Genomic DNA, 55923 nt, shown 5'->3' with positions numbered 1-55923 from the left:
ACCACGCAGATGCGCGCGGCACGCTCGCTGGGCATGAGCGCGTTCCAGGCCTACCGCATGATCATCGTGCCGCAGCTGCTGCGGGTGGTGTTCTACCCCTTGAGCAACCAGATGGTGTGGGCGGTGCTGATGACCTCGCTGGGGGTGATCGTGGGGCTCAACAACGACCTCACCGGCGTGACCCAGGACTACAACGTCAAGACCTTCCGCACCTTCGAGTACTTCGCCATTGCAGCGGTGCTGTATTACCTGATCGCCAAGCTGATCGTCGCGGTGGCCCGGCTGATGGCCTGGCGGCTGTTCCGTTACTGAGGAGCTGTCCATGTTTTCTACAAGCTTTACCTGGAACGACATGCTGTTCCTGCTCGACGGGGCCTGGGTCACCCTGCAGCTGACCTTCTGGTCGATCATGCTGGGCTCGGTGGCCGGGCTGGTGTTCGGCCTGCTGCGTGCGCTGCTGCCACGCGCCAGCCTGCCGCTGGCCTGGGTGCTGGATGTGTTTCGCAGCGTGCCGCTGCTGATCCAGTTCGTGCTGTTCAACTCGTTCAAGAGCATCGTGGGCCTGAACATCAGCGCCTTCAGCGTGGGCTGCATCGTGCTGGGGGTGTACGCCGCGGCGTACTTCACCGAGATCGTGCGCAGCGGTGTGCTGGCGGTACCGCCCAGCGTGCGCCGGGCCAGCCGGTCGCTGGGCCTGAGCTACCTGCAGGACCTGCGCTGGATCGTGCTGCCGATGGCCTCGCGGGTGGCCTTTCCGGGCTGGCTGAACCTGGTGCTGAGCGTGATGAAGGACACCGCGCTGGTGATGTGGATCGGCATCGTCGAATTGCTGCGCGCCTCCCAGACCATCGTCACACGGATTCAGGAACCCCTGCTGGTGCTGTGCATCGCGGGCCTCATCTATTACGTCATGAGCCTGGTGGTCGCACGCCTGGGCGCCCGACTGGAAAGAAGGTGGCAAGAAAATGATTGAGATCGACAACGTACACAAATCCTTCGGCGACCTGGAAGTGGTCAAGGGCGTGAGCCTGACGGTGAACAAGGGCGAGGTGGTGTCGATCATCGGCGGTTCGGGCTCGGGCAAGTCGACCCTGCTGATGTGCATCAACGGCCTGGAGCCGATCCAGAAGGGCAGCATTCGCGTGGACGGCATCGAGGTGCACAACCGCGCCACCGACCTCAACCGCCTGCGCCAGAAGATCGGCATCGTGTTCCAGCAGTGGAATGCCTTCCCGCACCTGACGGTGCTGGAGAACGTGATGCTGGCGCCGCGCAAGGTACTGGGCAAGAGCCGCGAGGAAGCCGAGGCACTGGCGATCCAGCAGCTGACCCACGTGGGGCTGGGCGACAAGTTCAAGACCTTCCCCGGCAAGTTGTCCGGTGGCCAGCAGCAGCGCATGGCGATTGCCCGGGCGCTGGCGATGTCGCCGGACTACATGCTGTTCGACGAGGCCACCTCGGCGCTCGATCCGCAACTGGTGGGCGAAGTGCTGGACACCATGCGCATGCTTGCCGAGGACGGCATGACCATGGTGCTGGTGACCCACGAGATCCGCTTTGCGCGGGATGTGTCGGACCGGGTGGCGTTCTTTCGCAACGGGCTGGTGCACGAGATCGGCTCGCCGGACCAGGTGATCGGCAACCCGCAGCAGCCGGAGACGGCGGCGTTTCTCAAGTCAGTGAAGTAACCAGGGGCCTCATCGCGGGTCAAGCCCGCTCCCACACAGATCAGCCCATACCCTGTGGGAGCGGGCTTGACCCGCGATGGGCTGCGCAGCAGCCCCAATCAATCAGGAGCCAGGCAATGCGTTCATCAAAGGTGATTCATGTAGTCAGCTGCCACGCCGAAGGCGAGGTCGGCGATGTGATTGTCGGTGGCGTCGCGCCGCCACCGGGCGACACCCTGTGGGAACAGTCGCGCTGGATCGCGCAGGACGACACCCTGCGCAATTTCGTGCTCAACGAACCGCGTGGCGGCGTGTTCCGTCACGTCAACCTGCTGGTGCCGCCCAAGAACCCGGCCGCGCAGATGGGCTGGATCATCATGGAGCCGGCCGACACCCCGCCGATGTCCGGCTCCAACTCGCTGTGCGTGGCCACGGTGCTGCTCGACAGCGGCATCCTGCCGATGACCGAGCCGCAGACCCGCCTGGTGCTTGAAGCCCCCGGCGGCCTGATCGAGGCCGTGGCCGAATGCCGGGACGGCAAGGTGCAGCGCGTGGAGGTCAGGAACGTGCCCTCCTTCGCCGACCGCCTGGACGCCTGGATCGAGGTCGAGGGCGTGGGCTCGCTGCAGGTCGACACCGCCTATGGCGGCGACAGTTTCGCGATTGTCGATGCCCAGCGCCTGGGCTTTGCCATTCGCCCCGACGAGGCCGCCGACCTGGTGGAGATGGGCCTGAAGATCACCCGCGCCGCCAACGAACAACTGGGTTTTGTGCACCCGCTCAACCCCGGCTGGTCGCATATCTCGTTCTGCCAGATCGCCGCGCCCATCGTGATGGAGAATGGCGTGGCCACCGGTGCCAACGCGGTGGTGATCCAGCCCGGCAAGATCGACCGCTCCCCCACCGGCACCGGCTGTTCGGCGCGCATGGCAGTGTTGCAGGCCAAGGGCCTGATGCAGGTGGGCGAACGCTTCATCGGCCGTTCGATCCTGGGCTCGGAGTTCCACTGTCGCATCGATTCGCTGACCGAAGTGGCCGGCCGCGCCGCCATCTACCCGTGCATTTCGGGGCGTGCCTGGATCACCGGTACCCATCAGTTGCTGCTCGACCCCGCCGACCCGTGGCCACAAGGCTACCGACTGTCGGACACCTGGCCCGGCGCCTGATCGCTAAGCCCTTGATTCACAAACCCTAAGCAAAAAGACCAGCAAAAACCCCGAAATAACGCTGGTCTGCTTCACACACATAAAATATCGTATACGAAATACTAACAACCACCGGAGACAACCAATGAGCAAGCGCATCAACTGGAGTGGCGTGTTCCCTGCGGTCACCACCCAATTCAACGACGACTTCTCCATCAACCTGGAAAAAACCCACCAGGTGATTTCCAACGTGATCCGCGACGGCGTGTCGGGCCTGGTGGTGTGCGGCTCGGTGGGCGAGAACACCTCGCTGACGGCCGAAGAAAAGATTGCCGTGACCGAAGTGGCGGTGGATGCCTCGCGTGGGCGTGTTCCGGTGATCTGCGGCGTGGCCGAGTTCACCAGCGTGCAGGCCGCCAAGGTGGCCAACGCGGTGCGCAAGGTGGGCGTGGACGGGGTGATGCTGATGCCGGCACTGGTGTACGGCTCCAAGCCGTTCGAGACCGCCGAGCACTACCGTTACGTGGCCAAGCATGCCGACGTGCCACTGATGGTCTACAACAACCCGCCGATCTACAAAAACGACGTGACCCCGGACATCCTGATTTCCCTGGCCGACTGCGACAACGTGGTGTGCTTCAAGGATTCCTCCGGCGACACCCGCCGCTTCATCGACGTGCGCAACGAGGTGGGTGACCGCTTCGTGCTGTTCGCCGGCCTCGACGACGTGGTGCTCGAAAGCATCGCGGTGGGCGCCGAGGGCTGGGTGTCGGGCATGTCCAACGTGTTCCCCAAGGAGGGCGAGACGATCTTCCGCCTGGCCAAGGCCGGACGCTTTGCCGAGGCCATGCCGATCTACGAGTGGCTGATGCCGATCCTGCACCTGGATGCCCGCGCCGACCTGGTGCAGTGCATCAAGCTGTGTGAAGCCATTGCCGGTCGCGGCAGCGCGCTGACCCGTCCACCGCGCCTGGCCCTGCCAAAGGACGACCGCGAGTTCGTCGAGCAGATCATGGCCAAGGCCCTGGCCAACCGCCCCGAACTGCCGGATGTCGGCCTCTGAGTGAGTGCCGGGTGGGCCTCTCTGCGGGGCCCACCCGGCGCGCCTGTTTTTCTGTCTTGCGCCTGCACAGGAAACGCCAGCATGAGCACTGCACACCCCTCTCCCCGCGCAACCACCGCCCCGGCGGGCCTCAAGCGTGTGGTAGCGGCCGCCATGGCCGGTACCGTCGCCGAATGGTATGAATTCTTTCTCTACGGTACGGCCTCGGCACTGGTGTTCGGCCAGTTGTTCTTTCGCCAGACCGACAGCCCCATCGACGGCATCATCGCCGCCTTCGCCCTTTACGCCGTAGGTTTTCTGGCCCGCCCGCTGGGCGGCCTGGTGTTCGGCCACTATGGCGACAAGTTCGGGCGCAAGCGCCTGTTGCAACTGAGCCTGGTGGTGGTCGGCATCACCACCTTTCTGATGGGCTGCCTGCCCGGTTTCGACAGCATCGGCTACGCCGCGCCCATCCTGCTGGTGCTGCTGCGCCTGATCCAGGGGTTCGCCTTTGGCGGCGAATGGGGCGGCGCGATTTTGCTGGTGTCCGAGCACTGCCCGGACAACCGACGCGGCTTCTGGGCCAGCTGGCCGCAGGCCGGCGTACCGGCGGGCAACCTGCTGGCCACGGTGGCGCTGCTGGCGCTGTCGAGCACCCTGAGCGAGGAGCAGTTCCTGGCCTGGGGCTGGCGCGTGGCGTTCTGGCTGTCGGCACTGGTGGTGCTGATCGGCTACTGGATCCGCACCAGCGTGGATGATGCCCCGATCTTCAAGCAGGCCCAGGCCCGCCAGGCGCAGCACAAGGTGCAGCAACTGGGTGTGGTGGAAGTGCTGCGCCATCACTGGCGTTCGGTACTGGTGGGCATCGGCGCGCGGTTTGCCGAGAACATCCTGTACTACACCGTGGTGACCTTCTCGATCACCTACCTCAAGCTGGTGGTGCACAAGGACACCTCGCAGATTCTGCTGCTGATGTTCGGCGCGCACCTGCTGCACTTCTTCCTGATCCCGCTGATGGGCTACCTGTCCGACCTGGTGGGGCGCAAGCCGGTGTACCTGACCGGTGCGGTGCTGACCGCGTTCTGGGGCTTCGTCGGCTTCCCGATGATGGACACCGGCAACAACTGGCTGATCATGGCGGCGATCACCCTGGGCCTGGCCATCGAGTCGATGACCTATGCGCCCTACTCGGCGCTGATGGCCGAGATGTTTCCCACCCATGTGCGCTACACCGCCTTGTCGCTGTGCTATCAGGTGGCGCCGATTTTCGCCGGCTCCCTGGCACCGCTGATCGCCATCACCCTGCTCAACAAGTACAACAGCTCGACGCCGATTGCCTGGTACCTGGTGGGCGCCGCGGCGATTTCCATCGTCGCCGTCGGCCTGACCCGTGAAACCCGTGGCAAGTCGCTGCACCTGGTCGACGCCGAGTCGGCCGAGCGGGTTGCCGCCAGCACCGACACCGCCAGCGCTCGCGGTAACTCGCTGGCCTGAGCCCAACCCTTTCAACAGGAGGTCTGCATGACCGAGATCATCGGCCACAACTACATCGGCGGTGCGCGCAGCGCCGCCGGCAGCATCACCCTGCACAGCCATGACGCCACCACCGGCGACGCCCTGCCGTACCGTTTCACCCAGGCCACCGCCGAGGAAGTGGACGCTGCCGCCCGCGCCGCAGCGGCGGCCTACCCGACGTTTCGCAACCTGCCGGCCGGGCGCCGGGCGGAGTTTCTGGAGGCCATAGCCGAGCAGCTGGACGCGCTGGACGATGACTTCGTCGCGCTGGTAACCCGCGAAACGGCCTTGCCCACGGCACGGATCAAGGGCGAGCGCGGCCGCACCAGCGGGCAGATGCGCCTGTTTGCCCAGGTGCTGCGCCGGGGCGACTTCTACGGTGCACGCATCGACCGCGCATTGCCCGAGCGCCAGCCGCTGCCACGGGTGGACCTGCGCCAGTACCGTATCGGCGTGGGGCCGGTGGCGGTGTTCGGCGCCAGCAACTTTCCGCTGGCGTTCTCCACCGCCGGGGGCGATACCGCAGCGGCGCTGGCGGCCGGCTGCCCGGTGGTGTTCAAGGCCCACAGCGGGCACATGGCCACGGCCGAGCACGTGGCCAACGCGATCATTCGCGCCGCCGAGCGCACCGGCATGCCCGAGGGCGTGTTCAACATGATCTATGGCGCCGGGGTGGGCGAGGCGCTGGTCAAGCACCCGGCGATCCAGGCCGTGGGCTTTACCGGCTCGCTCAAGGGCGGGCGCGCGCTGTGCGACATGGCGGCGGCGCGGGCGCAGCCGATCCCGGTGTTTGCCGAAATGAGCAGCATCAACCCGGTGCTGGTGCTGCCGCAGGCGCTGCAGGTGCGCAGCGAGAAAATCGCCACGGAGCTGGCGGCGTCGGTGGTGATGGGCTGCGGGCAGTTCTGTACCAACCCCGGGCTGGTGATCGGGCTGCGCTCGCCGCAGTTTTCGGCGTTTGTTGCGCACTTGGCGGCGACGCTAGGCGAGCAGCCGGCGCAGACCATGCTCAATGCCGGCACCCTGCGCAGTTATGCCAAGGGCGTACAGGCGTTGCAGGCGCACCCTGGGGTGAGCCACCTGGCGGGCCGTGAACAACAGGGCAACCAGGCGCAGCCGCAGCTGTTCAAGGCAGAAGTGAGCTTGCTGCTCGACGGTGATGCGCTGTTGCAGGAGGAGGTGTTCGGGCCGACCACGGTGGTGGTGGAAGTGGCCGATGCGGACCAGTTGCACAGCGCGCTGGCGAGCCTGCATGGGCAGTTGACCGCCACCCTGATTGCAGAAGCCGACGACCTGGCGCAATTTGCCCAGGTGCTGCCGCTGCTGGAGCAGAAGGTTGGGCGGGTGCTGTTCAACGGCTACCCGACCGGTGTTGAAGTGTGCGATGCGATGGTGCATGGCGGGCCCTACCCGGCCACCTCGGATGCGCGGGGGACGTCGGTGGGGAGCCTGGCGATCGATCGGTTCCTGCGGCCGGTGTGTTACCAGAACTGCCCGGATGATCTGCTGCCGGCAGCGTTGCAGGATGGCAACCCGCTGGGGATTGTGCGGTTGGTGGAGGGTTGTAGTAGTCGCGAACCGCTCTGACTGATTTGGGGCTGCTTTGCAGCCCATCGCGGGCCAAGCCCGCTCCCACAGGTACACCACTGTGTTCATGGTCAGTGGAGACCCTGTGGGAGCGGGCTTGGCCCGCGATGGGGTTTCAGTTCAGCAATGCCTTGAGGTCGTTGTACAGCGCCTCGGGGATCTGTACGCCCTCCTCCAGGCTGCGCTTGCGCGCCTCGAAGCGGCGCTGTGACGGCAGCCGCGCACCCTGCCCCTCGATGCCCGCAAACACCGCCTCCGCCCGCGCCAGGTGCGCCTCGGCGCCCGCCCCCAGAAACCGCTGCGGGTCCAGCGCGAGGATCAGCTCGCCATGGTACGGCGAGGACTTGCTGCCCGCGTCATAGGCCAGCGACTCGGCACTGGTCAGGTCGCCGATCAACGGCCCGGCAATCAGCTCGACCATCGCCGCCAGCGCCGAACCCTTGTGCCCACCAAAGGTGAGCATCGCGCCACTGTCGAGCACCACGTTCGGGTCGGTGCTCGGCTGCCCCTGGGCATCCACGCCCCAGCCTTCGGGGATGGCCTTGCCGGCGCGCCGATGCAGCTCGATGTCGCCGCGCGCAATCGCGCTGGTGGCAAAGTCGAACACGAACGGGTTGGCGCCCGCACGCGGCCAGCCGAACGCGATGGGGTTGGTGCCGAACACCGGCTGGCTGCCCCCGGCCGGCGCCACCCAGGCATGGCTGGGGTTGCACGCCAGCGCCACCAGGCCGGCCTCGGTCAGTTGTTCGATCTCGACCCACAACGCCGAAAAGTGCACGCAGTGGTTGATGGCCAGGGCCGCGATACCGTTGCTGCGGGCCTTGGCCTGCAGCATCGGCAAGCCGGCCTGGAACGCCAGCTGCGAGAAGCCGCCAGCAGCATCCACACGCACGATCGAGGGCGCCTGGTCGATCACCTGCGGCTCGGCCGCCGCCGACACCTTGCCGGCCTTGAGCGAGTTCACACAGCCGATCACCCGGTACAGCCCATGGGAGGCGCAGCCATCGCGCTCCCCGGCGACCACCGTGGCCGTCACCGCTGCGGCGTGCGCCGCGTTGAAACCGTTGTGCAGCAGGATCGACTCTGCCAGTTCATGGGCTTGGGTAAGGGTCAGTCGAATCATGGTCAGCTCCTTGGACAGACCGCCCATCGTGCCCCATCGACCGGGGCCGGGCTTGATCGATTCGGACCACGGGCATGACGAACTTGGCACAGTGGCCAACAGCCCCCCACGCACACCCAGGGAAGCTGTTCAGTTTGTAATCAAACTGACGCAGCCCTTGTGGTACGCAGCGTGTAGCGCTTTATCCACAGAGCTACCCACTTTTTTTGTGGATAGCTTCAGCGCAGTTCGACCGGTTGCAGGTCGGCCCAGGATTCCACCGGGCCGGGGTTGCTCGGGTCGCTCGCGCCGCCCAGGCACACGGCAATCTTGTTCACGGCATTGAGTGCGCTGGTGACCGCGCCCTCGGCCCAGCCACCGGTCCAGGACACGTCGTCGCCGGCCAGCACGAAGCCGTAGGGCGTGGCGCTGCCCACCCCGGTCATGAACTGCGCGAAGAGCCTGCGCTGGTAGGCGTACTGCCCGGGCAGGTTCATCTTGAAGGCGCCCAGGTAGTGCGGCTGGTCCTCCCAGTTGAACTCGACGAAGGTGTTGCTGGCACTGTAGTGCGCGGCGAGGTCCACGTTGGGGTAGATGGCCTGCAGCAATGTGGTGCACAGCTGGGCATGCTGCGGCGCCGGCCTGGCGCGGTCGCCCAGGAACTTCAGCGCATCGTCGTTCCAGGTGTACGACAGGAAGATGCCGCTGCCGCGGTAGCCGCTTGGCGCCTGCGCGTAATCGACCAGGTAGGTGCCACGGGTGAGGCCATCGGACAGCGTCACGCTCAGCGTGCGTTCCTGCATCGGCCCCGGTCGTTCGTGCCAGAAGGGCCGCCGGGTGGCCGCGAAGATCTTTGCCGACTGCATGTAGTGAGTGTATTTGACGGCCTCCCAGGTCGCGCTGGGCAGCAGCGCGTCCATGGCCTTCAGTTGCTGCACGTTGCCGCTGGCGCGCAGCTTGTCGAGCACCCGCAGGTGCGGGGTGTAGACCACGTGGCCGATGGTCAGCCAGGCACTGGTATCGCGCTTGAGGTCGTGGACCAGTACCGAGAACTCACCGTTCGCCAGCGGGCTGATATGCCGGACTTCCTGGTTGAACGGCTCGGCAAATACCTGGCGGGTCATCGACTCGACGCTGCTGTCGCCCTGGCCGTTGGCGCAGGGGTCGCCCAACGCAGTGGGCGATTGCGTCCACAGCGCCCTGGGCAGTGCCTCGGCGCCCTGGTACATGAGCCGGTGGCTGGCATCCAGCCCGGTGTACAGCACCCGCAGCACTTCGAGGATGCTGTTGGGGTAGTCGGTGTTCCAGCCACCGGTGCCGAAGCCGATCTGGCCGAACAGGTTGATCTGCTCGCGGCTCCACCTCGACTCCTGCAGCAGGGCCTGATAGAAGCTGACGTCGTCCCAGCTGCGGCCGGCGCCGCAGTGGACGATGGCATTCCACAGGCGCTTGATGGCTTTCTGGTCGATGCTGCCTTCGGTCATGGCGGTTTCCAGTTCATGGAAGTGGAACGGCGCGCCCGCCAGAAAGGTGTCGAAGAACTGCTCTTCGAGCTGCAGGTACTCCGGTGGCACGGGGAACACCGGGCTGTCGTGCTCGTAGTACTTCACGCGGCCCTGGTAGTCGACCACGGTGCTGACTGCGGCCGCTGTGCCGGGGTTGGGAAAGTCCGCCGACTGCGCGGTCATGCCCACCTTGTCGAAGTAGTGGAACAGCGCCTTGCCGGATACCGGAAAGCGCATGGCGCCCAGCTCGCAGATAACCTCGGCGCCGGGGTCGCCCATGACCCTGGAATACAGCCGCCCGCCGATGCGCTCGCCGGCCTCCAGCACCACCGGGTGCAGGCCCATCTTCAGCAGTTCGTAGGCCGCCACCAGGCCGGCGATACCGGCGCCGACCACCAGCACCTTGCGGCCCCAGCACTCGGGCGGCACGCGGCACAGCGGCTGGCCGGCAGCACGGGCGGCGGCGAGGTAGTCGGCGTAGTGGAACGGGAAGTCCGGGACCAGCGCGGTCACGTCCTTGTTGCGGGCAAGTGGCGTCCTGCGGGGGCTACGCGAAGGGATGGCGGACATGGCAGTGGCTCCAGGGGCAATCGGGCTCTTGCGTTGAAGTCACAAAGACTGCCAGCGATGTGACTACTTTCAGAAAAGACCAGATCGACCCGGAGCACCAACACGCACCCGACCGGCGGCCTGTGACGTACACAGGCCGCCGGCGCGATTCAAGGTGCGGCTTTGTGGCGCGCCATGTAGTCCTCGTACTCGCGCGACATCACGTAGAGCTTGATCTGCTCGACCTCCTCGGGCTTGAGCGAATCGTCGAACGACGGCATGCCCAGTGGCTTGAGCGCGCCCTGCAGGACGATCTGCTGGAAGTGCTCGCGGGTGGCGTCGCTGGACTGGCGCAGGTCGGGAATCAAACCGCCGCTGATGGTGCCCATGCCGTGACACACGCTGCAGAACTGGCCATACAACTGCTTGCCGGCCTGCACCTGCTCGGGTGCTGCGGTGACGGGCTGGGGCACGCGCTCGACCTTGGCGGGCGCCGGGGCCGGTGGCGGCAACTGCGCCTTGCCATCGAGGGCGAACACCAGCAGGCGGCTGCGGTTCTTCATGCCCGGCAGGTTCATCGACTCGCCGCCGGTCAGGGTGGCCACGCCGCCCCAGCCGGCCATGATCGCCACGTACTGACGCCCGGCCAGTTCGAAGGTCATGGGCGCGGCAACGATGCCGCTTTGCGCCTCGAACTGCCACAGCGCCTCGCCCTTGTCGGCGGAATAGGCATGCATCTGCCCCGCCGCGGTGCCCTGGAACACCAGGTTGCCGGCGGTGCTCAGGGTGCCGCCGTTCCAGTGCGTGGGGTACGGCACCTTCCAGGCGGCCTTCTGCTTGACCGGGTCCCAGGCCAGCAAGGCGCCGCTGACCACGGCGGCCGGCACGTCGGTGGCGTCGGCAAAGCCGGCGGCGGTGTTGAATGCCTTGCGGGTGACGAAGTCCTTGCCTTCGTTGCGGTACACACCGGGCACTTCCTGGTAGGGGATGTACACCAGGCCGGTGCCGGGGTTGAACGACATCGAATGCCAGTTGTGCGCGCCGAAGGGGCTGGGCCACATCACGATGGGTTCTTTTTCGTAGCGCACCCCAGGGGCCTCGACCGGCCGGCCGGTGGCGAGGTCGACCTTCTCGGCCCAGGTGACCTTGCCGAACTTCTCGGCCGAGATCAGCTTGCCGTTGGTGCGGTCGAGCACGTAGAAGAAGCCGTTTTTAGGCGCCTGCATCAGGACCTTGCGCGGTTTGCCGTCGATGTTCAGCTCGGCCAGGGTGATCTGCTGGGTGGCGGTGAAGTCCCAGCTGTCGCCCGGGGTGACCTGGTAGTGCCAGGCCAGCTTGCCGGTGTCGGGGCGGATGGCGAGGATCGACGACAGGTACAGGTTGTCGCCACCGCCCGGGCTGCGCACCTCGCGGTTCCACGGCGAGCCGTTGCCGGTGCCGACGTAGAGCAGGTCCAGCTCGGGGTCGTAGGCCATGCTGTCCCACACCGTGCCGCCACCGCCGAGCTTCCAGTACTGGTCGCCCTGCCAGGTCTTGGCCGCTTCGCGCAGTTCGGGATGCTCGTAGGGCAGCGCCGGGTCGCCCGGTACGGTGTAGAAGCGCCAGGCCAGTTTGCCGGTGTCGGCGTCATAGGCCGAGACGAAGCCGCGCACGCCGTATTCGGCGCCGCCGTTGCCGATGATGACCTTGCCTTTGACCACCCGTGGCGCGCCGGTGATGCTGTAGGGCTTGGCCGGGTCGGTGGTCTGCTGGCTCCAGATGGCCTTGCCGGTCTTGGCGTCGAGGGCGATCAGACGCCCGTCCAGGGTGCCGACGTAGACCTTGTCGCCCCACAGTGCCACGCCGCGGTTGACCGCGTCGCAGCACGAGGTACGGGCCTTGACCTTGGCCACCTCGGGGTCGTAGCGCCACAGCTCCTTGCCGCTGGCGGCGTCGACCGCGATCACCCGGCTCCAGGACATCGAGGTGTAGATCACCCCGTCGTGGAACAGCGGCGTCGCCTCCAGGCCGCGGGTGTTGTCCAGGTCCATGTACCAGGCCAGGCCCAGCGACTTGACGTTGCTGGCGTCGATCTGTTTGAGCGGGCTGAAGCGTTGTTCGGCATAGGTGCGGCCGTGGCTGAGCCACTCGCCGCCGGCCTGTTCGGTGGCGCGGATGGCGGCCTCGTCCACCCCGGCGGCAAGGGCTGCCAGCGGGGTGGCCAGGCACAGCATCAGCAATGAAGTACGCAAAGGTTTTTTCATGTTCGGTGTCCTCGGTGATGGCTGCAGGTGCGGGTCAGAACACCTGCATCAGGCGTACGTTGAAGCGGTCGCCTTCCTTGAAACCGTTTTCCACCGACTGGTCACGGCCATAGTTGAACAGCAGCTGGGTCTTGGGGGTGACGAACCAGCCTGCGCCCACCAGAAACTTGGCGGTGTCGGGTTTGTCGTGCTGGTCGACGCCGTCCAGGCGGGTTTCGCCGCCCCACAGCCTGGAGTAGCCCACGCGCAGGTCCAGGCTCGGGGTGAGCTGGTAGCGCAGGAACGCCTGGCCCTGGTACAGCGCGGACTGGCGCAGGGTCAGACCGGCGGAGGTGGCGTCGTCGTTCTTGCCGAACCAGGTGACGTCGCCGATCAGGTCCAGCCACCACTTGTCGCCCAGGCCCTGGATATAGCCGGCCTGCAGCGCGAACTTCCAGCGGTTCTCGCCGATGTTGAGTGCGTCGTCGCGGTCGTAGCGGCCGGTGGGCACGTAGAGGAACGGGGTGATGCCGAAATAGGTCTTTTCTTCCGGGCGCTCCACCAGCCACACGGTGGAGGCCAGGATCAGGTCGCCGATGCCGCCATCGCTCTTGCCCAGGCCCGAGGTGTCGCGCTTGCCTTCGAGCTGGCCGAAGGGCAGCAGGAACTGCGGGTCGATGGTGAACCCGCCCAGCTTCATGAAGTGCACGCCCCTGAGAATGCCGATGTCGGAGTTCAGCCCGGCACGCACCGGCTGCTTGTGGCCACCGGAGTACAGCGAGCGACGTTCGGCATGCTGGTAGTAGACCATGCCCAGGTTGGTGCCTTCGGGCAAGGCGGTGTAGTCCCCGGCGTCCACATCCACGGCGTGCGCCTGGCTGCCCAGGCAGCCGGCGAGGCCCAGCGTCCAGGCCTGTGCCCAGCCCAATGCAGTACGACGGCGGTGTGCCGGCACGCTTGACAGTACGGTCTTGCTCATCGAGTCACCTGTTTATTGTTTTTGTCGGATGAGCCACCCAATGGGCGGCACACACGCCGTAGCAGGCTTCGTGCCAACGAAATTAATCCATTGATATCAATCGGTTGCGCTTTGAGGACGTCAACCTGCGGTGAAGTGCCCGGCTGCCACCTGCCCCGTTGCAGGCCCGGTTTGCAAGGCTTTGCGGGGTTTCTCAGGGGCGTCTCATGTGTCTCACCGTTTGTCTCGACCTAATACGCACAGAACCGGCGCAAGCCCTCCAAACCCCTGAAAAACAAGTACTTTGGTAGTAGAAAAAAGCTGGCACAAGGGTTGCTGAATGCCTCGGGTTCCTTTCAATAACAAGAGAGCCACACCCATGACCCATGCCTTCCCGGTTCACAGTGATACCCAGGCGTTCGTACAGCGTCAGCACCGCATGCTGATCGGTGCCGACTGGCGCGGCGCCAGCGATGGCGCCACGCTGCAACTGCTCAACCCGGCCAACGGCCAGGCGCTGGCCCAGGTGCCTGCCGCTACGGTCGAGGATGTCGACCAGGCGGTACGTGCCGCGCGCCAGGCGTTCGATGACTCGCCCTGGAGCCGCATGCGCCCACGCGAGCGCCAGAACCTGCTGTGGAAGCTGGCCGACCTGATCGAGCGCGATGCCCAGGTGTTCGCCGAGCTCGAATGCCTGAACAACGGCAAGAGCGCGCAGGTGGCGCGGGTGATGGACGTGCAGATGGCCATCGACTCGCTGCGCTACATGGCCGGCTGGGCAACCAAGATCGAAGGCACCACGGTCGACCCGTCGCTGCCGCTGTTCGACGGCGAGTTCCATGCCTATGTGCGCCGCGAGGCGGTGGGTGTGGTGGGAGCCATCGTGGCGTGGAACTTCCCCCTGCTGCTGGCCTGCTGGAAGCTGGGGCCGGCGCTGGCCACCGGGTGCAGCGTGGTGCTCAAGCCGGCGGACGAGACCCCGTTGAGCGCGCTCAAGCTGGCCGAACTGGTACTGGAGGCCGGCTACCCGGCGGGCGTGTTCAACGTGGTCACCGGCGTGGGCGCGGTGGCCGGTGCGGCGCTGTCGGCGCACCCGCTGCTGGACAAGGTGACCTTCACCGGCTCGACCGAGGTGGGCAAGCTGATCGGCAAGGCGGCGATGGATTCTATGACGCGGGTGACGCTGGAGCTGGGCGGCAAATCGCCGACCATCATCCTGGCCGACGCCGACCTTGAGGTGGCCGCTGCCGGTGCCGCCAGCGCGATCTTCTTCAACCAGGGGCAGGTGTGCTGCGCGGGGTCGCGCCTGTATGTGCACCGCAAGCATTTCGACCGCGTGGTGGCCGATATTGCCGGCATCGCCAACGGCATGAAGCTGGGCAATGGCCTGGACCCGAGCATCGACATGGGCCCGTTGATCTCGGCCAAGCAGCAGGCACGGGTGGGCCGCTACATCGACATGGGCCGCGAGCTGGGCGCCAAGGTGGCGTGTGGCGGCGAGTATTACGGGCCGGGGTATTTCGTGCAGCCGACGGTGATTGCCGACGTCGACCAGCAGTGCCCGCTGGTGCAGGAGGAGATTTTCGGGCCGGTGCTGGTGGCGATTCCGTTCGACGACATGGACGAGGCGATTCGCCTGGCCAACGACAGTGCCTATGGCCTGGGCGCGAGCATCTGGTCCAACGACCTGGCGCAGGTGCATCGCATGGTGCCGCGCATCAAGTCGGGCTCGGTGTGGGTCAACTGTCACAGTGCGCTGGACCCGGCGCTGCCGTTTGGCGGCTACAAGCTGTCGGGCGTGGGGCGCGAGATGGGCGCGGCGGCCATCGAGCATTACACCGAGCTGAAGTCGGTGGTGATGAAGCTGTAGGCGGCAGTTGGGGCCGCTCTGCGGCCCGATCGCGGGTCAAGCCCGCTCCCACAGGAGGGGGCTTGCGCCGTGATGGGGTCAGCCCAGTACAGGGCGGAAGAAACTGCGCTCGTAGCTGATGATGCACCGGGTGTCTTCGGCGTACTTGAACGCGGCGATGCACTCGGCGTCGGTTTTCGACTGTTCGCGGTAACGTTCGTACGCTGCCAGGCTGGGGAACGAGAACATCGCCAGGGCGACGTTGTTGGCGCCTTCGCTGGGCAGGAAGTAGCCATGGTGCTGGCCGCCGAATTTCTCTACCAGCGGTATCCACATGCGCCCGTAGGCTTCGAACTCTTGCAGCTTGTAGGCATCGACGATGTAGCGCAGGTAGCAGGTAACCATTGCAGCACTCCATGAAAGGGACCGGCAGCGAGCCTAGTGGGCGTCACGGGCGGGCGTCAATACGCGACAGGTGCAGCGAGCATCAGCGCTCGCACCGTTGAACCCGCGTGCAGCCCTTCAGCGGGTCGGTGCCGCCGGCGCCTGTTCGATGTGGCGCAGATGGCTTGAAGGCACCCAGCCGGCCTGCGCGTCGCGCGGCCTTGTGCACCAGGACCATCCGTTGAGCGACCTCACGCAGAGCAACTCATCGCCAATGTCCACGTCCAGCTCCCTGGCGGTGTAGTCCTCGCGCGCGCGGCCTGCCTGCTCGCCCAGCCTTTCGATCACCTGCGCCGGCACCCAGCCACCCTGCTGGCCGGGCGTGGTGCAAAAGTACCAGTTGTCCCATCCTTCATCGCCCTGGTACACCTCCCCCACCTCCAGCACGGCCCCCTTGGCAAAGGTGATGGGCTGAGGGAATTCGCTGCGGTGCGCTTTAATCACGCGGTATTGCATGTGTCTTCTCCTTGGTGAACTGAAGCCGGCGCCCACCCAGCGGCGCGGCTGTGCGAAAATAGCGCCTTTGTTATCAACAGGTTGGAGATGTACGGTTTGGTTACACACTATTCGGCGAACGGCGCCAATGCCGCCTGCGGGCGTACCAGTCAGACCCTCAACAGCACTCAGGCAGCGGATCAGGTGTCGTGCAAGTCCTGCCTGCGCTCGCTGGCTGCCCCCGACTCGGCAGCCGTGGCCGCCAAGGCCAAGACCCCTTCGCTGGCCGAACTGCGCAAGCAGCGCCAGCAACAGGCCGCGCCGGCGCCGGTGCCCGCGTTCAGCGTCAAGGCCAGCTGGCAGGCCCGCCTGAGCAGCCAGGCCGACCGTTGCCGCCTGCCACGCGGTGCGCGCAAGCAGATCTGCGTGTGACCCCCGGGCAGGCCGGCTTGCTGTGGCAAGTCGGCCTGCCCGCCGTTGCCCTGCAACGGATAATCGAGCGGTTTTCATAACCCCGCGCCACCACCGCTTGCGCGCCTGGCGACTTCAGGCCAGTGGCTGGATCACGTCGACCCACTGCGCGTTGACCAGGGTGGCCAGGCGCTCGGGCTCGATGCGCACCGCCGCATTGACCGCGCCGCCGGCGGGGAAGACCACCTCGAAGTCCTTCAGCGACTCGTCGCAGTACACCCGCAGCGGCTGGCTCAGGCCGAAGGGGCACACGCCGCCGATGGGGTGGCCGGTGTGCTGCTCGACCTGCTCGGCCTCGAGCATGCGTGCCTTGACGCCGAACTGCTGCTTGTACTTGCGGTTGCACAGGCGCGCATCGCCGCGTACCACCAGCACGATCACCTCCTCCCCCACGCGCAGCGAGAGCGACTTGGCGATCTGCCCAGGCTCGACCGCCAGCGCCTCGGCGGCCAGGGCGACGGTGGCGGTGCTGGACGCCAGTTCCAGCACCTGCAGGTCGGGTGAATGGTGGGAGAAAAACGCTTTGACTGACTGCAGACTCATCTTCGCTTGATCCTCTGAAAAAACAGCCCTGGCGGGATACCGTTGCGTACCCTACCAGCTTGGGCAGGCAAAAAACTCAGTCGCCCAACGCGACGCCCTCGCGACGTGGGTCGGCACCGGCCGACCAGCCCTGCCCATCACGCACGATGACCTGCGTGCCGCTGGTCATCTCGATGGGCGATACCGCATGCCCGCGGGCCTTGAGCTGCTCGATCAGGGCGGGGCCGACCAGCCCGGCCTCCACTTCGGTGCCGACGTTGCGGCTGCCGAAGTTGGGCAGGTCGACGGCCTGCTGCGGGTCGAGCTTCCAGTCCAGCAAGCCGATCAGCGCCTTGTTCACGTACTCGATGATCTGCGAGCCGCCGGGCGAGCCGAGGGCAGCCACCAGCTGGCCGCTGGCCTGGTCGAACACCAGGGTCGGCGCCATCGAGGAGCGCGGCCGCTTGCCCGGTGCGATGCGGTTGGCCACCGGCTTGCCGTTCTCCTCGGGGATGAACGAAAAGTCGGTCATCTGGTTGTTGAGCAGAAAGCCCTTGACCAGCACATGAGAGCCGAACGCCGCCTCGACCGAGGTGGTCATCGACAGCGCGCCGCCCTGATCGTCCACCGCAACGATCTGCGAGGTGGAAATGCGCAATGGCGAGCGGTCAGGCGCCCACGCCAGGGGCATGCCGGGCGGCACACCGGCAGTGGCGACGCCCATGCTCCGGTCACCGATCAGCGTGGCGCGCTGGGCCAGGTACGCCTTGCTGTTGAGCCCTGGCACATTGACCGGCACCTGGTCGCTGTCGGCCAGGTACAGGGCGCGATCGGCATAGGCCAGGCGCTCGGCTTCGGCAATCAGGTGCACGGCCTGGGCGGAGGGTTGCATGACGCCCCCGGGGCGAGCTTTTTCGGGCGCCATCGCGGCCAGGTCCAGTGCCGGTTTCTGGCGCTGCAGCGCCTCCAGGATGCCCAGCGTCTGCAGTACCGCGACGCCACCGGACGACGGTGGCGGCATGCCGCAGACCGTCCACTGCTTGTACGGCCCGCATACCGGCGCGCGCACCTTGGCCCGATAGCCTGCAATGTCGCTCAGCGACAACGTGCCGGGGTTACTGTGGGTATTGACCTGCTGCACCATCGCCTCGGCGATGGGCCCGTGGTAGAAGGCGTCCGGGCCCTGGTTGGCGATGGCCTCCAGGGTTTGCGCCAGCTCGGGGTTCTTCAGCAGCGTGCCCACGGGCAAGGGCTGGCCCTGGGGCGTGAGCAGGTAGCGGGCCAGTGCAGGCGACTGCGGTATCGAGGTGGAGGCGGCAATCAGGGCATGCAGCCGCGCAGACACGGGGAAGCCGTCGCGGGCCAGGTCGATGGCCGGCTGGAACAGCGCGCGCCAGGGCAGCTTGCCGTGTTGCTGGTGCGCCATCTCCAGGGCCCTGAGCACACCGGGCACGCCCACCGAGCGACCGCCGATCTGGGCGTCCTTGAATCCCATCGGCGTACCGTCCGGCTTGAGGAACAGGCGGCTGTCGGCCCCTTGCGGCGCCGTCTCCCGCCCATCGAACGCCTGCACCTGCTTGCCATCCCAGTACAGGATGAAGGCGCCGCCGCCGATGCCGCTGGACTGCGGCTCCACCAGGGTCAACACCGCCTGCATGGCAATGGCGGCATCGATCGCAGACCCGCCCTTGCGCAGCATCGCCTGGCCGGCGGCGCTTGCCAGAGGGTTGGCTGCCGCAGCCATATGGTGCTGTGCCTGTACGGGGGCCATGCCTGTGCGGTAGCCCGAGGCGATTTCCGGGGCGGCGGGCAAGGCGGTGCTGGATGGCGCAGGCGGGGTTGCGCTGGTACAGGCGCCGAGCAGCAACGCTGCCATCGAGAAGCCGAGGGCGTGGATCAGGTGTTTGCGGGTGGTTGGGTAACCGGTCAAGACCAACTCCATTGAGCGTTTGGGGAACGCGGGCAATGGTAGCGTGATTGACGCGAGCAGGCCCGGTACTCACCGCGGCTTGTGCGGCGAATCCAATGCGCGTGCCCTGATTCTCGACGCGTAGGGTGCAGATTGATTAAGCTTCCCGCTTTAACGTTTCAGTTTGTTTCAAGGATTCAGATGACCATTCAGCAAGCGCCGCCACTCGCCTATTCCAGAGCCACCGTCGGCAAGATGGAAGCCGCCATGGCCCTGGGAAGTTTTGCCATCGGTACCGGCGAGTTCGCGATCATGGGGCTGATGCCCGACATCGCCAGCAACCTGCACCTGAGCGAGCCCCAGGTGGGCCATGCCATCAGCGCTTATGCCCTGGGCGTGATGGTGGGTGCGCCGGCCCTGGCGATTCTGGGCGCCAAGCTGCTGCGCAAGCACATGCTGCTGTGGCTGATGGCGCTGTATGCGATCGGCAACCTGGCCACGGCCTTCGCGCCCTCCTTCGCCGGGCTGGTGGCGTTTCGCTTTATCAGCGGCCTGCCCCACGGCGCCTACTTCGGCATCGCGGCGGTGGTGGCCTCGAGCATGGTGGCCACCGACCAGCGCGCGGGCGCGGTGGCACGGGTGATGATGGGGCTTACCCTGGCGATGCTGCTGGGCAACCCGGTGGCGACCTTCCTGGGGCAGTTCTTCGGCTGGCGTGCGGCGTTCGTGCTGGTGGGCGCGATTGCGCTGTGCACCATCGGGCTGGTGTGGCGCTACGTGCCGCAGCGTCACGATGAAGTACGCAGCGACCCGCGCAAGGAGCTCCAGGCGTTTCGCCTGCCGCAGGTGTGGATGGCGCTGGCCATCGCCTCGATCGGTTTTGCCGGCATGTTCTGCGTGTTCAGTTACCTGGCGCCGACCATGCTGCAGGTGACCAAGGTGTCGCCACAGTGGATTCCATTCGGGCTGGCGGCGTTCGGGGTGGGCGGCATCATCGGCAACATCGTGGGCGGCAAGCTGTTCGACCGCCTGCAGTTTCGCGCGGTAGGGTTGGTGCTGGTATGGTCGATTCTCGTGCTGAGCCTGTTCCCCTTCGCGGCCAGTTCGCCGTGGGGCGTGCTGCTGGGCTGCGGGCTGGTCGGCACCATGATCGCACTGGCCGCCCCCTTGCAGATTCGCCTGATGGACATTGCACATGAAGCGCCGAGCCTGGCGGCGGCATCGAACCATGCGGCGTTCAACCTGGCCAATGCACTGGGGCCATGGTTTGGCGGCATGGCGATTACCGCGGGGTTCGGCTGGACCAGTACCGGCTACATTGGCGCGGCGACTGCGCTGGTGGGGTTGGGGATCTACCTGGTGGCGCGGCGCATGAAGGGCGGGCACTGAGGGCCTGCCAGGTTTTGCCAAAGGAAAGAAACCAACGTGAACCAGCTTTCAATCGCCAGCTTCAAATCGAAGTACAGCCAGGGCTTCTACTCGACCTTCGCCATCGATGGCGCGCCGCTGGAAGTCTGGCTGCCAGCACGAGACCCCGCTGCGCAGCTTCATCTGGTGGCAGCGCATGCCGGCCTCTACGGCGAAGACGATAATGAACTGGTGTGGGACCGCAGCTACTCCACTGCCCCTGGGTGGACCACCCTGGTGCCGCTGCTGGTGTGCTCCGATGACCTGGACCTGAGTTGCACGGTCATCGTCGTGGAGCAACACGCCCATGAGGATCACATCCACTGGCGGCGCTTCGGCCTGCTGCACGAGGTGATCACCCTGGAGCAGCCCCGCGTCAGCTGGTTCGAGGCCGCTTGCACCGCCACCTTTGAACGCGCCGAATTCCACCGCACACTGGATGAGTTTCGCCGGCTGGAAGGCGTGGTGATGGCCTGGGACTAGGGTCTGCATGAAAAGTCTTGAGACGAAGGTCAGGCTGTTTTCAACGCAGCATCACCGAGTATCAAGGCTTTTCGTACAGAGCCTAGGCCGTTATCGAAGCCTGGACTGTTCGCATGCAGCCTTGAGGCGCTGCATGGCATCGGGCGCCATGGGCGCAGTCATCATGGCGTGATAGTTCATGCATTCCCGGGTTTGCTGCTCAGCCGTGGGAGCGCCGCTGGAGGTACAGCCGGCGAGGATGAACAGCGCAAGGGCCGTGATCAGTGGTTTCATTTATATATCCGCAACAAGTGACGCCATGGCCTCCAGCGCCTTGAGGCCTCAATGGTCACCATGGCCTGCGCGCATCTTGAAAAAGCGAACCTGCCGCTTATTGGCCAAGGCGGAAAATAATAATCAAAAGCCCTGCAGATGAGCATCATGAGGGTGGCTAACGTTCCCATGAAATCAATTCAATTTAACTCGTTCGATGCCCGGACATAAAATACGCCCCAATTAAGGAACACTTCAAGACGCCCGAGCAAAAAAACCTACAACGAATCAAACTTGCCGAAGAGGGCAAATGTAGATTCGGTTTTTATCTCGGACCATCAGGGCATCCGATTAAAATGAGCACAGCATTTACATTCTCGATCAAGCGTATTCGTTTCGACGAACATTATCGCCCCGCTGAAAACACCCGCACGACCACCAACTTCGCAAACCTGGCGAGGGGGCAGCGTCGCCAGGAGAACCTGCGCAACACCCTGACGATGATCGACAATCGTTTCAATGCCCTGGCGCACTGGGACAACCCGAAAGGCGACCGCTACAACGTCGAACTTGAAATCATTTCCGTGGAAATGAACATGGATGTCGAGCACAGGGACACCGCCCTGCCGCTGATTGAAATATTGCAGACCACCATTGTGGATCGCAAAACAAGCGAACGCATCGAGGGCATCGTAGGCAACAACTTCTCCTCGTACGTGCGCGATTATGACTTCAGCGTGCTGTTGCTGGGGCACAACAAGAACCAGCAGGGGTTCAGCACGCCGGATGATTTCGGCGAGCTGCACGGCAAGCTGTTCAAGCATTTCGTGAGTTCGAGCACTTATAAAGAACACTTCAAAAAACCGCCGGTCATCTGCCTGAGTGTTTCAAGCAGCAAGACCTATCAGCGCACCGAAAACCAGCACCCGGTATTGGGCACCGAATACCAGCAGGACGAATATTCCCTGACCGATGAGTACTTCCGGAAGATGGGCCTGAAGGTTCGCTACTTCATGCCTGCCAACAGCGTGGCACCGCTGGCGTTCTACTTTGCGGGGGACCTGCTTGGGGATTACACCAACCTTGAACTGATCAGCACCATCAGCACGATGGATACCTTCCAGAAGATCTATCGCCCTGAAATCTACAACGCGAATTCAGCAGCAGGTCGATCCTATCAGCCGAGCTTGAATCACCAGGATTACTCGTTGACCCGCATTGTCTACGATCGAGAAGAGCGCAGTCAGTTGGCCATCGAACAGGGCAGGTTTGTCGAAGAGCACTTCATCAAGCCCTACCAGACCGTGCTTGAGCAGTGGTCCGCCCAATACGCGCTTTGATCATTCAGAACATACAAGGTCATCTATCGTGAAAAAACTGCTACCCACCTCCACTGCTGGCAGCCTGCCCAAACCGTCCTGGCTTGCACAACCCGAGACGCTCTGGTCGCCCTGGAAGCTGCACGGCGAGGAACTGGTCGAAGGCAAGCAGGATGCCTTGCGCCTGGCCCTGCAGGAACAGCAACACGCAGGCATTGATATCGTCAGCGACGGCGAACAGACCCGCCAGCATTTCGTTACCACCTTTATCGAGCACCTGAGCGGAGTGGATTTCGAGAAGCGCGAAACCGTCAGAATTCGTGACCGCTATGACGCAAGCGTGCCGACCGTTGTGGGTGCTGTTGCCAGGCAGAAACCGGTGTTTGTCGAAGATGCCAGGTTTCTGCGCCAGCAGACCAGCCAGCCCATCAAATGGGCCCTGCCCGGCCCCATGACCATGATCGACACGCTGTATGACAGCCACTACAAAAGCCGGGAAAAGCTGGCTTGGGAATTTGCCAAGATCCTCAATCAGGAAGCCCGAGAGCTGGAGGCGGCGGGCGTGGACATCATCCAGTTCGACGAGCCTGCCTTCAACGTGTTCTTCGACGAGGTGAATGACTGGGGCGTGGCCACCCTGGAACGGGCGATCGAAGGGCTCAAATGTGAAACGGCGGTGCATATTTGCTACGGCTACGGCATCAAGGCCAATACCGACTGGAAAAAGACACTGGGCTCGGAGTGGCGCCAATATGAGGAAGCCTTCCCCAAGCTGCAGAAATCCGGCATCGATATCATCTCGCTGGAGTGCCACAACTCCCATGTCCCGATGGACCTGATCGAGCTGATTCGCGGCAAGAAAGTGATGGTGGGGGCCATCGATGTGGCGAACCACGCCATCGAAACCCCCGAGGAAGTGGCCAACACCCTGCGCAAAGCGCTGCAGTTCGTGGACGCCGACAAGCTCTACCCGTGCACCAACTGCGGCATGGCCCCTCTGCCCCGCGAGGTGGCACGCGGCAAGCTGAACGCCTTGAGCGCCGGCGCGGACATCGTGCGCAGAGAGCTCTTGAACCGATAAGGGTGCAGGAGGGGTTGCAGCGCTGATCGAGCGGCTTGCCCCCTCCCCGCCGCCTTTGGACCCGCCCCTTCAGCCAGGACCTACCATGTCACGTTCCAGTACTGCCATCGAGCCATTGCGCTTTCGCGAAGCGCTCGGGCACTACGCATCCGGTATCACGGTGATCACGTCGCAGATCGAGGAGGAGCCGGTCGGCTTTACCTGCCAGTCGTTCTATAGCGTGTCGATGAGCCCGCCGCTGGTGTCGTTCAGCGTGATGGCCGGTTCGGCCAGCTACCCCAGGATCCGCCAGGCAGGCCGCTTCGCGGTCAATATCCTGTCCGGTGAACAGGCCGGGATCTCCAACCAGTTCGCCCGACGGGGTACCGACAAGTGGCAGGGCGTGCAATGGCAGGCATCGCCACTGGGCAACCCGATCATTGCCGGCAGCCTGCACTGGCTCGATTGCGAGATCCACGCCGAACACGTCGCCGGTGATCACCTGATCGTGATTGGCGAAGTGAAGGCGCTGAACCTGCAGCAAACTGCTGCCACGCAGCCCTTGCTGTACTTCAAGGGGCAATACTGCAACCTCGCCGCCCACGGTGCAGGCTGACGAACAAGGGCCTGGCCTTCTCAACAAGCCCCTTGCATCGCGGTATCGACCGCTTCCACAAGCATCTGCGCATGCTCTTCGGTAAACGCCAGCAGCGGACGGATTTTGAGCACGTTCTGGTGCGGACCGGCGGCGCTGATCAGCACGCCCTGCTCGCGCATCGCGTTGACCACCTGGCGGGCCTGCCTGGCTGCGGGTGCCCTGGTGGCGCGGTCGGTGACCAGCTCAACCCCAAGGAACATGCCGGCCCCCCTGACGTCGCCGATCATTTCATGGCGCTGGGCAAGCCGTGTCAGGCCGTCCAGCAGGTAGCTGCCAATGTGATGGGCCCTCTGCTGCAGGTGTTCTTCGCGGATGACGTCCAGCACCGCCTGACCTGCCGCACACGAGACCGGGTTGCCGCCAAAGGTATTGAAGTAGCGCATGCTCCTGCCGAAGTGATCGACCACCTGGGAGCGCCCGACGATGCCGGCAATGGGCTGGCCATTGCCCATGGGCTTGCCGAGGGTGACGAGGTCCGGGCGCACGTTGTGCCTGGTAAACCCCCACATGTTAAGGCCGGTACGCGCAAAACCCGGCTGTACCTCATCGGCGATGTACAGCAGGCCTTCGGCCTGGGCCAGCGCCACACCCTCGGCGATACAGCCCGCCGGCCCGGGCAGCACGCCGTCGCTGGAGAAGATGCCATCCAGCAGGATTGCCGCCGGGCGGATGCCGTGCGCCTTAAGGTCATCGATTGCGGCGCGCACGTCTGCGGCAAACATCGACGCCACGTTTTCGGCCCCCAGACGGTAAGCGTCAGGTGCGCGAACGGTGCGCACATGCGCCGGGAGCACCATGGCGCTGCCAAGCGATGGTGAAAGCTCGGCGATGTCTGCGGTGACGCCGTGGTAGGCGAACCGGGTGATGATGACGCCGGTGCCACCGGTGCAGTGCCTGGCGATGCGCAGCGCCAGATCATTCGCCTCGCTCCCGGAGCAGGTGAACATGACGCGATCCAGGTCATCGGTGAAGGTACCCAGCAACTGCTCGGCATAGTCGAGAATGCCCTCCTGCAGGTAACGGGTGTGCGTGTTCAGCACCTGCGACTGCCGATGCATCGCCTCGACCACCCGGGGATGGCAGTGACCGATGGAGGCAACGTTGTTGTAGGCGTCCAGATAGCGACGGCCGTGCTCGTCGAAGAGCCATACGCCCTCCCCTCGAACGGTGTGCAGCGGTCGCTCGTAGAACAGGCGGTATGCCGGGCCCAGTAACCGCTCGCGGCGCTCGATCAGGCAGCGCTGCGATTCCGAAAGCCGGGTGGCGTCGGCTGACGTGAAGCTGTTGATCATGCTCATGCTCGATTTGCTCGCAGGCAGGCCGAAGCAATTCGGTCTTCTGTTTCAGCGCGAGGCAGCGCCGACAGTGCCTTCAGGTTTGCCCAGGCACGCTGGGTGTTTCGAAGGATGTACTGGCGATTGTCCGGATGCAGTTCGGCGCGCCAGGAGTTGATGCACAGGGCCAACGCCAGGCGCGTGGCCAGCAGCTCGGGCAGCAGCGCCAGCTCCTGCTGGTTCAGGGGGTTGCACTGGTGGTAGCCGACAATCACATCCAGGGCCGGCTCCAGTACATCGCCTACCTGCCCAAGGTGGTAGGAAGCGGCAACCGCGACCTCGTTGACCAGGGGCGCATGCACCATGTCACCGAAATCGAGGATGCTGCGCAGCACATCGGGGTTGTGGGCATCCACGATGATGTTGTGCGGGTTGGTGTCATTGTGAATGACCTGCTTGCGCAGCCCGGGGATGCTTGGCACCACCACCGACGCATACTGCTCGAGGCTGCGCTGCACCAGGCTTCGTCCGGGGCCGGGTTCGATGTGTACCAGCAGCGGTCGAAGGTGCGCGGCGTGCTGCATGTCCCACAGCAGCGCATGCCCGGCGGCGGGGTGGGCAAACCCTTGCAGCGCCACGTCAAGCCGGGCGATGGACTGCCCGATGACCCGGCGAAACGTCGGTGTGGGGTGACTCACGCAGTGAAGGGGCATGCCATCTTCGAAGGACAGCAGCCGCGCCAGCATGCGTTGCCCGTCGATCTCGACGAAGGTGGCGTACTGGCCCTCAAGCGAGGGGTGCACGCGCTGAACCGCAAGCCCAGGATCGCGAAGCTCGATTCTTCGCATCGCCTGGTTGTGGAAGTCGACCACATCGGGGTTTTCAAGCGGGTGGGAGAGCTTGAACAACCGGGATGAGCCGTCTTGAAGCATCACGCGGAAATTGAGGTCGCGCTCGCCGCCCAGTTTTTCGAGCGTACCGCTCAAACCAAATTGCTGGCGCAGCACTGCACACGCCTGCGCATCGGTGACCCGTGCCGGAGCAGCTTCGAGCAGGCTGTCATCGACAGCCAGATTTTCAAGGGGCATGACTCGTATCCTTATACGGCCTTTGAATGGCGCCCCCGGTTTCAGGGGCGCCATGCATCACTTGTTGACCCAGGCGTTGAAGCGTTCCTCCAGGTCCTCACCGTGGTCGATCCAGAACTCGGCGTCGGTGGCACGGGCGTTTTTCAGGTTTTGCGGGGCGGTGGGCAGTTTTTCGCCCACGCGCTTGTCCAGCAGGTCCATCGCGCCGGTGTTGCTGGGCCCGTAGGGGATGGCCTCGACGAAGTTCTTCTGTTGCATGGGCTCGCTGGCGAACGCGATGAAGCGCTCGGCCAGTTCCTTTTTCGGCGCCCCTTTCACGATGGCCCAGTGATCGAGGTCGTAGAGGCTGCCATTCCATTGCATCGCGAACGACTGGCCTTCCTCCTGGGCAGAGGTGACACGGCCGTTGTAGGCGGAGGTCATGACCACGTCACCGGCGATCAGCCATTGCAGCGGCTGCGCGCCGGAGTCCCACCACTGGATGCTGGACTTGATTTCATCGAGCTTCTTGAACGCACGTTTGACACCCTCTTCAGTACCCAGCAGCGTGTAGAGGTCCTTGTTGTCTACCCCATCGGCGAGCAGCGCGAACTCCAGCGTGAACTTCGCGCCGCGGCGCAGGCCGCGCTTGCCGGGGTACTTCTTCAGGTCCCAGAAGTCGGCCCAGCCTTGCGGGCTGGAGGCGAGTTTGTTGGGGTCGTAGGTCAGCACGGTGGACCAGATGAAGATGCCGACACCACAGTCGCTGACGGCCGCAGGAATGAAGTCTTCCTTGTTGCCTATCCGGCTCCAGTCCAGCGGTTCGAACACCCCTTCGCTGCAACCACGGATGAGCTCGGGCGATTCGACCTCCACCACATCCCAGCTGGTTTTGCCGGTGTCGGCCATCACCTTGATCTTGGCCATTTCGCCGTTGTAGTCGTCGGCGGTGATGGCCACGCCGGTCTGGGCGGTGAAGGGTTTGTAGAACGCCTTCTCCTGCGCCTGGCGGTTGTTGCCGCCGAAGGACACCACGGTCAGCTTTTCAGCGGCATACAGCGGGCTTGCGATGGTTGCGAGCAATAGTACAGCTGCGATTTTCTTATTCATGCGTCTCTCCAGGTCAGCTACGGGTCGTGGGCAGCTTTAAAGGGATGGCAGTTTTCTTGTAGTGGCAGCAATCGATCGAACGTGACGCTTCCCCGGTGGGGACGGGACGCATTAAAACACATAATAAATATGATGCATCATATTTTACGCTACACTTGCCCTCACCAATGAACAGGGAACCCGCCATGACCGATCAACGTACGCTGCTTCTCACCGGTGCCAGCCGGGGCATTGGCCACGCCACCGTGAAACATTTCAGTGCTGCGGGTTGGCGCGTGTTTACCGCCTCGAGGCAGGACCTGGGCGAAGGCTGCCCCTGGGCCGAAGGCATCGCCAACCACATTCACCTCGACCTGGGGAGCGTGGAGGACATACAGCGCAGGCTTCCGGAAATCCGGGAAAAACTCGGGGGGCGGCTGGATGCGTTGGTCAACAACGCCGGCGTTTCACCCAAAGGCCCGGATGGGGAGCGACTGGGGGTGCTGGAGTCCGACTACTCGACCTGGCTGAACGTGTTCAACGTGAACATCTTCTCGACGGCCCTGCTGGCGCGGGGGTTGTTCGAGGAGCTCAAGGCGGCAAAGGGCTCGGTGATCAACGTCACCTCCATTGCCGGTTCGCGGGTGCACCCGTTCGCAGGGGTGGCGTATGCCTGCTCCAAAGCGGCGCTGTCGGCGCTGACGCGCGAGATGGCGCATGACTTCGGGCCCTATGGGGTTCGGGTGAACGCGATCGCCCCGGGGGAGATCGACACCTCCATCCTGTCCGCTGGCACCGAGCTGATCGTGGAGCGATCGATCCCGATGAAACGCATGGGCAAACCCGAGGAGGTCGCGGCGTTGGTGCATTTTCTCTGCACGCAGGGCGCTTCGTACGTCAATGGCGCAGAAATCCATGTAAACGGTGGGCAACATGTTTGAGTTACTCGATAATCGCTGCCGGTAGCCTCCCCTCTCCCGCCGGGCCTGCGCCGCACACGAGTACGCGATGAATTATCCGATTGAGCACCTGAAACACTCCTACCTTGGCAGCGGTATCTATGGCCTGCTGCGCGAAGCCCTCATTACAGGGCGCTTCCAGCCTAACGACCGGCTGCGCATACGCGACCTTGCCGAACAGCTGGGTACGAGTGTCACACCAGTGCGGGACGCGATTCTTCAACTGGCAAAGGAGCAGGCGCTGGTTCTGAAGACACCGCGGGACATTCGTGTGCCGGTACTGACTTCCAAGCAGTACCTGGAGATCAGGAGCATCCGGCTCTCGCTCGAGGGGTTGGCGGCCGAAACAGCTGCATCGCTGGCGACCGAGGAGCAAGTGGCGCGGCTGCAAACCTGCATTCAGAACAACCTGGTGGCGATCAAGGACAATGACTTGAGGTCCGCGCTGACCTTCAACCACGAGTTTCACTTCAGGTTGGCGGAAATCGCCGATATGCCGGTGCTGGTCAGCCTGCTGGATGGTTTGTGGATGCGTACCGGGCCGCTGATTGCCCGTGCCTACGGCGGGTTCAACGAGCGCATGGCGATTGATCATCACTGGGATGTGCTGGAGGCGTTGAAGCAGCGCGATGGTGCGGCGGCTCGCCTGGCGATCTGCAGTGACATTCTGGATGGGAGCCAGAAGATGCTGGAGTATGTTCAGATGGAGCATGACTGAAGGGGCGTGGTGCTGGCGATAACTCGGCATGCGACAGGCCGCATGCTGCAAGTGGCGCCGCTGGCGCTCTGAAACCGATTCTCACCCCTGTTCCGGCGTCCTGCCGACCGAAAAAATCCCCCTCCCCGTGCAATTCGTCGCCTCGGCTCGCCGCGCTCGCTCGACTGGATTACTGTATATGCAAACAGTATCCATATGGTGACGGAAATGACCCAAGACATTGAAGACTTTGACGGCTTCGGAGCGCCCACTGAGCTGGAGATGTGGAAGCACCAGGTGGTGCTCATTACGAATGAGGCCGAATACCTGACCCGAGAGCTGGGCAAGGCGCGCAGGAACATTGCCAAGCTTGTGGCGATGAACCAGGGGCTGACGAAGGACCTGCACGACCTGCAACTGAAATCGGCAGGGCGGGTGTTCCCCACGAGCTGCGCACTCAGTGGCAGCCCGGCACAGGAAATCGCGGAACTTCATAAAAACTCATAAGGCGTGTCGTCACCGTAAAACTTAGCGGAAAAGGCAGGAAACTTACACGGTGCACGACCCCATTAAAGTGAGAGCGAAACTTTTTTTGAACAAGAAATAAATTGTAACAATGACCTATTGAAATATTTTAAATACCAGGAACCCAACCTTTATTGACCAAAAAATGTGAAGCCGTGCGTTTTTATAGCTGGATGGAAACCCAGTTCAATAAAACCTCACCCGATGGTAACGTACGCTTTCGCATTGCTCAGAATAATAAAAACATGAGCAAACTTGTTGGTTGAATAAAGGATTAACGAATGACTATCGAGCGAGAGATTTTCTCGGCCCTTATCGCGCAGAACGCATTCCAAGGTGAAAAGCCGAGCGTACAAAGCTACGCCCAGCTCGCCGTAGACAAGGGGTTCAGAGCGCTTACGTCAAGGCAGCAGGCGGTGGTGAGCCCCTTCCTGAAGAAACAATGCGAGGGGATGAGAAAACCAAACGAAAAACACAACAACTGCCAAAACACGATAGCCGGTCGTGATTTGGTTGCAGCGCTTGAAAAAGCAGAAAGTTACAAGGGATGGCGCTGCGAAAGCTGCCGGAGTGCATCTTAAAAGCCAGAAAGCACCGCAAAAAGAGTAGCCCTCCAGAAAAGCTGTAAAGTAAAAAACACTATTGCACTCGCTACTCCTGACTGTTATTGCAGCAGGCCGCCATGGCCTGCTCGCAAGTTTTTCTTTTTATGCCCTGATCAGCCCACCCGCCAATCGTCGTTCACTCGTCACGCACCTGAGCGCCTTGAAAAAATAGTGCACGAAACAGCCCGATTCTTTTGCGCGGCCAACTTTTTTTAGAGAGAAAAATAGTGCCTATCTACCAGGCAGCACTACTGGTTGTGCGCCGGGTCATCGCTTACAGTGAGGCCAGCATCCGACAGCGATGTTCGGTGCGGGCGGGCTGGCACTCGTAGCCAGACCAATTAGCGGGCCTACCAAGAGCTGGCGAGTGCTTCAATGACGACGCTGCCCGTCAGAGCATCAACGCTTCCGGTGCAGTTCGGGTGACCAGGCGCTGCTCAGGACGATAACCCCGAAGATCACCAGGTACAGCCAGTATTGGCTCGGGTACGAGAAAGAGCCCACTTGGGCGACCACAAACACGCCGCCACCAACAACTAACCGCTGCCGACGCGTGAACCTCTGCCTGAGCGCTACCAGCTTGCTTCTCCACCCCATTGCCACGCTCCCTGTCTGGTCAGCGGCAAAGCATATCACCCCTATTCAATGATTCCGCCTCGCGCCAGATGCTCGACGCACCGCTGTGCGCTGAGCAGCTCATGGAGCTTGCGGAAGACAGGCAGGTGCCACGACCTCGGTATCAGGGCCAAGGGCGTGGCCAGAGAGATTTGAACGTATCGAATGTCATTGCAAAGACCGGATGTTGCTGGCTCCGCACTTTTAGCGGGGCCAGACAAAAGCTACCCCGGCTTGACGGAACACGTTGCGATGAATGTTGGCATGTAGTTGTCGATCAGAAATCGGGGCACCGGCTGAAAAGCTTCTTCGAAGCCTGTTAGCAGCAAGCCCGCCTCCAGCTGCCCGCTTATTTGCTCCGCTAACGTGTGACCAAATACGAATGCCTCACCTCTCGCTATCTTACCCTCAATTTCGTCAGCATTCAGATCGGTTATGTCTGCGTAAGGCAGTGTGAAGCGCGGTTTCATCAAACCGCTTTTAGCCAGGTCAGTAGAGCGGTCGAAAATGAATACTACCGGATTGTAAAAGCTGCTGAGCAACTTTCCTCCCTTACCGAGTACGCGATAACATTCAGCCCATACTTTACGAATATCGGGCACATACAGATTCGAGATCGGATGAAAAATCAGGTCAAATGACTCATCATCAAATTCAGACAAGTCCTGCATATCTCCCAAGACCGTGCGTAGAGAAAGATCGTCTCGCTTTGCAACCATATCATCCAATGCCAGCTGATCGCGAGAGGCATCCATCACAACCACTTCAGCCCCCGCAGCCGCCAACACGGGGGCTTGCTGCCCTCCGGAAGCAGCTAGGCACAAAATGCGCTTCCCTTGCACATCGTTAAGCCACGCTGTCGGGAGCTCTGCAGGGATAAGTTGTATTTTCCACTCCCCTCTTTGAGCAGCCTGAATAACTTCGGCAGAAACTGGCTTCGACCAATCACAACCTTCGCGAGCAAGTCGGTTCCAGACATTCTGATTATGATCATAAACATCTTTTGAGGAGAATCGGGCAGTCATCGTTACTTATCCCTACAGAAGAGAACAACGCCAAACAGTAAAGCAAGAAGGCTTTATTAGCCGTCACCATCGATCAATTCAAGGTAACAGGCCATATCAACTCAAACAATTACGTGCTTTGACTTTTGGCAAATCCGAAAAAAGCAAATACGCATTAATTATTCATTTCGGGAGAATCTCGATGCAAGATTAATTCAATGAAGACTTTTGAACATAACTGCCCAAGCCGATTCATGCAAGTATCACATTTCGGATACAAGGTGGACTCTAGATAGAAACCAGGTCGGCAGCTACGAGATCATACGCACACAGCGGTTACTCCAGCGCCAACTGCACCTCATCCAGCTCAAGTGATGGCGGTTCGAGCTCCAGCTGCGACTACCTCCTCCCCGCCTCCGCCACCATTTGCGGCGTGGGGCTTATCCCACGTAAATCGAAATACTGACAACGAGCTGTCTGAGCTGACCGGCTAGAAGGCCAGTAGCTACCAGCGCGGCTAGCTTGAAGAGCTCCATTGGCACTTCACCGAACGCTGCGGCAGATGACTATTGGTTGGCAGCCAGTACGCCCGAATGAAACTGGGTATAACGCTTCAAGCCATGCTGTCCATGGATCTGGCGTATCTGACAGGACAGCGTCCTGCGGACGTGCGGGTGCTGAGGAGGAACTACATCGAGGGCGTTGCCCTGGGCGTGAAGCAGCAGAAGACACACAAAAAGCTGCGGGCACTGCTTGAGGTTGACGGAGTAGAGCGCAGTTTAGTGGCCATGATCAGCATCATCCTGGCTCAGAATGAACAATAGGGGGGACAATGCGAAAGAAAAGAATTCCCAAGTGTGTTTCCAAGGCCTTTTTCCCTACCCTCAGAAACGCAAAAAGCCCTGAATAATCAGGGCTTTAGAAGTGGCGGAAGCGTAGAGATTCGAACTCTAGGATAGTTGCCCATCGACGGTTTTCAAGACCGTTGCCTTAAACCACTCGGCCACGCTTCCTCGTATTGCGGGCGCCATAATACCGAAATGAAACAAGCTGTCAAACTCTCTAGGTGGCTGGTCTGCGTGCCTCTGTTATGATCTTTGCATCTGAACGTTTCAAACCCACAGGAGTGTCGCCATGCGCGAACAGGATTACGCCGTCAACCACGGCCTGCAGGTCGAACAGCAAGAGGTCAGCCGCGTCCTGCGCAACACCTATGGCCTGCTGGCCATCACCCTCGCTTTCAGTGGTGTCATGGCCTATGTGGCCCAACAGATGCGCGTCGGCTACCCGAACATTTTCGTGGTGCTGATCGGCTTCTACGGCTTGTTCTTCCTCACCAACAAGCTGCGTGACTCGGTATGGGGCCTGGTGTCCACCTTCGCGCTGACCGGTTTCATGGGCTTCCTGCTCGGCCCTATCCTCAACCGCTACCTGGGCATGGCCGGCGGCGCTGAAGTGGTCAGCTCGGCATTCGCCATGACCGCACTGGTGTTCGGTGGTCTGTCGGCCTACGTGCTGATCACCCGCAAGGACATGAGCTTCCTGGGCGGCTTCATCACCGCAGGCTTCTTCGTGCTGCTGGGCGCTGTGCTGGCAAGCTTCTTCTTCCAGATCAGCGGCCTGCAACTGGCGATCAGCGCAGGTTTCGTGCTGTTCTCGTCGGTGTGCATCCTGTTCCAGACCAGCGCGATCATCCACGGTGGTGAGCGTAACTACATCATGGCGACCATCAGCCTGTATGTATCGATCTACAACCTGTTCGTCAGCCTGCTGCAACTGTTCGGGCTGATGGGTCGGGATGACTGATCCGAGCTTGTTTGGTTGAGTGTTGAAAAAGCCCGCTTCGGCGGGCTTTTTTGTGGGTGGCGTTTCAGGGGCGCTGTCTTCACGCTCGTTCACTGGCAAGGTCGACTCCTACGCCCTGCGGGCTGTAGCGCCAGATAATGCTGGCAAACTGGGCTACCCCAATCCCCGCGCGCGCCGTAGAATGCGCTCCTTTTTTCTGCCCGGGGCAGCAACACCCATGAGCTCACTCGAACAAGCGCCCGAACAGGCCAATGAACTGGTTCTAGGCCTGGAAGACCGGCCCCGGCCGCTGATCGCCCTGCTCGCTGCCCTGCAGCACCTGCTGGCGATCATCGTGCCTATCGTTACCCCCGGCCTGCTGATCTGCCAGGCACTCGGCGTATCGGCCCGCGATACCAACCTGATCGTGTCGATGTCGCTGGTGATCTCCGGGATCGCCACCTTCGTGCAATGCCGACGCTTCGGGCCCTTCGGCGCCGGGCTGTTGATCGTGCAAGGCACCAGCTTCAACTTCGTTGGCCCGCTGATCGCCGGCGGCGCGCTGATGGTCAAGCAAGGTACGCCCGTAGAAGGCGTGATGGCGGCGATCTTTGGTGTGGTGATTGCCGGCTCGTTCGTTGAGATGGGCATTTCGCGCATCCTGCCGTTCGTGAAGCGCCTGATCACCCCCCTGGTCACCGGCATAGTAGTGCTGATGATCGGCCTCACGCTGATCAAGGTGGGCCTGATCAGCATGGGCGGCGGTTTCGGCGCCATGGCCAACGGTACCTTCGCCAACGGCGAAAACCTGCTGCTGTCCGGCGTGGTGCTGGCCATCATCGTGGTACTCAACCGCATCCCGGTGGTGTGGATGCGCAGTTGCGCGATCGTGATCGCGCTGGCCGTCGGCTACGCACTGGCCGGCTACCTGGGCCGCCTGGACTTCACCGGCATGCATGAAGCCGCCGTATTCCAGGTGCCGGTGCCATTGCACTTCGGCCTGAGTTTCTCCTGGGCGCTGTTCATTCCGATGCTGGTGATCTACCTGGTGACTTCGCTGGAAGCCATCGGCGACGTTACCGCCACCAGCAAGGTGTCGCGTCAGCCGGTCGAAGGCCCGCTGTGGATGCAACGCATTAAGGGCGGCGTGCTGGTCAACGGCGCCAACTCGCTGCTGGCCGGTGTATTCAACACCTTCCCCAGCTCGGTGTTCGCGCAGAACAACGGCGTGATCCAGCTGACCGGTATCGCCAGCCGCCATATCGGTATCTGGATTGCCGCAATGCTGGTGATTCTGGGGCTGTTCCCAAGCGTGGCCGGGGTGATCCAGGCGGTGCCGGAGCCGGTGCTGGGTGGCGCTGCGATGGTGATGTTCGGTGCCGTAGCGGCCTCGGGTATCAACATTCTGGCCAGCATCAGCCTGGACCGTCGCGCCCTGCTGATCATCGCGGTGTCCCTGGCGCTGGGCCTGGGCGTGGCGCAGGTGCCGGAATTCCTGGCGCACATGCCATCGGCACTGCGCAATGTGCTGGAGTCTGGCGTGGCAACCGGCGGCATCTGTGCGCTGGTGCTGAACTGGTTCCTGCCCGAGTCCAAAGCGCAGAACTGAGGCCGCTTGCCAAGCTGCCCCAACCAGGCCCGCGCCCACAAGGCGCGGGCTTTTTGCTTTATCATGGGCGCAGTTTTGCTGACAGAGCCTGCCATGAAGTTCGCCCTCGCGGTATTTTCCCCCGGCCATGCGCCCTCCTCGCGCCGTGCACTGCTGTTCGCCCAGGCTGCCCTGGCCAGCGGGCACGAGATCGTGCGGCTGTTTTTCTATCAGGATGGCGTGCACAGCGCCTCGGCCAACGTGGTCGCGCCGCAGGATGAGCTGGACGTGCCGGCGCAATGGCGTGCCTTCGTCACCGAGCACCAGCTCGATGCGGTGGTGTGCATCGCCGCCGCCCTGCGCCGTGGCGTGTTGAACGCCGAAGAAGCCCAGCGTTATCAGCGCCCTGCCGTGAACCTGCCCGCGCCGTGGGAGCTGTCGGGCCTGGGTCAGTTGCACGAGGCTGCACAAACCGCCGACCGCCTGGTCTGCTTTGGAGGCGACTGAAATGGCCAAGTCATTGCTGATTATCAGCCGCCAGGCCCCCTGGGCCGGCCCGTCGGCCCGCGAGGCACTGGATATCGCCCTGGCCGGCGGCGCCTTCGACTTGCCGCTGGGCATGCTGTTTCTGGATGACGGCGTGTTTCAGCTGGCACCTGCACAGCAACCGGCACAGCTGCAACAGAAGAACCTGGCGGCCAACCTCCAGGCGCTGCCGATGTTCGGCGTGGAGGCCCTGTTCGCCGACGCCCGCAGCCTGCTCGAGCGCGGCCTGGACGCTGAACACCTGACACTGGACGTCGAGGTACTCGACGACGCTGCACTGGCAGCCCTGATCGACCGTTTTGACCAGGTGGTAACCCTCTGATGAGCACCCTGCACGTCATTTCCCACTCGCCCTTCGGCGATAATCGCCTGAGCAGTTGTCTGCGCCTGCTGGGCAGCAACGACGGCCTGCTGCTGTGCGGCGACGCGGTGTACGCGCTGCAGCCCGGCAGCGAGCCGCTGAAGGCGCTGCAACAAGCCAACCTGGGCGCAAGGCTGTTTGCGCTGGAAGAAGACCTGCAAGCTCGCGGTATCTCCAGCGACGCGGCCCGGGCCATCGACTACCCGGCGTTCGTGCAGCTGTCGCTGGACCACGACAAGGTCAACAGCTGGCTATGAGCACCCTGAGCCTCGACAACCGCGACATTGCCCTGGACAAGGACGGCTTCCTGGTCGACCTGAAGGACTGGTCAAAGCCCGTGGCACAAGCCCTGGCCGAGCGCGAAGGCCTGGAACTGACTCCCGAACACTGGGAGGTACTGGAGCTGCTGCGCCAGTTCTACCAGGAGTTCGAGCTGTCGCCGGCCACGCGCCCGCTGATCAAGTACACCGCCTTGAAGCTGGGCCCGGACAAAGGCAACAGCCTGCACCTGAACCGCCTGTTCAACGGCACCCCCGCCAAACTTGCCGCGAAGCTCGCGGGCCTGCCAAAGCCGACCAACTGCATATGACTGCCCCTACCCCGCTCACCCTCGAAACGCCCGCCGAACACCCCTTCGCTCAGTTCGTGCGCATTTTGGGCAAAGGCAAACGCGGCGCCCGCGGCCTGACCCGGGAAGAAGCCCGCGAGGCCATGGGCATGCTGCTGGACGGCAAGGTCGAGCAGACGCAGCTGGGCGCCTTCCTGATGCTGCTGCGTCACAAGGAGGAGAGCCCCGAGGAGCTGGCCGGCTTCACCGAAGCCGTGCGCCAGCGTGTACAGGCACCGCCCATCGCGGTCGACCTGGACTGGCCGAGCTATGCGGGCAAGAAGCGCCACCTGCCGTGGTTTCTGCTGGCGGCCAAGTGCCTTGCGAAAAACGGTGTGCGCATCCTGCTGCACGGCGGCGGCGCTCACACCGCCGGGCGCCTGTATACCGAACAGGTGCTGGAACAGGTGCAGATCCCGCTGTGCCGCGACTGGGCCAGCGTCGCCAGTGCCCTGGACGAGCACTGCATCGCGTTCATCCCCCTGCAGGACTGGGCGCCGCGCCTGCAGCACATGATCGACCTGCGCAACACCCTGGGGCTGCGCTCGCCCATTCACTCCCTGGCACGGGTGCTCAACCCGCTGGGGGCGCGGTGCGGCCTGCAGAGTATCTTCCACCCCGGCTACCAGGCCGTACACCGCGAAGCCAGTCGGCTGCTGGGCGATACGGCGATTGTGGTCAAGGGTGACGGCGGTGAAATCGAGATCAATCCGGATGCCACCAGCCACCTGTACGGCACTGCCCATGGCCAAGACTGGGATGAAGAATGGCCGCAGCTGTCGGCCCAGCGCCATGTGAAGCCGGCCAGCCTCGACCTGCAGCACCTGCTGGCAGTATGGCGCGGCGAGGCCCGCAACAGCTACGGTGAACTGGCTCTTGTATCGAGCATGGCGCTGGCGCTACGCGGCTTGGGGCAAACCCGAGAGGACGCCTTCACACAGGCGCAGCACTGGTGGGATCAACGCCTGAGCTAGGCGACTGATCGGGGTTTTCGATCAAACAGGCCGATGCTTTGCGCCATTGGTTCGAACTTGAACCCGTACACTGGGCTCCAAGTTGAACGAATCGCCAAGGAGACCACCATGGGCCTGTTGATCGACGGCCGCTGGCATGACCAGTGGTATGAAAGCAGCAAAGACGGCACCTTCCAGCGCGAGAACGCGCAGCGGCGCAATCAGCTGCCCGCAGCCGACGCCGGGCGCTATCACCTGTATGTGTCGCTGGCCTGCCCCTGGGCGCACCGCACGCTGATCTTTCGCACGCTCAAGGGCCTGGACAAGCTGATCGACGTGTCGGTGGTCAGCTGGCTGATGGGCGAGAACGGCTGGACCTTCGACGCAGCCCTGGGTTCGACGGGCGACAAGCTCGACCAGCTTGAATTCCTGCATCAGCGCTACACCCGCGACGACCCGCATTACACCGGCCGGGTCACGGTGCCGGTGCTGTGGGACAAGCAGGAACAACGCATCGTCAACAACGAGTCGGCAGAGATCATCCGTATCTTCAACACAGCCTTCGACGGGCTGACCAGCAATCGCCTGGACCTTTACCCCGAGCCGCTGCGCGCAAGCATCGATGCACTGAACGAGCGGATCTACCCTGCCGTGAACAACGGCGTGTACCGCGCAGGCTTTGCGACTACGCAAAAAGCCTACGAGCAGGCGTTCGACGAGCTGTTTGCCGAGCTGGATGCACTGGAAAAGCTACTGAACGACCAGCGCTACCTGGCCGGCGAATACCTGACCGAAGCTGACTGGCGGCTGTTCACCACGCTGATTCGGTTCGATGCGGTGTATCACGGGCACTTCAAGTGCAACCTGCGGCGCATCGCCGATTATCCGAACCTGTCGAACTGGCTGAGGGAGCTGTACCAGTGGCCGGGGGTGGCCGAGACGGTGAACATGGAGCATATCCAGCATCACTATTACATGAGCCACAAGACCATCAACCCGAACGGGATCGTGCCCAAGGGGCCATTGCAGGACTTTGCGGCGCGACATGACCGGGAGCGGCTGGTTGGCCGGGGGATTTGGGACAAGACCAGTTTTTGAGCAGGGGTTGAAGGGCCCCTTCGCCAGCAAGGCTGGCTCCTGCAGTGGGTCGCGTGAACCTGCAGGAGCCAGCCTTGCTGGCGAAGCTGTTGTTACTGAGCCCCTTCGAACCACGCCAGCTTCTCGCGAAGCTGCACCACCTCGCCCACGATCACCAGCGTCGGCGCATGCACTTCATGCTCCGCCACCAGTTGCGGCAGGTCGGCCAGGGTGCCGGTAAACACCCGCTGGTTGGTGGTAGTGCCCTGCTGCACCAGCGCCGCCGGCGTACTAGCCGCACGACCGTGACGAATCAGCTCGGCACAGATGGTCGGCAAGCCCACCAACCCCATGTAGAACACCAGGGTCTGCGCAGGCGCCACCAGGTCATTCCACGGCAGGTTGCTGGTACCGTCCTTGAGGTGACCGGTCACGAAGCGCACCGACTGGGCATAATCGCGGTGGGTCAGCGGGATGCCGGCATACGCCGAACAGCCGCTGGCCGCGGTGATGCCCGGCACCACCTGGAAGGGTATGCCATGCTCGGCCAGCTCTTCGATCTCCTCGCCACCCCGGCCGAAGATGAACGGATCGCCGCCCTTGAGGCGCAGCACGCGCTTGCCTTGCTTGGCCAGGGTCACCAGCAGCTGGTTGATCTGGTCCTGCGGCACACTGTGATCGGCACGGCGCTTGCCCACGTAAATGCGCTCGGCGTCGCGCCGGCACAACTCGATGATGGCGGGCGCCACCAGGCGGTCGTACAACACCACATCGGCCTGCTGCATCAGGCGCAGCGCACGGAAGGTCAGCAAGTCCGGATCACCCGGCCCCGCCCCCACCAGGTACACCTCGCCCGAGGTCTGCGGCAGCGCGCCGTCCACCTTGGCCTGCAGCAGGCGTTCGGCTTCGGCGCCCTGCCCGGCCAGCTGGCGCTCGGCAATCGGGCCCTGGAACACGTCTTCCCAGAACCCACGACGCTGGTTCACGTCGGGGTACAGCTCCTTGACCCGATGGCGAAAGCGCGCGGCCAGGCCGGCCAGTTCGCCATAGGCGGCAGGAATCCAGGTTTCCAGCTTGGCGCGGATCAGGCGTGCCAGCACCGGCGCATCGCCGCCGCTGGACACCGCTACCACCAGTGGCGAACGGTCGACGATCGCCGGGAAGATCACCGTGCACAAGGCCGGCGCATCCACCACGTTGACCGGCACACAGCGCTGGCGCGCATCGGCCGATACCTGGGCGTTGAGCGCCTGGTCGTCGGTGGCGGCGATGATCAGCTGGCAACCGTCGAGGTCGCTTTCGTGATAGCCGCGGGCCAGGGTCTGGCCGCCACTGGAGCGTGCCAGTTCGGCCAGTTGCCCCTCGATTTCAGGGGCAACCACCCGCAGCACGGCACCTGCATCGGCCAGCAGGCGAGACTTGCGCAGGGCAATCTCGCCTCCACCCACGACCAGCACCTGGCTGCCCCGCAGGTTGTGGAACAGCGGCAGGAACTCCATTTAACCGATGATCTCCAGGCCACCCATGTAAGGCTTGAGCACGTCCGGTACACGGATGCTGCCATCAGCCTGCTGGTAGTTCTCCAGCACTGCCACCAGTGTACGGCCTACAGCCAGGCCCGAGCCGTTGAGGGTGTGCACCAGCTCCGGCTTGCCGGTCTCCGGGTTGCGCCAGCGGGCCTGCATGCGGCGCGCCTGGAAGTCGCCGCAGTTGGAGCACGAGGAAATTTCGCGGTACTTGTCCTGGCTCGGCACCCACACTTCCAGGTCGTAGGTCTTCACGGCACTGAAGCCCATGTCGCCGGTGCACAGCGACAGTACGCGGTAAGGCAGCTCCAGCAGTTGCAGCACGCGCTCGGCGTTGGCAGTCAGGCCTTCGAGGGCTTCCATCGACTTGCCCGGCTCGACCACCTGGACCATCTCGACCTTGTCGAACTGGTGCTGGCGGATCATGCCGCGGGTATCGCGACCCGACGCACCGGCTTCGCTACGAAAGCACGGGGTGTGGGCGACGAACTTGATCGGCAGTTGCTTGGCATCGACGATTTCGCCGGCCACGATGTTGGTCAGCGACACTTCGGCCGTCGGGATCAGGTAGAAGTCGGCCTCGCCTTCGCGGCTGATCTTGAACAGGTCTTCCTCGAACTTGGGCAGCTGGCCGGTGCCTTGCAGCGCCGGGGCCTGTACCAGGTACGGGGTGTAGGCTTCCTCGTAGCCATGCTCGGCGGTGTGCAGGTTGATCATGAACTGCGCCAGGGCACGGTGCAGACGGGCGATCGGGCCGCGCAGCAGGGCAAACCGCGCGCCCGACAGCTTGGCTGCGGTCTCGAAGTCGAGGTAGCCGTTGCGCTCGCCCAGGGCGACGTGGTCCTGGATCGCAAAATCGAAGCTGCGCGGGGTGCCCCAGCGGCGCACTTCGACGTTGTCGTCTTCATCGGCGCCCACCGGTACGCTGGCGTCCGGCAGGTTGGGAATGGTCAGCAGGATAGCGTCCAGCTCTTCGCGGATACCTTCCAGCTCTACCTTGCCGGCAGCCAGTTCGTTGGCCATGCGCTCGACGTCGGCCATCAGCGGGGCAATGTCCTCACCCTTGGCCTTGGCCTGGCCGATGGATTTGGAACGGGCGTTACGCTCGGCCTGCAGCTGTTCGGTGCGGGTCTGCACAGACTTGCGGCGCTCTTCAAGTGCTTCGATGCGCGCGACATCCAGGCTGAAGCCACGGGAAGCCAGGCGATCCGCCACTTCCTGAAGTTGGCCGCGTAACAGTTGGGAATCGAGCATATCGTTTTCTCGCTGGTTCAGAATTTGGTCAAGGACAAACCGGCCCAGGTGGCGAGCAGGCCACCCACTACACTGAGGCTGGCATAGCCGAACGCCAGGGGCGCTTGCCCGCTTTCGAGCAGGCGTACGGTGTCCATGGAAAAGGATGAAAAGGTCGTCAGGCCGCCAAGGAAGCCGACGATCAGGCCTGCGCGCAGCTCGACCGGCACCAGCGGGCGATGCAGAAACAGCCCGTAGAGCAAGCCGATCAGCAGGCAGCCAATCAGGTTGACCGCCAGCGTACCGAGATAGAAGTGGCGTGGCCAGTGGGCATTGACCCAATTTCCCGCGGCAAAGCGCAGCAGCGTGCCGGCAATGCCCCCGGCGCTGACTGCGGCCACCAGGGCAATCATGGCTTCCTCCGCTGGCGCGGGCTCAGGCGATCGAGTTCGGCCAGGTGGCGCAGCTTCTCGCCGATCTTCAGTTCCAGGCCGCGAGGCACCGGCTGGTAGTACTGGCGCGGCGCGAGGTCATCGGGAAAGTAGTCTTCGCCCGCCGCATAGGCATCGGGCTCGTCGTGGGCATAACGGTACTCGTCGCCGTAGCCCAGTTGCTTCATCAGCTTGGTGGGTGCGTTGCGCAGGTGCAGCGGCACTTCCAGCGAACCATGCTCGGCGGCTTCGCGCAGGGCGGTCTTGAAGCCCATGTACACCGCGTTGCTCTTGGGCGCACAGGCCAGGTACGTAATGGCCTGGGCCACCGCCAGCTCGCCCTCGGGGCTGCCCAGGCGCTCCTGCACGTCCCACGCGGCCAGACACAGGCTCAGCGCACGCGGGTCGGCGTTGCCGATGTCTTCGCTGGCCATGCGCACCACGCGCCGCGCCAGGTACAACGGGTCGCAGCCGCCATCGAGCATGCGTGCGAACCAGTACAGCGCCCCATCGGGGTTGGAGCCGCGCACCGATTTGTGCAATGCGGAAATCTGGTCGTAGAAGGCCTCGCCGCCCTTGTCGAAACGTCGACGGGTATCACCGAGCAGGCTTTGCAGCAGCTCCACCCCGATCTCGCTGCCGTCTTCGGCCAGGTCCGAGGCATTCTCCAGCAGGTTGAGCAGGCGCCGGCCATCGCCATCGGCGGCAGCCAGCAGCATCTTGAAGGCTTCGTCGCCCAGGCTCAGGTTGCGCTTGCCCAGGCCGCGCTCCTCGGTCAGTGCGCGCTCCACCAGGCGGTGCAACGCGGCTTCGTCCAGGCTCTTGAGCACATACACGCGCGCCCGCGACAGCAGGGCGTTGTTGAGTTCGAACGAGGGGTTTTCGGTGGTGGCGCCGATGAAGATCAGCGTGCCGTCTTCCACATACGGCAGAAAGGCGTCCTGCTGCGACTTGTTGAAGCGGTGCACTTCGTCGACGAACAGGATGGTGCGCCGCCCGTACTGGGCGGCCTGCTGCTTGGCGATCTCCACCGCCTGGCGGATCTCCTTGACCCCGGCCAGTACGGCTGAAACGGTCTCGAAGTGCGCCTCGCAGAACTGTGCCAGCAAACGCGCCAGGGTGGTCTTGCCCACCCCGGGCGGGCCCCAGAAGATCATCGAGTGCAGCGCGCCCTGCTCCAGTGCCTCGCGCAGCGGCTTGCCGCGCGCCAGCAGGTGCTGCTGGCCGACGTATTCGTCCAGGTTGGCCGGGCGCAGGCGCGCGGCCAAGGGCTGGGCAACAGGGTCACTTCGAAACAGGTCCATGGACGCGGGCTTGACCTCTTTACTCTTGAATCACGTCGGCGCCTTCAGGCACGACGAACTTGAATTTGCTCGCCGGGATCGGCTCATTGGCCTTGACCCCGCTGAACAGGATGTTGGTGCGCTGGCCGACGCTGTCGATCAGTTGCATATCGTTCACCAGCCCCTTGCGGAAGGACAGGCGCAGCGAGTCGAACAGGGTGTCCTTGGTTTTGGGCTTGAGCGTGAAATCGATCACGTCACCCTGTTGCTTGGAGGTGATATCGAAGCTTTGGCTGATTTTCGAGATATCACCCGACAACAGCAAGGCCGGCGTTTCGGTCAGACGCTCGTCGAGCTTCTTGATGGTCGCCTGCTCCAGGTCCGGGTCCCACAGGGTCACCTTCTTGCCGTCCGACACCACCACCTGCTCGGCAGGCGCATCGGTGTGCCAGTAGAACAGGCCAGGGCGCTGTACCGCCATCTGACCGGTGGTTTCCTGCAACTGGGTGCCGCTGCCATCGAGGGTCAGTTGCGAGAAACCGGCAGAAATGGTCTTGGACGTCTCCAGCAATTGGGTCAGGCTTTTGACGTCCGCCTCTGCGGCGAAAACCGAAGCGCTGGACAGGGCCATGGCGGAAACCAACAGCATGCGAATCAGGCGCATGGAAATCCTCGTTGCAGTAGGGGTGGGCCGGCGGCCGTCAATGGCCGCCGGCAGATAAGGAATCATCAGTCGCGCATCGGTCCGGGCGCAATCACTTCACGCGAACCGTTGGTGTTCATGGCAGTGACCACACCGGCCATTTCCATCGCCTCGATCATGCGGGCGGCGCGGTTGTAGCCAATCTTGAGCTTGCGCTGTACCGCGGAAATGGAGGCACGACGGCTTTCGAGCACGAACTGCACGGCCTCGTCGTACAGCGCGTCGGTTTCGGCGTCATCGTCACCGCCACCACCACCGCCCCCATCGAAGCCGCTGCCGGCCTCTTCGACACCGCTGAGGATGTCGTCGTTGTAGTCCGGGGCGCCGCGCAGCTTCCAGGCCTCGACCACGCGGTGAACCTCTTCGTCGGACACGAAGGCGCCGTGCACGCGAATCGGCAGGCTGGTGCCCGGCGGCATGTACAGCATGTCACCATGGCCCAGCAGTTGTTCGGCGCCGCCCTGGTCAATGATGGTGCGCGAGTCGATCTTGCTCGATACCTGGAACGCCATGCGCGTCGGGATGTTGGCCTTGATCAGGCCGGTGATCACGTCCACCGACGGACGCTGGGTGGCCAGGATCAGGTGGATACCGGCAGCCCGCGCCTTCTGCGCGATACGGGCGATCAGTTCTTCGACCTTCTTGCCGACGATCATCATCATGTCGGCGAATTCGTCCACCACCACCACGATGGTCGGCAGGGTCTTGAGCAGCGGCGGCACGTCATCCATGCTTTCGCGCTTGAACATCGGGTCGTAGATCGGCTCGCCCGCTTCTTCGGCGTCCTTGATCTTGCGGTTGAAGCCGGCCAGGTTGCGCACGCCCATGGCCGCCATCAGCTTGTAGCGGCGCTCCATCTCGGCCACGCTCCAGCGCAGGGCATTGGCGGCGTCCTTCATGTCGGTGACCACCGGGCACAGCAGGTGCGGGATGCCTTCGTAGATCGACAGCTCGAGCATCTTCGGGTCGATCATGATCAATTTGGCGTCTTCGGGGCCGGACTTGAACAGGATCGACAGGATCATCGCGTTCACGCCCACCGATTTACCGGAACCTGTGGTACCGGCCACCAGCAGGTGCGGCATCTTGGCCAGGTCGGTGATCACCGGCTTGCCGCCGATATCGTGCCCCAGGGCCATGGTCACAGGCGACTTGGCCTCGTCATACTGCGGCGACGACAGCACCTCGGAGAAGCGCACGATCTGGCGGTCTTCGTTGGGGATCTCGATACCCACCGTGGTCTTGCCCGGGATCACTTCGACCACGCGCACGCTGGTTACCGCCAGCGAGCGCGCCAGGTCCTTGGCCAGGTTGGCGATGCGGCTGACCTTGACCCCGGCGGCCGGCTGGATTTCGTAGCGGGTGATCACCGGGCCGGGGTGGATCGAGTCCACCGACACTTCAACCCCGAACTCCTTGAGCTTGATTTCCAGCAGATGGCCCACGCCCGCCAGGGACTCTGGCGAATAGTTGACCTTCTTCTTCTCGGCCGGGTCGAGAATCGAAATCGGTGGCAGCGTGCCTTCGATGGCGCTGTCCACGAACAACGGCGCCTGCTTTTCCTTCTGCACGCGCTTGCTCGGCTCTGGCGCCTTGGCCGGCGCCGGCATGATCACCGGTGGCACATGCTGCTCGCGCTCGGCCACATGCTTGCTCAGCGCGGTATCGCGCTCGATGATGCGTTCCTTGGCCTTGAGCTGCTCGCGGCGGTCGGGCACCACAGGCGCCACCACGTCGTGCACCTGCTCGTCGACTTCACGCAGTTGGGCAACCAGGCGCTTGCGCTCGTTGCGCCCGGCCCACCAGCGGTTGGCCGCACCCTGGAACAGTTCGAACAGGTCGAGGGTGATCTTGCCGGTGATGTCCATCACCTTGAACCACGACAGGTCGGTGAACACGGTCAGGCCGAACAGGAACAGCGCGATGAACATCAGGGTGCTGCCCTGCACGTTCAGCGCGTTCTTGGCCAGGTCACCCAGGCTTTCGCCCAGCGCGCCGCCCGCCGAGGCCGGCAGGCTCGGGGCCGAATGGAAATGGATATGCGCCAGCGCGGCGCCCGACAGCACCAGGAACACCAGGCCGATCAAACGCCAGGAGAACAGCCAGCCGCTCCACTGCCAGGGCTGATGACGTTCGCGGAAGATCTGCCAGGTCTTGATCGCCAGCAGCAACGGGAAGATATAGGCGAAATAGCCCAGCACCATGAACAACACGTCGGCAAAGAACGCCCCGGCGCGACCGGCGGCGTTCTGCACCTGCTCGACATTGCTGGTATGGCTGAAGCCCGGGTCGGCCTGGTCGTAGGTGAGCAGGGCCATCCACAGGTACAGGCACAGCGCGCCCATGGCGATCAGCGCACCTTCCTTGAGCCGGTAGTGCAGCTGCTGGCGCCAGATCGGCTCGGGGTTGGGTGTTGCGGTGGATTTCTTCAAAACGCGTCTATTCCTGCGCTCAATGCGCGTCCAACAGGGGTCGACCGGGCGACCGGGTCAACAAACCACTACTTTTAACATTACTGCCCGCCTGCCGCCATGACGGCACGCCGGAACGAGGCGTAAACGGGGGCCAATTTCCTATACGGCAATTTGAGCACGCATTCTCTTTTGTGACAAAGGCTTATGCGGGGTTTTTGCGTAGTTGGGACAGCATAGTGCAGGTTAAGTTGCGCCGCCCGCCAACGCCGGCGGCGCAACGGCAGGCGCCGGCCTTGCCGACGAAGCCTTTTGCGGCGATCCTTCCCCTCCCCTCCTCCACCGCACGGCGACCCACCTCCATGCTGACCTGGCTGAGCCGCAACAACCTGGACTTCCCGCCCCTGGAAAAGGCCCTGCACGAACCCAACGGCCTGCTCGCCGCCGGCGGCGACCTGAGTGCCGAGCGCCTGGTGCAGGCCTATCGCCATGGCTGCTTCCCCTGGTACCAGGACGGCCAGCCGATCCTGTGGTGGTCGCCCGACCCGCGCACCGTGTTGTTCCCGGACGAGCTGCACGTGTCGCGCTCGCTGCGCAAGGTCATTCGCCAGGGCCGCTATCAGGTCAGCTTCGACCAGGACTTTGCCAGCGTGATCAGTGCCTGTGCGGCGCCTCGCGACTATGCCGACGGCACCTGGATCACCGCCCCCATGCAGGCTGCCTACCTCACGCTGCACCAGCAGGGCTTCGCCCACTCGGTGGAAGTGCGCGAAAACGGCGAGCTGGTGGGCGGGCTCTACGGCCTGGCCATGGGCCGCCTGTTCTTTGGCGAATCGATGTTCAGCCGCGCCGACAACGCCTCCAAGGTGGGCTTCGTGCACCTGGTCGAACACCTCAAGGCGGCCGGCTTCGTGCTCATCGACTGCCAGATGCCCACCAACCACCTGCACAGCCTCGGCGCCCGCGCCATCGCTCGCAGCGCCTTTGCCGAGTACCTGCGCAACTACCTCGACCAGCCGGCCAACGTCAGTTGGGCCTGACGTCCTGGCGTTTGCTAGGCGAGTTTTCACAGCTGGCTTACACTTAATCCAAACGCACCTCCCGAGGGGTTGATCATGACAGAGCTGGCGCGGTTGAAGTTTTATGCCACTCAACCCCATGCCTGCAGCTACCTGCCAGACGAGCAAGCCACCACGCTGTTTCTCGACCCGAGCCAGCCAATGGACGCCAACGTCTACGCAGACCTGTCGGAAATGGGCTTTCGTCGCAGCGGCGACCACCTGTACCGCCCGCATTGCCAGAACTGCAATGCGTGCGTACCTGCGCGCATCCCGGCGGCTCGCTTTACGCCCAATCGCCAGCAGAAGCGCATCATCAAGCGCAACGCCGACCTGGTGGTGACCCCCGCACGCCCTCGGTTCAACGAAGAATACTTCGAGCTGTACCGCCGCTACATCGAGCAGCGCCATGCCGACGGCGACATGTACCCGCCCAGCCGCGACCAGTTCTCCACCTTCCTGGTCCGCGACCTGCCGTTTTCACGCTTCTACGAGTTTCGCCTGGACGGCAAGCTGCTGGCGGTGGCGGTCACCGACCTGCTGCCCAACGGCGTATCGGCGGTGTACACCTTCTACGAACCCCAGGAAGAACGGCGCAGCCTGGGACGTTTCGCGATCCTCTGGCAGATCAGCGAAACCCTGCGCCTGGGGCTTGAAGCGGTCTATCTCGGGTACTGGATCAAGAACTGCAAAAAGATGAATTACAAGACCCAGTACCGCCCCATCGAGCTGCTGATCAATCAACGATGGGTCACGCTTAACTGAAACCCTTGGCTTGAACCCCATTTTTCGGGCACAATGCACGCCACTTTTTAGCCTGGCGCAGTTGCACCGGGCCGGCAACTGGACACCGAGGGCTTTACTGCATGTCGAAAGAAGACAGCTTCGAAATGGAAGGCACTGTCGTCGACACCCTGCCCAACACCATGTTCCGCGTGGAGTTGGAAAATGGGCACGTCGTTACCGCGCATATCTCCGGCAAGATGCGCAAGAACTACATCCGTATTCTCACCGGCGACAAGGTCCGCGTCGAACTGACGCCTTATGACCTGAGCAAAGGGCGCATCACCTACCGCGCCCGCTAAACGCTACACACAAGAACGCCCGGCCAGTGCCGGGCGTTTTTGCGTGCCTGCCTGAAAAGCCTCGCCGGCCAGGCCGACCCCTACCAGGGCTGCATCACCCCGCAGGAGCCGGCCGTGCCGGCGAACGCGATCAGGCCATCTCGGCCGTGGTCTCGAAGTCGAACACCAGCTCGCCATCGCGCAGGTCGATGTGCACCACGCCGCCATGCTCGGCCAGCTCGCCAAACAGGATCTCTTCGGCCAGCGGCCGTTTGATCTTGTCCTGGATAAGCCGCGCCATGGGCCGCGCACCCATCTGCGCATCGTAGCCACCGGCTGCCAGGTAGCTGCGAGCAGCATCCGACACCTCCAGCAGTACGCGCTTGTCTTCCAGCTGGGCCTGCAGTTCGGTGAGGAACTTGTCGACCACGCTCTTGATCACTTCGTGGCTCAGGCGACCAAACTGGATGATGGTGTCCAGGCGGTTGCGGAACTCCGGCGTGAAGCTCTTCTTGATCACTTCCATCGCGTCGGACGAGTGGTCCTGATGGGTAAACCCGATCGAGGCCCGTGCCGCAGTCTCGGCGCCGGCGTTGGTGGTCATGATCACGATGACGTTGCGAAAGTCCGCCTTACGCCCGTTGTTGTCGGTCAGGGTACCGTGGTCCATCACCTGCAGCAGCAGGTTGAAGACTTCCGGGTGAGCCTTCTCGATTTCATCGAGCAGCAGCACGCAATGCGGCTGCTTGGTGATGGCTTCGGTCAACAGGCCGCCCTGGTCGAACCCGACATAGCCCGGAGGCGCACCGATCAGGCGCGACACGGTGTGACGCTCCATGTACTCGGACATGTCGAAACGCACCAGCTCGACCCCCAGCGCCTTGGCCAGCTGACGCGCCGCCTCGGTCTTGCCGACCCCGGTAGGGCCTGCAAACAGGAACGAGCCCACCGGCTTGTCCGGCGCCTTCAGGCCCGCACGCGACAGCTTGATGGCGGTGGCCAGCGAATCGATCGCGGCATCCTGGCCAAACACGGTCAGCTTCAGGTCGCGCTCCAGGTTGCGCAGCAGCTCCTTGTCGGAACTGGTGACGTGCTTTGGCGGAATGCGCGCAATCTTGGCGACGATGTCTTCCACCTGCTGCACATCGATGCGCTTGACGCGCTTCTCTACCGGCTGCAGGCGCTGGTACGCCCCCGCCTCGTCGATCACGTCGATGGCCTTGTCCGGCATATGCCGGTCATTGATGTAGCGCGCTGCAAGCTCCGCTGCGGCACGCAGCGACTCATCGCTGTACTCGATGCTGTGATGGGACTCGAAACGCCCCTTGAGGCCGCGCAGGATGCCGATGGTGTCTTCCACCGACGGCTCGCTGACATCCACCTTCTGGAAGCGCCGCGCCAGGGCCCGGTCCTTCTCGAAGATGCCGCGGAACTCCTGGAACGTAGTCGAGCCGATGCAACGGATATCGCCCGAAGACAGCAGCGGCTTGAGCAGGTTGGACGCATCCATCACCCCGCCCGATGCCGCACCGGCGCCGATGATGGTGTGGATTTCGTCGATGAACAGGATTGCCTGCGGACGCTTGCGCAGTTCGCCGAGCAGCGCCTTGAAGCGCTTCTCGAAGTCGCCACGGTACTTGGTACCGGCCAGCAAGGCGCCCAGGTCCAGCGAATAGACCACGCTCTGGGCCAGCAGGTCAGGCACCTGACCGTCGACGATACGCTTGGCCAGGCCTTCGGCGATGGCGGTCTTGCCCACCCCGGCCTCGCCCACCAGCAGCGGGTTGTTCTTGCGCCGACGCGCAAGGATCTGCGCCACGCGCTCGACCTCGGTCTCGCGCCCCACCAGCGGGTCGATACGCCCCTGGCGTGCCAGCTCGTTGAGGTTGCTGGCATAAGCATCCAGCGGATTGCTCGAGGACGAGGCTTCGCCGCCGTCTTCGTCCTGCATGTCCTGCTCGCCGTCCTGGTGTTCGCCATGGCCCGGCACCTTGGAGATACCGTGAGCGATGTAGTTGACCACGTCGATTCGCGCGACACTTTGCTGTTTGAGCAGGAACACCGCCTGGCTTTCCTGCTCGCTGAAGATCGCCACCAGCACATTGGCGCCGGTGACTTCACGTTTACCCGAGCTCTGTACATGGAACACGGCACGCTGAAGCACCCGCTGGAAGCCCAGGGTTGGCTGGGTCTCGCGGTCTTCATCATGCACGGGGATCAGTGGCGTGGTGGAGTCGATGAACTCCTGCAGGTCGTGCTTGAGCTTGTCGAGGTTGGCTCCACAGGCACGCAAAACGGTTGCGGCGGCCTCATTATCCAAAAGCGCCAGCAGAAGGTGTTCGACGGTCATGAACTCATGACGCTTCGAACGGGCCTCCTTGAAGGCCAGATTGAGGGTGACTTCGAGCTCGCGGTTTAACATAGCTTCACCTCATACCCAAGTGGTCGGCGATTAACCGTCCTTCTCGATTTCACAGAGTAGCGGATGCTGGCTTTCCCGGGCGTATTGGTTGACCTGCATGGCCTTGGTCTCGGCGATGTCGCGGGTAAACAATCCGCACACTGCCCGCCCTTCTGTATGGACGGCCAGCATGACCTTGGTCGCCAGCTCGCGATTCAGGTTAAAAAACACCTCGAGCACTTCGACGACGAAATCCATCGGTGTGTAGTCATCGTTGAACAAAACCACCTTGTACATCGGTGGTGCCTGCAGCGCGGGCTTGGCTTCCTGTACCGCCAGACCAGAGCCATCGTCCTCATCCTGCTGCGGGCGATCCTGATTGAATGTTAGTCGAATCTGGCTATGTGCATGCATGGAAAGAAATTCATCATTTCGACAGGTTAAGGTTGAATGTGGACCGCCTGGCCACACGCCGGAACGGCCGTCGCCTGACCTTGACTATCGGCAAATCGGTGTTACAACCAATAAGAGCCCACCGTGGTCGATAAAGATCCGCGCAGTCAACCAGAATTTTCGCAGGTTCATAGGCGGATGGAGTGGATGATACTCCAGTGATGGAGTCCTTTGCAGAGGGATATGAGGATGGCAACCGGCAAAGTCAAGTGGTTCAACAATGCCAAGGGATTCGGATTCATCAACGAGGATGGCAAGGATGAGGACCTGTTTGCCCACTTCTCTGCCATTAACATGGAAGGTTACAAGACCCTGAAGGCCGGACAAGTCGTCACATTCGATATCATTCAGGCACCCAAGGGGTTTCATGCGCAGAACATAAGACCCGTCGTCACCAGCGCCCAGAGCGAGCCCGCCGGCAGCGCGACCACGATCGACGCCTGAACACCCCAGGAACACCAGGGCCGGCCTGCCCTCTCGGACAGGCCGGCCTTTTGCTGCCCGCTTACATGTGCTTGATCAGCGCCTCACCGAAGCCCGAGCTCGACACCAGCGTCGCACCTTCCATCAGGCGTTCGAAGTCGTAGGTCACGGTCTTGGCCTTGATAGCCCCGTTGGTGCCCTTGATGATCAGGTCCGCCGCCTCTGTCCAGCCCAGGTGACGCAGCATCATCTCGGCCGACAGGATCACCGAACCAGGGTTGACCTGATCCTTGCCGGCGTACTTGGGCGCCGTGCCGTGGGTGGCCTCGAACATGGCCACGGTGTCCGACAGGTTGGCACCCGGCGCGATACCGATACCGCCCACCTCCGCCGCCAGGGCGTCGGACAGGTAGTCACCGTTCAGGTTGAGGGTGGCGATCACGTCGTACTCGGCCGGACGCAGCAGGATCTGCTGGAGCATGGCGTCGGCAATGGCGTCCTTGACGATCACTTCACGCCCGGTCTTGGGGTTCTTGAATTTCATCCACGGGCCGCCATCGAGCAGCTCGGCGCCGAATTCGTTCTTGGCCACCTCGTAGCCCCAGTCCTTGAAGGCCCCCTCGGTGAACTTCATGATGTTGCCCTTGTGCACGATGGTCAGCGACTCGCGGTCGTTATCCACCACATACTGCAGGGCCTTGCGCACCAGGCGCTGGGTGCCTTCCTTGGAAACCGGCTTGATGCCGATGCCGCAATCCTGGTCGAAGCGGATCTTGGTGACACCCATTTCCTCCTTGAGGAACTTGATGACCTTGTTCGCCTCGGGCGAGCCGGCCTTCCACTCGATGCCGGCATAGATGTCCTCGGAGTTCTCGCGAAAGATCACCATGTCGACGTCGCCAGGTTTTTTCACCGGGCTGGGCACACCCTCGAACCACACCACCGGACGCAGGCACACGTACAGGTCCAGTTGCTGGCGCAGGGCGACGTTCAGCGAACGGATGCCACCGCCGACCGGGGTGGTCAGCGGGCCCTTGATCGATACCACGTAGTCTTTCACCGCATCCAGGGTTTCCTGGGGCAGCCAGGTGTCCTGGTCGTAGACCTGGGTGGCCTTCTCGCCGGCGTACACTTCCATCCAGGAGATCTTGCGCTTGCCGCCATAAGCCTTTTCGACTGCAGCATCGACCACCTTGATCATCACCGGGCTGACATCGACGCCAATACCGTCACCTTCAATGAAGGGGATGATCGGATTGTCGGGAACATTGAGAGAATGGTCTGCGTTGACGGTGATTTTGTCACCGACTGCCGGAACCTTGATTTTCTGGTATCCCATGCTGCACTCCGCTTTTTTCTGGTTGATAGGACTTCATGCAATCCCCAGAGCCTAACCCAGTTGAACGCAGACGCAAACCTCGCCGAAAAAACCGTCATACCAGCGTAAAACGCTCTACGTCTTTGGTCTAAAAGTGGCCATCCGACATGTTGACCTTGATGATTACGACCAAGGGTTTGATATACTCCGCCGGTGACCAAAGGGTCACTGGGGGCGACTGGTCCGAATAGAGACGTCCGGCCCCGACAAGACTGGGCTGTTACCGCAGTTCAGCCGTTTGACACTCGACTGATGCAACCCACCATCACAGCCCGGAATCCTCGACTTTCTGCTCATGGATCCGCTTGAGCGAAGCGCCTATCCTGCGCACCCCTCGAGATTCCGCGCACGCTCAGCAAAACAGAGAGTTAACCCGAATATGCCCACCCGATCCAAGATCATCTACACCTTCACCGACGAAGCCCCCGCCCTCGCCACCTACTCACTGCTGCCCATCGTCGAAGCGTTCACCGCCACTGCCGACATCGCCGTCGAAACCCGTGACATCTCGCTCGCTGGCCGTATCCTCTCTGCCTTCCCTGAACAGCTCGGCGCCGACAAGCAAGTGGCCGACCACCTGGCAGAACTGGGCCAACTGGCAACCACGCCTGAAGCCAATATCATCAAGCTGCCGAACATCAGCGCCTCGGTACCGCAGCTGAAGGCCGCGATCAAGGAACTGCAAGCCAAGGGCTTCAACATCCCGGACTACCCGGACACCGTCAGCACCGACGCGGAAAAAGAAGCCCGCGCCCGCTACGACCGCATCAAGGGCAGCGCCGTGAACCCGGTACTGCGCGAAGGCAACTCCGACCGCCGCGCACCGCTGTCGGTCAAGAACTACGCCCGCAAGCACCCGCACAAGATGGGCGCCTGGGCAGCCGACTCCAAGTCGCACGTCGCGCACATGGACAACGGCGACTTCTACGGCAGCGAAAAAGCCGCGCTGATCGAAGCCGATGACAGCCTGCGCATCGAACTGCTGGCCAAGGACGGTTCGACCACCGTCCTGAAAGAGAAAACCGCAGTCAAGGCCGGCGAAATCGTCGACTGCGCCGTGCTCAGCACCAAGGCCCTGCGCAGCTTCATCGCTGCCCAGATCGAAGAAGCCAAGGCCCAGGGCGTACTGCTGTCGGTTCACCTGAAGGCCACCATGATGAAGGTCTCCGACCCGATCATGTTCGGCCAGATCGTCGCCGAGTACTACAAGGACGCGCTGACCAAGCACGCCGCCGTACTGGAGCAGGTCGGCTTCAACCTGAACAACGGCATCGGCGACCTGTACGCCCGCATCAAGGACCTGCCAGCCGAGCAGCAGGCCCAGATCGAAGCCGACGTGCAGGCCGTGTATGCCGTGCGCCCGGCGCTGGCCATGGTCAATTCCGACAAGGGCATCACCAACCTGCACGTGCCGAGCGACGTCATCGTCGACGCCTCGATGCCGGCGATGATCCGCGACTCGGGCAAGATGTGGAACACCGAAGGCCAGCTGCAGGACACCAAGGCAGTGATCCCGGATCGCTGCTACGCCACCATCTACCAGGCGGTGATCGAAGACTGCAAGCAACACGGCGCCTTCGACCCTACCACCATGGGCAGCGTGCCGAACGTCGGCCTGATGGCACAGAAGGCCGAAGAGTACGGCTCCCACGACAAGACCTTCCAGGCCAAGGCTGATGGCGTGATCCGCGTCGTCGACGGCAAGGGCAACCTGCTGCTGTCCCAGGACGTCGAGGCCGGCGATATCTTCCGCATGTGCCAGACCAAGGACGCGCCGATCCAGGACTGGGTCAAGCTGGCCGTCAACCGTGCCCGCGCCAGCGCCACCCCGGCGATCTTCTGGCTCGACCCGCAACGCGCCCACGACGGCGTGCTGATCGAGAAGGTCCAGAAGTACCTGAAAGACCACGACACCACCGGCCTGGACATCCGTGTCCTGTCGCCTGTCGAGGCCATGAAGGTTTCGCTGCAGCGCATCCGTGCCGGCGAAGACACCATCTCGGTCACCGGCAACGTGCTGCGTGACTACCTGACCGACCTGTTCCCGATCATGGAACTGGGCACCAGCGCCAAGATGCTGTCGATCGTGCCGCTGATGAACAACGGCGGCCTGTTCGAAACCGGCGCCGGCGGTTCGGCACCCAAGCACGTGCAACAGCTGGTGGAAGAAAACTTCCTGCGCTGGGATTCGCTGGGCGAGTTCCTGGCCCTGGCAGCTTCGCTCGAGCACCTGAGCACCGCCTACGCCAACCCCAAGGCCAAGGTACTGGCTGCGACCCTGGACCAGGCCACCGGCCAGTTCCTGGACAACAACAAGTCCCCTGCGCGCAAGGTTGGCAGCATCGACAACCGTGGCAGCCACTTCTACCTGACCCTGTACTGGGCCCAGGCACTGGCTGCACAGACCGATGACGCGGCGCTGCAAGCACGCTTCGCACCGCTGGCCAAGGCACTGACCGAGAACGAAGCGACCATCGTCGCCGAGCTCAACGCAGTCCAGGGCAAGCCGGTTGAAATCGGTGGTTACTACTACCCCGATGCCGAGCTGACCGCCAAGGCAATGCGCCCGAGCCAGACCTTCAACAACGCGGTTGCCGCGCTGTAAGGTTGGCTTGAGCTGACACACAGACCCCGGCCACGCACCGGGGTTTGTGCTTTCTGGAATCGGTGTCGTCTGCATCGCGGGTCAAGCCCGCTCCCACAGGG

General features: G+C 63.1%; 54 protein-coding genes and 1 tRNA gene (1 of these 55 only partly in view). 32 read left to right on the top strand and 23 right to left on the bottom strand.

Translation table 11 applies throughout. The annotated features are described in order from the left end of the window. The 7 genes from DN388_RS09395 to DN388_RS09365 form a co-directional block, all read left to right on the top strand. On the top strand, nt 1-312 hold the final stretch of the coding sequence (locus DN388_RS09395; RefSeq protein WP_043861058.1) for an amino acid ABC transporter permease. The gene continues 354 nt to the left of window position 1, outside the view; 312 of the gene's 666 nt are visible here — the last part of the coding sequence; its start codon lies off the left edge, out of view; its stop codon occupies nt 310-312. A 10-nt stretch (nt 313-322) separates the two neighbouring features. Then, nucleotides 323-973 (top strand): amino acid ABC transporter permease, encoded by a 651-nt coding sequence (locus DN388_RS09390; protein ID WP_043861057.1) that lies wholly within the window; start codon nt 323-325, stop codon nt 971-973. Beyond that, nucleotides 966-1688, top strand: coding sequence for an amino acid ABC transporter ATP-binding protein (locus DN388_RS09385; protein WP_054916116.1), 723 nt, complete (start codon nt 966-968; stop codon nt 1686-1688). The genes DN388_RS09390 and DN388_RS09385 overlap by 8 nt, the downstream gene beginning before the upstream one ends. A gap of 116 nt (nt 1689-1804) precedes the next feature. Next, nucleotides 1805-2833, top strand: coding sequence for a proline racemase family protein (locus tag DN388_RS09380; protein ID WP_254999046.1), 1029 nt, complete (start codon nt 1805-1807; stop codon nt 2831-2833). A gap of 124 nt (nt 2834-2957) precedes the next feature. Further along, the gene (locus tag DN388_RS09375; RefSeq protein ID WP_043861054.1) at nt 2958-3875 is read left to right on the top strand and encodes a dihydrodipicolinate synthase family protein; all 918 of its coding nucleotides are present in this window, start codon (nt 2958-2960) and stop codon (nt 3873-3875) included. Nucleotides 3876-3956: 81 nt separating this feature from the next. Beyond that, nucleotides 3957-5348: a fosfomycin efflux MFS transporter AbaF gene (abaF, locus tag DN388_RS09370; RefSeq protein ID WP_054916119.1), complete on the top strand. Its 1392-nt coding sequence runs from the start codon at nt 3957-3959 to the stop codon at nt 5346-5348. A gap of 27 nt (nt 5349-5375) precedes the next feature. Beyond that, nucleotides 5376-6956, top strand: coding sequence for an aldehyde dehydrogenase (NADP(+)) (locus DN388_RS09365; RefSeq protein ID WP_254999043.1), 1581 nt, complete (start codon nt 5376-5378; stop codon nt 6954-6956). Between the two features lie 115 nt (nt 6957-7071). Here the strand turns inward: DN388_RS09365 and DN388_RS09360 are convergent, their stop codons facing one another. The 4 genes from DN388_RS09360 to DN388_RS09345 form a co-directional block, all read right to left on the bottom strand. After that, on the bottom strand, nt 7072-8079 hold the full coding sequence (locus DN388_RS09360; RefSeq protein WP_054916121.1) for an Ldh family oxidoreductase: 1008 nt from the start codon (nt 8077-8079) through the stop codon (nt 7072-7074). A 218-nt stretch (nt 8080-8297) separates the two neighbouring features. Then, entirely contained in the window at nt 8298-10133 is a 1836-nt protein-coding gene (locus DN388_RS09355; protein ID WP_254999039.1) for an NAD(P)/FAD-dependent oxidoreductase, read from the bottom strand. A gap of 149 nt (nt 10134-10282) precedes the next feature. Beyond that, nucleotides 10283-12355 carry a PQQ-dependent dehydrogenase, methanol/ethanol family gene (locus DN388_RS09350; protein WP_116054624.1) on the bottom strand — a complete coding sequence of 691 codons (2073 nt, stop codon included), beginning with the start codon at nt 12353-12355 and terminating at the stop codon, nt 10283-10285. A gap of 34 nt (nt 12356-12389) precedes the next feature. Further along, nucleotides 12390-13313, bottom strand: a complete 924-nt coding sequence (locus DN388_RS09345) for a transporter (protein ID WP_052504233.1) — start codon at nt 13311-13313, stop codon at nt 12390-12392. A 358-nt stretch (nt 13314-13671) separates the two neighbouring features. On the opposite strand from DN388_RS09345, the gene DN388_RS09340 reads away from it, so the two are divergent. Continuing rightward, nucleotides 13672-15162, top strand: a complete 1491-nt coding sequence (locus DN388_RS09340; RefSeq protein WP_043861048.1) for an aldehyde dehydrogenase — start codon at nt 13672-13674, stop codon at nt 15160-15162. A gap of 78 nt (nt 15163-15240) precedes the next feature. On the opposite strand, the gene DN388_RS09335 is transcribed toward DN388_RS09340, so the two are convergent. Together DN388_RS09335 and DN388_RS09330 are read right to left on the bottom strand one after the other, a co-directional pair. Continuing rightward, entirely contained in the window at nt 15241-15546 is a 306-nt protein-coding gene (locus DN388_RS09335; RefSeq protein WP_043861047.1) for an NIPSNAP family protein, read from the bottom strand. Between the two features lie 117 nt (nt 15547-15663). Beyond that, nucleotides 15664-16041, bottom strand: coding sequence for an SH3 domain-containing protein (locus DN388_RS09330; protein WP_229589314.1), 378 nt, complete (start codon nt 16039-16041; stop codon nt 15664-15666). 96 nt (nt 16042-16137) lie between these two features. On the opposite strand from DN388_RS09330, the gene DN388_RS09325 reads away from it, so the two are divergent. Beyond that, a complete protein-coding gene (locus DN388_RS09325) occupies nt 16138-16452 on the top strand; it encodes a hypothetical protein (protein WP_043861086.1) in 315 nt (104 codons plus the stop codon). A 114-nt stretch (nt 16453-16566) separates the two neighbouring features. On the opposite strand, the gene DN388_RS09320 is transcribed toward DN388_RS09325, so the two are convergent. Further along, entirely contained in the window at nt 16567-17034 is a 468-nt protein-coding gene (locus tag DN388_RS09320) for a YbaK/EbsC family protein (protein ID WP_043861044.1), read from the bottom strand. 76 nt (nt 17035-17110) lie between these two features. Next, on the bottom strand, nt 17111-18889 hold the full coding sequence (ggt, locus tag DN388_RS09315; RefSeq protein WP_254999529.1) for a gamma-glutamyltransferase: 1779 nt from the start codon (nt 18887-18889) through the stop codon (nt 17111-17113). A gap of 234 nt (nt 18890-19123) precedes the next feature. On the opposite strand from ggt, the gene DN388_RS09310 reads away from it, so the two are divergent. Beyond that, entirely contained in the window at nt 19124-20311 is a 1188-nt protein-coding gene (locus DN388_RS09310) for an MFS transporter (RefSeq protein WP_254999028.1), read from the top strand. 36 nt (nt 20312-20347) lie between these two features. After that, complete coding sequence (locus DN388_RS09305) at nt 20348-20812, top strand: hypothetical protein (protein ID WP_235593700.1); 465 nt, start codon at nt 20348-20350, stop codon at nt 20810-20812. A gap of 90 nt (nt 20813-20902) precedes the next feature. Here the strand turns inward: DN388_RS09305 and DN388_RS09300 are convergent, their stop codons facing one another. After that, entirely contained in the window at nt 20903-21085 is a 183-nt protein-coding gene (locus DN388_RS09300; protein ID WP_054916126.1) for a hypothetical protein, read from the bottom strand. Between the two features lie 335 nt (nt 21086-21420). Between DN388_RS09300 and DN388_RS09295 the strand changes: the two genes are divergently transcribed. From DN388_RS09295 to DN388_RS09285, 3 genes are all read left to right on the top strand, one after another. Next, nucleotides 21421-22404, top strand: a complete 984-nt coding sequence (locus DN388_RS09295; RefSeq protein WP_254999021.1) for a DUF1852 domain-containing protein — start codon at nt 21421-21423, stop codon at nt 22402-22404. A gap of 28 nt (nt 22405-22432) precedes the next feature. Further along, nucleotides 22433-23464: a methionine synthase gene (locus DN388_RS09290; RefSeq protein ID WP_254999019.1), complete on the top strand. Its 1032-nt coding sequence runs from the start codon at nt 22433-22435 to the stop codon at nt 23462-23464. Between the two features lie 85 nt (nt 23465-23549). Next, complete coding sequence (locus tag DN388_RS09285; RefSeq protein WP_043861039.1) at nt 23550-24059, top strand: flavin reductase family protein; 510 nt, start codon at nt 23550-23552, stop codon at nt 24057-24059. Nucleotides 24060-24079: 20 nt separating this feature from the next. Here DN388_RS09285 and DN388_RS09280 read toward each other — a convergent pair whose 3' ends face one another. Genes DN388_RS09280 through DN388_RS09270 form a run of 3 tightly spaced genes read right to left on the bottom strand, consistent with a single transcriptional unit; the run spans nt 24080 to nt 27552 of the window. Then, complete coding sequence (locus DN388_RS09280; RefSeq protein WP_254999016.1) at nt 24080-25399, bottom strand: aspartate aminotransferase family protein; 1320 nt, start codon at nt 25397-25399, stop codon at nt 24080-24082. After that, complete coding sequence (locus DN388_RS09275) at nt 25396-26463, bottom strand: phosphotransferase (RefSeq protein WP_254999014.1); 1068 nt, start codon at nt 26461-26463, stop codon at nt 25396-25398. Before DN388_RS09275 ends, DN388_RS09280 begins: the two co-directional genes overlap by 4 nt. A 57-nt stretch (nt 26464-26520) precedes the next feature. Continuing rightward, nucleotides 26521-27552 (bottom strand): ABC transporter substrate-binding protein, encoded by a 1032-nt coding sequence (locus tag DN388_RS09270; protein WP_043861036.1) that lies wholly within the window; start codon nt 27550-27552, stop codon nt 26521-26523. Nucleotides 27553-27737: 185 nt separating this feature from the next. On the opposite strand from DN388_RS09270, the gene DN388_RS09265 reads away from it, so the two are divergent. From DN388_RS09265 to DN388_RS09250, 4 genes are all read left to right on the top strand, one after another. Further along, nucleotides 27738-28472, top strand: coding sequence for an SDR family NAD(P)-dependent oxidoreductase (locus DN388_RS09265; protein WP_043861035.1), 735 nt, complete (start codon nt 27738-27740; stop codon nt 28470-28472). A 67-nt stretch (nt 28473-28539) separates the two neighbouring features. Next, nucleotides 28540-29208 (top strand): GntR family transcriptional regulator, encoded by a 669-nt coding sequence (locus DN388_RS09260; protein WP_043861034.1) that lies wholly within the window; start codon nt 28540-28542, stop codon nt 29206-29208. 207 nt (nt 29209-29415) lie between these two features. Further along, on the top strand, nt 29416-29694 hold the full coding sequence (locus tag DN388_RS09255; protein ID WP_254999009.1) for a hypothetical protein: 279 nt from the start codon (nt 29416-29418) through the stop codon (nt 29692-29694). Between the two features lie 299 nt (nt 29695-29993). Next, the gene (locus tag DN388_RS09250; RefSeq protein WP_043861032.1) at nt 29994-30293 is read left to right on the top strand and encodes a hypothetical protein; all 300 of its coding nucleotides are present in this window, start codon (nt 29994-29996) and stop codon (nt 30291-30293) included. 863 nt (nt 30294-31156) lie between these two features. On the opposite strand, the gene DN388_RS09245 is transcribed toward DN388_RS09250, so the two are convergent. Next, nucleotides 31157-31957, bottom strand: a complete 801-nt coding sequence (locus tag DN388_RS09245; RefSeq protein ID WP_254998997.1) for a class I SAM-dependent methyltransferase — start codon at nt 31955-31957, stop codon at nt 31157-31159. Nucleotides 31958-32529: 572 nt separating this feature from the next. Between DN388_RS09245 and DN388_RS09240 the strand changes: the two genes are divergently transcribed. Beyond that, nucleotides 32530-32760 carry a hypothetical protein gene (locus DN388_RS09240; RefSeq protein ID WP_153002488.1) on the top strand — a complete coding sequence of 77 codons (231 nt, stop codon included), beginning with the start codon at nt 32530-32532 and terminating at the stop codon, nt 32758-32760. A 101-nt stretch (nt 32761-32861) separates the two neighbouring features. Here DN388_RS09240 and DN388_RS09235 read toward each other — a convergent pair. Continuing rightward, nucleotides 32862-32949 (bottom strand) — tRNA-Ser (locus DN388_RS09235). A gap of 121 nt (nt 32950-33070) precedes the next feature. On the opposite strand from DN388_RS09235, the gene DN388_RS09230 reads away from it, so the two are divergent. From DN388_RS09230 to DN388_RS09195, 8 genes are all read left to right on the top strand, one after another. Continuing rightward, nucleotides 33071-33742, top strand: a complete 672-nt coding sequence (locus tag DN388_RS09230; RefSeq protein ID WP_043860836.1) for a Bax inhibitor-1/YccA family protein — start codon at nt 33071-33073, stop codon at nt 33740-33742. Between the two features lie 217 nt (nt 33743-33959). Then, entirely contained in the window at nt 33960-35330 is a 1371-nt protein-coding gene (locus tag DN388_RS09225) for a nucleobase:cation symporter-2 family protein (RefSeq protein WP_043860837.1), read from the top strand. Nucleotides 35331-35423: 93 nt separating this feature from the next. After that, a complete protein-coding gene (tusD, locus tag DN388_RS09220) occupies nt 35424-35816 on the top strand; it encodes a sulfurtransferase complex subunit TusD (protein ID WP_043860838.1) in 393 nt (130 codons plus the stop codon). Between the two features lies 1 nt (nt 35817). Beyond that, nucleotides 35818-36177: a sulfurtransferase complex subunit TusC gene (gene tusC / locus DN388_RS09215; protein WP_043860839.1), complete on the top strand. Its 360-nt coding sequence runs from the start codon at nt 35818-35820 to the stop codon at nt 36175-36177. Next, a complete protein-coding gene (gene tusB / locus DN388_RS09210; protein WP_043860840.1) occupies nt 36177-36473 on the top strand; it encodes a sulfurtransferase complex subunit TusB in 297 nt (98 codons plus the stop codon). Before tusC ends, tusB begins: the two co-directional genes overlap by 1 nt. Then, nucleotides 36470-36805 carry a TusE/DsrC/DsvC family sulfur relay protein gene (locus DN388_RS09205; RefSeq protein ID WP_043860841.1) on the top strand — a complete coding sequence of 112 codons (336 nt, stop codon included), beginning with the start codon at nt 36470-36472 and terminating at the stop codon, nt 36803-36805. Before tusB ends, DN388_RS09205 begins: the two co-directional genes overlap by 4 nt. Then, nucleotides 36802-37797 carry a glycosyl transferase family protein gene (locus tag DN388_RS09200; RefSeq protein ID WP_078480769.1) on the top strand — a complete coding sequence of 332 codons (996 nt, stop codon included), beginning with the start codon at nt 36802-36804 and terminating at the stop codon, nt 37795-37797. Before DN388_RS09205 ends, DN388_RS09200 begins: the two co-directional genes overlap by 4 nt. Before the next feature lie 108 nt (nt 37798-37905). Continuing rightward, entirely contained in the window at nt 37906-38874 is a 969-nt protein-coding gene (locus tag DN388_RS09195) for a glutathione S-transferase family protein (protein WP_054915098.1), read from the top strand. Nucleotides 38875-38966: 92 nt separating this feature from the next. Here DN388_RS09195 and cysG read toward each other — a convergent pair whose 3' ends face one another. From cysG to ftsK, 6 genes are all read right to left on the bottom strand, one after another. Further along, complete coding sequence (gene cysG, locus DN388_RS09190; protein ID WP_043860844.1) at nt 38967-40352, bottom strand: siroheme synthase CysG; 1386 nt, start codon at nt 40350-40352, stop codon at nt 38967-38969. Continuing rightward, complete coding sequence (gene serS / locus DN388_RS09185) at nt 40353-41633, bottom strand: serine--tRNA ligase (protein WP_043860845.1); 1281 nt, start codon at nt 41631-41633, stop codon at nt 40353-40355. It abuts the gene before it with no gap. 17 nt (nt 41634-41650) lie between these two features. Beyond that, nucleotides 41651-42025, bottom strand: a complete 375-nt coding sequence (gene crcB, locus DN388_RS09180; RefSeq protein ID WP_043860846.1) for a fluoride efflux transporter CrcB — start codon at nt 42023-42025, stop codon at nt 41651-41653. Further along, nucleotides 42022-43347 (bottom strand): replication-associated recombination protein A, encoded by a 1326-nt coding sequence (locus tag DN388_RS09175; RefSeq protein WP_043860847.1) that lies wholly within the window; start codon nt 43345-43347, stop codon nt 42022-42024. The genes crcB and DN388_RS09175 overlap by 4 nt, the downstream gene beginning before the upstream one ends. Nucleotides 43348-43366: 19 nt before the next feature. Beyond that, complete coding sequence (gene lolA, locus DN388_RS09170; RefSeq protein WP_043860848.1) at nt 43367-43990, bottom strand: outer membrane lipoprotein chaperone LolA; 624 nt, start codon at nt 43988-43990, stop codon at nt 43367-43369. Between the two features lie 65 nt (nt 43991-44055). Then, nucleotides 44056-46461, bottom strand: a complete 2406-nt coding sequence (gene ftsK / locus DN388_RS09165) for a DNA translocase FtsK (protein WP_043860849.1) — start codon at nt 46459-46461, stop codon at nt 44056-44058. Nucleotides 46462-46802: 341 nt separating this feature from the next. Here ftsK and aat point away from each other — a divergent pair, with 341 nt between their 5' ends. From aat to infA, 3 genes are all read left to right on the top strand, one after another. Continuing rightward, on the top strand, nt 46803-47480 hold the full coding sequence (gene aat / locus DN388_RS09160; RefSeq protein ID WP_043860850.1) for a leucyl/phenylalanyl-tRNA--protein transferase: 678 nt from the start codon (nt 46803-46805) through the stop codon (nt 47478-47480). A 75-nt stretch (nt 47481-47555) separates the two neighbouring features. Continuing rightward, entirely contained in the window at nt 47556-48263 is a 708-nt protein-coding gene (locus tag DN388_RS09155; protein ID WP_043860851.1) for an arginyltransferase, read from the top strand. Nucleotides 48264-48364: 101 nt separating this feature from the next. Continuing rightward, on the top strand, nt 48365-48583 hold the full coding sequence (infA, locus tag DN388_RS09150) for a translation initiation factor IF-1 (RefSeq protein WP_002553999.1): 219 nt from the start codon (nt 48365-48367) through the stop codon (nt 48581-48583). A gap of 130 nt (nt 48584-48713) precedes the next feature. Here the strand turns inward: infA and clpA are convergent, their stop codons facing one another. After that, entirely contained in the window at nt 48714-50984 is a 2271-nt protein-coding gene (clpA, locus tag DN388_RS09145; protein WP_043860852.1) for an ATP-dependent Clp protease ATP-binding subunit ClpA, read from the bottom strand. Nucleotides 50985-51014: 30 nt separating this feature from the next. Further along, nucleotides 51015-51377, bottom strand: coding sequence for an ATP-dependent Clp protease adapter ClpS (clpS, locus tag DN388_RS09140; RefSeq protein WP_043860853.1), 363 nt, complete (start codon nt 51375-51377; stop codon nt 51015-51017). Between the two features lie 228 nt (nt 51378-51605). On the opposite strand from clpS, the gene cspD reads away from it, so the two are divergent. After that, the gene (gene cspD, locus DN388_RS09135) at nt 51606-51860 is read left to right on the top strand and encodes a cold shock domain-containing protein CspD (protein ID WP_058541364.1); all 255 of its coding nucleotides are present in this window, start codon (nt 51606-51608) and stop codon (nt 51858-51860) included. A 61-nt stretch (nt 51861-51921) separates the two neighbouring features. On the opposite strand, the gene icd is transcribed toward cspD, so the two are convergent. Beyond that, nucleotides 51922-53178 (bottom strand): NADP-dependent isocitrate dehydrogenase, encoded by a 1257-nt coding sequence (icd, locus tag DN388_RS09130; protein WP_043860855.1) that lies wholly within the window; start codon nt 53176-53178, stop codon nt 51922-51924. A gap of 418 nt (nt 53179-53596) precedes the next feature. Between icd and DN388_RS09125 the strand changes: the two genes are divergently transcribed. Then, nucleotides 53597-55822: an NADP-dependent isocitrate dehydrogenase gene (locus DN388_RS09125; RefSeq protein WP_054915101.1), complete on the top strand. Its 2226-nt coding sequence runs from the start codon at nt 53597-53599 to the stop codon at nt 55820-55822. Nucleotides 55823-55923 lie beyond the last annotated feature (101 nt).

The organism is Pseudomonas sp. S12(2018), from assembly GCF_024355235.1.
GTDB lineage: Bacteria > Pseudomonadota > Gammaproteobacteria > Pseudomonadales > Pseudomonadaceae > Aquipseudomonas > Aquipseudomonas palmensis.
This window is presented reverse-complemented; position numbering and strand designations above follow the sequence as displayed.

What these genes read in the sequence shown, in the direction of transcription:
- ggt (WP_254999529.1), bottom strand. Translation starts at nt 18,889, where the DNA reads ATGGCAGCGTTGCTGCTCGGCGCCTGTACCAGCGCAACCCCGCCTGCG.
- DN388_RS09270 (WP_043861036.1), bottom strand. Translation starts at nt 27,552, where the DNA reads ATGAATAAGAAAATCGCAGCTGTACTATTGCTCGCAACCATCGCAAGC.
- DN388_RS09240 (WP_153002488.1), top strand. Translation starts at nt 32,530, where the DNA reads ATGAAACTGGGTATAACGCTTCAAGCCATGCTGTCCATGGATCTGGCG.
- DN388_RS09295 (WP_254999021.1), top strand. Translation starts at nt 21,421, where the DNA reads ATGAGCACAGCATTTACATTCTCGATCAAGCGTATTCGTTTCGACGAA.
- DN388_RS09265 (WP_043861035.1), top strand. Translation starts at nt 27,738, where the DNA reads ATGACCGATCAACGTACGCTGCTTCTCACCGGTGCCAGCCGGGGCATT.
- DN388_RS09385 (WP_054916116.1), top strand. Translation starts at nt 966, where the DNA reads ATGATTGAGATCGACAACGTACACAAATCCTTCGGCGACCTGGAAGTG.
- DN388_RS09195 (WP_054915098.1), top strand. Translation starts at nt 37,906, where the DNA reads ATGGGCCTGTTGATCGACGGCCGCTGGCATGACCAGTGGTATGAAAGC.
- DN388_RS09355 (WP_254999039.1), bottom strand. Translation starts at nt 10,133, where the DNA reads ATGTCCGCCATCCCTTCGCGTAGCCCCCGCAGGACGCCACTTGCCCGC.
- DN388_RS09300 (WP_054916126.1), bottom strand. Translation starts at nt 21,085, where the DNA reads ATGAAACCACTGATCACGGCCCTTGCGCTGTTCATCCTCGCCGGCTGT.
- tusC (WP_043860839.1), top strand. Translation starts at nt 35,818, where the DNA reads ATGGCCAAGTCATTGCTGATTATCAGCCGCCAGGCCCCCTGGGCCGGC.
- tusB (WP_043860840.1), top strand. Translation starts at nt 36,177, where the DNA reads ATGAGCACCCTGCACGTCATTTCCCACTCGCCCTTCGGCGATAATCGC.
- serS (WP_043860845.1), bottom strand. Translation starts at nt 41,633, where the DNA reads ATGCTCGATTCCCAACTGTTACGCGGCCAACTTCAGGAAGTGGCGGAT.
- clpA (WP_043860852.1), bottom strand. Translation starts at nt 50,984, where the DNA reads ATGTTAAACCGCGAGCTCGAAGTCACCCTCAATCTGGCCTTCAAGGAG.
- DN388_RS09285 (WP_043861039.1), top strand. Translation starts at nt 23,550, where the DNA reads ATGTCACGTTCCAGTACTGCCATCGAGCCATTGCGCTTTCGCGAAGCG.
- DN388_RS09255 (WP_254999009.1), top strand. Translation starts at nt 29,416, where the DNA reads ATGACCCAAGACATTGAAGACTTTGACGGCTTCGGAGCGCCCACTGAG.
- DN388_RS09275 (WP_254999014.1), bottom strand. Translation starts at nt 26,463, where the DNA reads ATGCCCCTTGAAAATCTGGCTGTCGATGACAGCCTGCTCGAAGCTGCT.
- cspD (WP_058541364.1), top strand. Translation starts at nt 51,606, where the DNA reads ATGGCAACCGGCAAAGTCAAGTGGTTCAACAATGCCAAGGGATTCGGA.
- DN388_RS09230 (WP_043860836.1), top strand. Translation starts at nt 33,071, where the DNA reads ATGCGCGAACAGGATTACGCCGTCAACCACGGCCTGCAGGTCGAACAG.
- DN388_RS09280 (WP_254999016.1), bottom strand. Translation starts at nt 25,399, where the DNA reads ATGAGCATGATCAACAGCTTCACGTCAGCCGACGCCACCCGGCTTTCG.
- DN388_RS09350 (WP_116054624.1), bottom strand. Translation starts at nt 12,355, where the DNA reads ATGAAAAAACCTTTGCGTACTTCATTGCTGATGCTGTGCCTGGCCACC.
- DN388_RS09175 (WP_043860847.1), bottom strand. Translation starts at nt 43,347, where the DNA reads ATGGACCTGTTTCGAAGTGACCCTGTTGCCCAGCCCTTGGCCGCGCGC.
- tusD (WP_043860838.1), top strand. Translation starts at nt 35,424, where the DNA reads ATGAAGTTCGCCCTCGCGGTATTTTCCCCCGGCCATGCGCCCTCCTCG.
- DN388_RS09340 (WP_043861048.1), top strand. Translation starts at nt 13,672, where the DNA reads ATGACCCATGCCTTCCCGGTTCACAGTGATACCCAGGCGTTCGTACAG.
- crcB (WP_043860846.1), bottom strand. Translation starts at nt 42,025, where the DNA reads ATGATTGCCCTGGTGGCCGCAGTCAGCGCCGGGGGCATTGCCGGCACG.
- DN388_RS09320 (WP_043861044.1), bottom strand. Translation starts at nt 17,034, where the DNA reads ATGAGTCTGCAGTCAGTCAAAGCGTTTTTCTCCCACCATTCACCCGAC.
- abaF (WP_054916119.1), top strand. Translation starts at nt 3,957, where the DNA reads ATGAGCACTGCACACCCCTCTCCCCGCGCAACCACCGCCCCGGCGGGC.
- DN388_RS09200 (WP_078480769.1), top strand. Translation starts at nt 36,802, where the DNA reads ATGACTGCCCCTACCCCGCTCACCCTCGAAACGCCCGCCGAACACCCC.
- DN388_RS09155 (WP_043860851.1), top strand. Translation starts at nt 47,556, where the DNA reads ATGACAGAGCTGGCGCGGTTGAAGTTTTATGCCACTCAACCCCATGCC.
- cysG (WP_043860844.1), bottom strand. Translation starts at nt 40,352, where the DNA reads ATGGAGTTCCTGCCGCTGTTCCACAACCTGCGGGGCAGCCAGGTGCTG.
- DN388_RS09260 (WP_043861034.1), top strand. Translation starts at nt 28,540, where the DNA reads ATGAATTATCCGATTGAGCACCTGAAACACTCCTACCTTGGCAGCGGT.
- aat (WP_043860850.1), top strand. Translation starts at nt 46,803, where the DNA reads ATGCTGACCTGGCTGAGCCGCAACAACCTGGACTTCCCGCCCCTGGAA.
- DN388_RS09335 (WP_043861047.1), bottom strand. Translation starts at nt 15,546, where the DNA reads ATGGTTACCTGCTACCTGCGCTACATCGTCGATGCCTACAAGCTGCAA.
- clpS (WP_043860853.1), bottom strand. Translation starts at nt 51,377, where the DNA reads ATGCATGCACATAGCCAGATTCGACTAACATTCAATCAGGATCGCCCG.
- DN388_RS09225 (WP_043860837.1), top strand. Translation starts at nt 33,960, where the DNA reads ATGAGCTCACTCGAACAAGCGCCCGAACAGGCCAATGAACTGGTTCTA.
- DN388_RS09310 (WP_254999028.1), top strand. Translation starts at nt 19,124, where the DNA reads ATGACCATTCAGCAAGCGCCGCCACTCGCCTATTCCAGAGCCACCGTC.
- DN388_RS09390 (WP_043861057.1), top strand. Translation starts at nt 323, where the DNA reads ATGTTTTCTACAAGCTTTACCTGGAACGACATGCTGTTCCTGCTCGAC.
- DN388_RS09365 (WP_254999043.1), top strand. Translation starts at nt 5,376, where the DNA reads ATGACCGAGATCATCGGCCACAACTACATCGGCGGTGCGCGCAGCGCC.
- lolA (WP_043860848.1), bottom strand. Translation starts at nt 43,990, where the DNA reads ATGCGCCTGATTCGCATGCTGTTGGTTTCCGCCATGGCCCTGTCCAGC.
- DN388_RS09250 (WP_043861032.1), top strand. Translation starts at nt 29,994, where the DNA reads ATGACTATCGAGCGAGAGATTTTCTCGGCCCTTATCGCGCAGAACGCA.
- DN388_RS09205 (WP_043860841.1), top strand. Translation starts at nt 36,470, where the DNA reads ATGAGCACCCTGAGCCTCGACAACCGCGACATTGCCCTGGACAAGGAC.
- DN388_RS09360 (WP_054916121.1), bottom strand. Translation starts at nt 8,079, where the DNA reads ATGATTCGACTGACCCTTACCCAAGCCCATGAACTGGCAGAGTCGATC.
- icd (WP_043860855.1), bottom strand. Translation starts at nt 53,178, where the DNA reads ATGGGATACCAGAAAATCAAGGTTCCGGCAGTCGGTGACAAAATCACC.
- DN388_RS09125 (WP_054915101.1), top strand. Translation starts at nt 53,597, where the DNA reads ATGCCCACCCGATCCAAGATCATCTACACCTTCACCGACGAAGCCCCC.
- DN388_RS09345 (WP_052504233.1), bottom strand. Translation starts at nt 13,313, where the DNA reads ATGAGCAAGACCGTACTGTCAAGCGTGCCGGCACACCGCCGTCGTACT.
- DN388_RS09245 (WP_254998997.1), bottom strand. Translation starts at nt 31,957, where the DNA reads ATGACTGCCCGATTCTCCTCAAAAGATGTTTATGATCATAATCAGAAT.
- infA (WP_002553999.1), top strand. Translation starts at nt 48,365, where the DNA reads ATGTCGAAAGAAGACAGCTTCGAAATGGAAGGCACTGTCGTCGACACC.
- DN388_RS09380 (WP_254999046.1), top strand. Translation starts at nt 1,805, where the DNA reads ATGCGTTCATCAAAGGTGATTCATGTAGTCAGCTGCCACGCCGAAGGC.
- DN388_RS09330 (WP_229589314.1), bottom strand. Translation starts at nt 16,041, where the DNA reads ATGCAATACCGCGTGATTAAAGCGCACCGCAGCGAATTCCCTCAGCCC.
- DN388_RS09375 (WP_043861054.1), top strand. Translation starts at nt 2,958, where the DNA reads ATGAGCAAGCGCATCAACTGGAGTGGCGTGTTCCCTGCGGTCACCACC.